Origin of the sequence: Nocardia brevicatena NBRC 12119, from assembly GCF_000308495.1 — a bacterium.
GTDB lineage: Bacteria > Actinomycetota > Actinomycetes > Mycobacteriales > Mycobacteriaceae > Nocardia > Nocardia brevicatena.
The window spans coordinates 1-47,128 of sequence record NZ_BAFU01000026.1; the positions used below are offsets into that span (position 1 = coordinate 1).

General features: G+C 67.1%; 46 protein-coding genes and 3 pseudogenes. 23 read left to right on the plus strand and 26 right to left on the minus strand.

Annotated features, from left to right (window positions below; genetic code table 11):
• Positions 1-183 precede the first annotated feature (183 nt).
• The gene (nucS, locus tag ON20_RS05490) at positions 184-864 is read left to right on the plus strand and encodes an endonuclease NucS (protein WP_040833859.1); all 681 of its coding nucleotides are present in this window, start codon (positions 184-186) and stop codon (positions 862-864) included.
• A 10-nt stretch (positions 865-874) separates the two neighbouring features.
• Complete coding sequence (locus ON20_RS38555) at positions 875-1,192, plus strand: Rv1322 family protein (protein WP_040833860.1); 318 nt, start codon at positions 875-877, stop codon at positions 1,190-1,192.
• A gap of 839 nt (positions 1,193-2,031) precedes the next feature.
• Here the strand turns inward: ON20_RS38555 and ON20_RS05505 are convergent.
• Together ON20_RS05505 and mce are read right to left on the minus strand one after the other, a co-directional pair.
• Positions 2,032-3,045 carry a coiled-coil domain-containing protein gene (locus ON20_RS05505; RefSeq protein ID WP_040833862.1) on the minus strand — a complete coding sequence of 338 codons (1,014 nt, stop codon included), beginning with the start codon at positions 3,043-3,045 and terminating at the stop codon, positions 2,032-2,034.
• 86 nt (positions 3,046-3,131) lie between these two features.
• On the minus strand, positions 3,132-3,605 hold the full coding sequence (gene mce / locus ON20_RS05510) for a methylmalonyl-CoA epimerase (protein ID WP_040833863.1): 474 nt from the start codon (positions 3,603-3,605) through the stop codon (positions 3,132-3,134).
• Positions 3,606-4,019: 414 nt separating this feature from the next.
• Here mce and ON20_RS05515 point away from each other — a divergent pair, with 414 nt between their 5' ends.
• From ON20_RS05515 to ON20_RS05525, 3 genes are all read left to right on the plus strand, one after another.
• On the plus strand, positions 4,020-5,207 hold the full coding sequence (locus ON20_RS05515; protein WP_040833864.1) for an acetyl-CoA C-acetyltransferase: 1,188 nt from the start codon (positions 4,020-4,022) through the stop codon (positions 5,205-5,207).
• 51 nt (positions 5,208-5,258) lie between these two features.
• Entirely contained in the window at positions 5,259-5,651 is a 393-nt protein-coding gene (locus tag ON20_RS05520; RefSeq protein WP_040833865.1) for a DUF3817 domain-containing protein, read from the plus strand.
• Between the two features lie 61 nt (positions 5,652-5,712).
• Positions 5,713-6,552, plus strand: coding sequence for a tetratricopeptide repeat protein (locus ON20_RS05525; RefSeq protein ID WP_040833866.1), 840 nt, complete (start codon positions 5,713-5,715; stop codon positions 6,550-6,552).
• A gap of 83 nt (positions 6,553-6,635) precedes the next feature.
• Here the strand turns inward: ON20_RS05525 and glgB are convergent, their stop codons facing one another.
• The 3 genes from glgB to ON20_RS05540 form a co-directional block, all read right to left on the minus strand.
• Positions 6,636-8,855: a 1,4-alpha-glucan branching protein GlgB gene (gene glgB, locus ON20_RS05530; protein ID WP_083864681.1), complete on the minus strand. Its 2,220-nt coding sequence runs from the start codon at positions 8,853-8,855 to the stop codon at positions 6,636-6,638.
• A 196-nt stretch (positions 8,856-9,051) separates the two neighbouring features.
• On the minus strand, positions 9,052-11,052 hold the full coding sequence (locus ON20_RS05535; RefSeq protein ID WP_040833867.1) for a maltotransferase domain-containing protein: 2,001 nt from the start codon (positions 11,050-11,052) through the stop codon (positions 9,052-9,054).
• A 50-nt stretch (positions 11,053-11,102) separates the two neighbouring features.
• Positions 11,103-11,696, minus strand: a complete 594-nt coding sequence (locus ON20_RS05540; RefSeq protein ID WP_218002440.1) for a TetR/AcrR family transcriptional regulator — start codon at positions 11,694-11,696, stop codon at positions 11,103-11,105.
• 75 nt (positions 11,697-11,771) lie between these two features.
• On the opposite strand from ON20_RS05540, the gene ON20_RS05545 reads away from it, so the two are divergent.
• The 4 genes from ON20_RS05545 (at position 11,772) to ON20_RS05560 (ending at position 16,976) form a co-directional block, all read left to right on the plus strand.
• Positions 11,772-12,266, plus strand: a complete 495-nt coding sequence (locus ON20_RS05545; RefSeq protein ID WP_306306816.1) for a VOC family protein — start codon at positions 11,772-11,774, stop codon at positions 12,264-12,266.
• A gap of 10 nt (positions 12,267-12,276) precedes the next feature.
• The gene (glgP, locus tag ON20_RS05550) at positions 12,277-14,820 is read left to right on the plus strand and encodes an alpha-glucan family phosphorylase (protein WP_174361855.1); all 2,544 of its coding nucleotides are present in this window, start codon (positions 12,277-12,279) and stop codon (positions 14,818-14,820) included.
• A gap of 154 nt (positions 14,821-14,974) precedes the next feature.
• Positions 14,975-16,321, plus strand: a complete 1,347-nt coding sequence (locus ON20_RS05555) for an NCS2 family permease (RefSeq protein ID WP_040833869.1) — start codon at positions 14,975-14,977, stop codon at positions 16,319-16,321.
• Positions 16,322-16,445: 124 nt separating this feature from the next.
• The gene (locus ON20_RS05560) at positions 16,446-16,976 is read left to right on the plus strand and encodes a DoxX family protein (RefSeq protein WP_040833870.1); all 531 of its coding nucleotides are present in this window, start codon (positions 16,446-16,448) and stop codon (positions 16,974-16,976) included.
• Positions 16,977-17,305: 329 nt separating this feature from the next.
• Here ON20_RS05560 and ON20_RS05565 read toward each other — a convergent pair whose 3' ends face one another.
• The 3 genes from ON20_RS05565 to ON20_RS05575 all read right to left on the minus strand — a co-directional run bounded on the left by ON20_RS05565 (position 17,306) and on the right by ON20_RS05575 (position 21,398).
• Complete coding sequence (locus tag ON20_RS05565) at positions 17,306-19,351, minus strand: ATP-dependent DNA helicase (RefSeq protein ID WP_040833871.1); 2,046 nt, start codon at positions 19,349-19,351, stop codon at positions 17,306-17,308.
• 76 nt (positions 19,352-19,427) lie between these two features.
• On the minus strand, positions 19,428-19,988 hold the full coding sequence (locus ON20_RS05570) for a nicotinamidase (RefSeq protein WP_040833872.1): 561 nt from the start codon (positions 19,986-19,988) through the stop codon (positions 19,428-19,430).
• A gap of 99 nt (positions 19,989-20,087) precedes the next feature.
• A complete protein-coding gene (locus ON20_RS05575) occupies positions 20,088-21,398 on the minus strand; it encodes a nicotinate phosphoribosyltransferase (RefSeq protein WP_040833873.1) in 1,311 nt (436 codons plus the stop codon).
• Between the two features lie 169 nt (positions 21,399-21,567).
• Between ON20_RS05575 and clpS the strand changes: the two genes are divergently transcribed.
• The 10 genes from clpS (at position 21,568) to ON20_RS05625 (ending at position 28,655) form a co-directional block, all read left to right on the plus strand.
• A complete protein-coding gene (clpS, locus tag ON20_RS05580) occupies positions 21,568-21,942 on the plus strand; it encodes an ATP-dependent Clp protease adapter ClpS (protein WP_040833874.1) in 375 nt (124 codons plus the stop codon).
• A gap of 21 nt (positions 21,943-21,963) precedes the next feature.
• Positions 21,964-22,533: an oxidative stress transcriptional regulator AosR gene (aosR, locus tag ON20_RS05585; protein ID WP_040833875.1), complete on the plus strand. Its 570-nt coding sequence runs from the start codon at positions 21,964-21,966 to the stop codon at positions 22,531-22,533.
• Entirely contained in the window at positions 22,530-23,594 is a 1,065-nt protein-coding gene (locus ON20_RS05590; RefSeq protein ID WP_040833876.1) for a P1 family peptidase, read from the plus strand. The genes aosR and ON20_RS05590 overlap by 4 nt, the downstream gene beginning before the upstream one ends.
• Positions 23,595-23,765: 171 nt before the next feature.
• On the plus strand, positions 23,766-24,191 hold the full coding sequence (locus ON20_RS05595) for a M67 family metallopeptidase (RefSeq protein WP_040833899.1): 426 nt from the start codon (positions 23,766-23,768) through the stop codon (positions 24,189-24,191).
• A gap of 32 nt (positions 24,192-24,223) precedes the next feature.
• Positions 24,224-24,517 carry a MoaD/ThiS family protein gene (locus tag ON20_RS05600; protein ID WP_040833877.1) on the plus strand — a complete coding sequence of 98 codons (294 nt, stop codon included), beginning with the start codon at positions 24,224-24,226 and terminating at the stop codon, positions 24,515-24,517.
• 7 nt (positions 24,518-24,524) lie between these two features.
• Positions 24,525-25,487, plus strand: coding sequence for a PLP-dependent cysteine synthase family protein (locus tag ON20_RS05605; RefSeq protein ID WP_040833878.1), 963 nt, complete (start codon positions 24,525-24,527; stop codon positions 25,485-25,487).
• A 215-nt stretch (positions 25,488-25,702) separates the two neighbouring features.
• Complete coding sequence (locus ON20_RS05610) at positions 25,703-26,377, plus strand: rhomboid family intramembrane serine protease (protein WP_438803382.1); 675 nt, start codon at positions 25,703-25,705, stop codon at positions 26,375-26,377.
• A 69-nt stretch (positions 26,378-26,446) separates the two neighbouring features.
• Complete coding sequence (locus ON20_RS05615) at positions 26,447-27,211, plus strand: cyclic nucleotide-degrading phosphodiesterase (protein ID WP_083864683.1); 765 nt, start codon at positions 26,447-26,449, stop codon at positions 27,209-27,211.
• Between the two features lie 53 nt (positions 27,212-27,264).
• Positions 27,265-28,038: a ribonuclease PH gene (rph, locus tag ON20_RS05620; RefSeq protein ID WP_040833881.1), complete on the plus strand. Its 774-nt coding sequence runs from the start codon at positions 27,265-27,267 to the stop codon at positions 28,036-28,038.
• Entirely contained in the window at positions 28,038-28,655 is a 618-nt protein-coding gene (locus ON20_RS05625; RefSeq protein ID WP_040833882.1) for a non-canonical purine NTP pyrophosphatase, read from the plus strand. Before rph ends, ON20_RS05625 begins: the two co-directional genes overlap by 1 nt.
• A gap of 44 nt (positions 28,656-28,699) precedes the next feature.
• On the opposite strand, the gene ON20_RS32835 is transcribed toward ON20_RS05625, so the two are convergent.
• The 6 genes and pseudogenes from ON20_RS32835 to ON20_RS05650 all read right to left on the minus strand — a co-directional run bounded on the left by ON20_RS32835 (position 28,700) and on the right by ON20_RS05650 (position 33,148).
• Positions 28,700-29,044, minus strand: a complete 345-nt coding sequence (locus tag ON20_RS32835) for a hypothetical protein (RefSeq protein WP_051161715.1) — start codon at positions 29,042-29,044, stop codon at positions 28,700-28,702.
• A 205-nt stretch (positions 29,045-29,249) separates the two neighbouring features.
• Positions 29,250-29,375, minus strand: a pseudogene (locus ON20_RS40200) (LLM class F420-dependent oxidoreductase); the annotation flags it as partial.
• A gap of 82 nt (positions 29,376-29,457) precedes the next feature.
• Positions 29,458-31,017: a benzoylformate decarboxylase gene (gene mdlC / locus ON20_RS05635; protein ID WP_157228702.1), complete on the minus strand. Its 1,560-nt coding sequence runs from the start codon at positions 31,015-31,017 to the stop codon at positions 29,458-29,460.
• 204 nt (positions 31,018-31,221) lie between these two features.
• Positions 31,222-31,773: a cupin domain-containing protein gene (locus ON20_RS32840; RefSeq protein WP_157228703.1), complete on the minus strand. Its 552-nt coding sequence runs from the start codon at positions 31,771-31,773 to the stop codon at positions 31,222-31,224.
• 34 nt (positions 31,774-31,807) lie between these two features.
• On the minus strand, positions 31,808-32,662 hold the full coding sequence (locus ON20_RS05645; RefSeq protein ID WP_051161719.1) for an HpcH/HpaI aldolase family protein: 855 nt from the start codon (positions 32,660-32,662) through the stop codon (positions 31,808-31,810).
• A 36-nt stretch (positions 32,663-32,698) separates the two neighbouring features.
• Positions 32,699-33,148 (minus strand): GlcG/HbpS family heme-binding protein, encoded by a 450-nt coding sequence (locus tag ON20_RS05650; RefSeq protein ID WP_040833883.1) that lies wholly within the window; start codon positions 33,146-33,148, stop codon positions 32,699-32,701.
• A 96-nt stretch (positions 33,149-33,244) separates the two neighbouring features.
• On the opposite strand from ON20_RS05650, the gene ON20_RS05655 reads away from it, so the two are divergent.
• Both ON20_RS05655 and ON20_RS05660 read left to right on the plus strand, forming a co-directional pair.
• A complete protein-coding gene (locus ON20_RS05655) occupies positions 33,245-33,892 on the plus strand; it encodes a TetR/AcrR family transcriptional regulator (RefSeq protein ID WP_040833884.1) in 648 nt (215 codons plus the stop codon).
• Positions 33,889-34,626 (plus strand): dienelactone hydrolase family protein, encoded by a 738-nt coding sequence (locus tag ON20_RS05660; RefSeq protein WP_040833885.1) that lies wholly within the window; start codon positions 33,889-33,891, stop codon positions 34,624-34,626. Before ON20_RS05655 ends, ON20_RS05660 begins: the two co-directional genes overlap by 4 nt.
• A gap of 81 nt (positions 34,627-34,707) precedes the next feature.
• Here the strand turns inward: ON20_RS05660 and ON20_RS34040 are convergent, their stop codons facing one another.
• The 3 genes and pseudogenes from ON20_RS34040 to ON20_RS37815 all read right to left on the minus strand — a co-directional run bounded on the left by ON20_RS34040 (position 34,708) and on the right by ON20_RS37815 (position 37,891).
• The gene (locus ON20_RS34040; RefSeq protein ID WP_218002441.1) at positions 34,708-34,821 is read right to left on the minus strand and encodes a MerR family DNA-binding transcriptional regulator; all 114 of its coding nucleotides are present in this window, start codon (positions 34,819-34,821) and stop codon (positions 34,708-34,710) included.
• Between the two features lie 116 nt (positions 34,822-34,937).
• Positions 34,938-36,325: pseudogene (locus tag ON20_RS37810) on the minus strand (Tn3 family transposase).
• A 135-nt stretch (positions 36,326-36,460) separates the two neighbouring features.
• Positions 36,461-37,891, minus strand: a complete 1,431-nt coding sequence (locus tag ON20_RS37815; protein WP_245547069.1) for a DUF4158 domain-containing protein — start codon at positions 37,889-37,891, stop codon at positions 36,461-36,463.
• Positions 37,892-38,047: 156 nt separating this feature from the next.
• On the opposite strand from ON20_RS37815, the pseudogene ON20_RS37820 reads away from it, so the two are divergent.
• Positions 38,048-38,251 (plus strand): annotated as a pseudogene (locus ON20_RS37820) (IS5/IS1182 family transposase); the annotation flags it as partial.
• 61 nt (positions 38,252-38,312) lie between these two features.
• Here the strand turns inward: ON20_RS37820 and ON20_RS32850 are convergent.
• From ON20_RS32850 to ON20_RS05705, 7 genes are all read right to left on the minus strand, one after another.
• Positions 38,313-39,686 carry a hypothetical protein gene (locus tag ON20_RS32850; protein ID WP_157228704.1) on the minus strand — a complete coding sequence of 458 codons (1,374 nt, stop codon included), beginning with the start codon at positions 39,684-39,686 and terminating at the stop codon, positions 38,313-38,315.
• Between the two features lie 29 nt (positions 39,687-39,715).
• A complete protein-coding gene (locus tag ON20_RS05690; protein WP_157228705.1) occupies positions 39,716-40,156 on the minus strand; it encodes a Tn3 family transposase in 441 nt (146 codons plus the stop codon).
• 78 nt (positions 40,157-40,234) lie between these two features.
• Positions 40,235-40,372: a hypothetical protein gene (locus ON20_RS36115; protein WP_157228706.1), complete on the minus strand. Its 138-nt coding sequence runs from the start codon at positions 40,370-40,372 to the stop codon at positions 40,235-40,237.
• 184 nt (positions 40,373-40,556) lie between these two features.
• Positions 40,557-40,775 (minus strand): hypothetical protein, encoded by a 219-nt coding sequence (locus tag ON20_RS05695; protein ID WP_157228707.1) that lies wholly within the window; start codon positions 40,773-40,775, stop codon positions 40,557-40,559.
• Positions 40,772-41,176: a tyrosine-type recombinase/integrase gene (locus ON20_RS40205; RefSeq protein ID WP_306306817.1), complete on the minus strand. Its 405-nt coding sequence runs from the start codon at positions 41,174-41,176 to the stop codon at positions 40,772-40,774. The genes ON20_RS05695 and ON20_RS40205 overlap by 4 nt, the downstream gene beginning before the upstream one ends.
• Complete coding sequence (locus tag ON20_RS40210; RefSeq protein ID WP_306306818.1) at positions 41,094-41,816, minus strand: site-specific integrase; 723 nt, start codon at positions 41,814-41,816, stop codon at positions 41,094-41,096. The genes ON20_RS40205 and ON20_RS40210 overlap by 83 nt, the downstream gene beginning before the upstream one ends.
• 299 nt (positions 41,817-42,115) lie before the next feature.
• The gene (locus ON20_RS05705; protein WP_040833890.1) at positions 42,116-42,733 is read right to left on the minus strand and encodes a recombinase family protein; all 618 of its coding nucleotides are present in this window, start codon (positions 42,731-42,733) and stop codon (positions 42,116-42,118) included.
• 349 nt (positions 42,734-43,082) lie between these two features.
• Between ON20_RS05705 and ON20_RS05710 the strand changes: the two genes are divergently transcribed.
• Complete coding sequence (locus tag ON20_RS05710) at positions 43,083-45,074, plus strand: polyprenyl synthetase family protein (RefSeq protein WP_040833891.1); 1,992 nt, start codon at positions 43,083-43,085, stop codon at positions 45,072-45,074.
• Positions 45,075-45,334: 260 nt separating this feature from the next.
• On the opposite strand, the gene ON20_RS05715 is transcribed toward ON20_RS05710, so the two are convergent.
• A complete protein-coding gene (locus tag ON20_RS05715; protein WP_040833892.1) occupies positions 45,335-45,988 on the minus strand; it encodes a Uma2 family endonuclease in 654 nt (217 codons plus the stop codon).
• A gap of 87 nt (positions 45,989-46,075) precedes the next feature.
• The gene (locus tag ON20_RS05720) at positions 46,076-46,786 is read right to left on the minus strand and encodes a hypothetical protein (RefSeq protein WP_157228708.1); all 711 of its coding nucleotides are present in this window, start codon (positions 46,784-46,786) and stop codon (positions 46,076-46,078) included.
• Positions 46,787-47,128 lie beyond the last annotated feature (342 nt).

A 47,128-nucleotide genomic window follows, 5' to 3' on the forward strand; every position in this document is an offset into this window, starting at 1 on the left:
CCCTCGAGGGGGCCCATGATTATGGGCCCCCTCGAGGCGTTTCTGCGGTACATCGTTTCGGCGGGAACAGATTTCGGTTCGTTGAAACACCACGTGTTGCAGGGTGTTCCGTCTCTGTCGACGGTTCGCCGGGTGCTGCCGGCCGGATGAGCGGCTTTCGGGGCAGGGCCTAGACTTTCCCGGGTGCGCCTTGTGATAGCTCGCTGTCAGGTCGACTATGTCGGGCGGCTGACCGCCCATCTGCCCATGGCTCGCCGACTGCTCATGATGAAAGCGGACGGCTCGGTGCTGGTGCACTCCGACGGTGGCTCCTACAAGCCGCTGAACTGGATGAGTCCACCGTGTTGGTTGACCGAAGCCGCCTCGGACGGTGATGAGGGGGAGCGGCTGTGGGTGGTCACCAACAAGACCGGTGAGGAACTGCGGATCCGGATCACGGAGGTCGAGCACGATACGAGCCATGAGCTCGGCGTGGATCCGGGGCTGGTGAAGGACGGGGTGGAGGCCCACCTGCAGGAGCTGTTGGCCGAGCATGTGCAGACCCTCGGACCCGGTTACACGCTGATTCGACGGGAGTATATGACGGCGATCGGGCCCGTCGATCTGCTGTGCCGGGACGCCGCAGGCGCCACCGTGGCGGTGGAGATCAAGCGGCGCGGCGAGATCGACGGTGTCGAACAGCTCACCCGCTATCTGGAGCTGCTCAATCGCGACCCGCTGTTGGCGCCGGTCGCCGGGGTGTTCGCGGCCCAGCAGATCAGGCCACAGGCGCGTACTCTCGCCGAGGATCGTGGGATCCGCTGCCTGACCCTGGATTACGACGCCCTACGCGGCACCGAGAGCAACGAATTCCGTCTCTTCTAAGCTTGGACATATGCCCCGCCGGAAACCACGCCCCCTGCGCAACCATACGCGTACCGTGCGGTCGAACGGAGGCCTGCCCGGTGATGGTGATGTGTTCGGGCGCACCGAGCCCGGTCCCGACGGAGTGGAGGCCTATAGGGTTCGTACCGTGCCGGGCGCGCGGGCGGTGAAGCTCTACCGTTGCCCCGGTTGCGATCACGAGATCGTGCCCGGTGTCGCCCATGTGGTCGCGTGGGCGGTCGACGGTGGCGAGGACGATCGCCGGCACTGGCATCGCGGCTGCTGGAACAGCCGACACACACGAGGGATCACTCGACGCTGGTCGTGACCGGAGGAGCATCCATGCGGACTCCAATCGAACCCCGAATCGTCGCCGCGGTGTTCGGTCTTCTCGGACCGGAATCGCTGACCGAGGCGGCCGGTAGCATTACTGTCCCGATCCGGTTCCCGGTCCAATCCGACGAGCCGGCGGGCCCGCACTTCGGTACCGGATTGTTCGACGCCTTCGCCTCGAGCGCCAAGACGCTGCACACGAACCCCGCCGCGCATTACCGGGGTCGGCCGTTCGGGTTCGACAGTTCGGCTCGGTTCTTCTTCGAAGGTTTCGGCAGGCCACCGGCCCGACGTGCCGACATCGCTGCCGCCTCTCGACAGCTCTTTCGGACTTTGATCGGCGTGACGGCTCGCCGGCCGGTCGGCACCGCTCGCGAACACCGCCACACGGAAAAGCCCTCCGCCGATCAGCGGTCTCGTCGCAAACGCCCCAGGCCGGCGTGCCCTGGGCACCCGCGTCCGGTTCCGATGACGCGCCTCTGGTACCGATAGGTCACACCGGCGGCCTGCGCAAGGGAACACCGGGATCCCGGCTCGTGGCCACCACTACGTGGCCGTTATGGATTCGCTCTGGCCGTTATCGACGCGCCTGGACACAACGACCGGCCGCGAAACGCACGGGACCAAGGGTGGGTTGCCGCCCTCCCGCAGGCCGGGGCAGGCGAGCCGATCGATCGGATCGTCGCCGTAACCCTCGGAGGGGCATCGTATGACACCTGATACCGCCACATCACCTCGGCCGCACCGGGCATTCGTGGTCGGGTACGGGAAAGGCCGCCCCCGCGGGGGCGGCCTTCCGCGTGCTACTTGTCGCCGTTCGACCCCGACGACCTGTCAGTTGCCGATATTTGCGTTCTCGCGCTCTTTTTCGATGAACTCGTTCTCGCCCTCGGACGCGCCTTCGGAGATCGCCCTCTGGTTCGGTCCGGAGACGGACTTGGTGCCGTTGTTGCCGATGGACTTGCGCGGCTGCGGTTCCGGCACACCGTCGAGCAGTTCGCTCTCCCGGTTGACCGCCGCCAGCATGGCGGGCACCGAATCGAGCTGACCGCGAATACCGAGCAGCTGGGCCAGCACGCGACCGCGCAGTACCCGCATCTCCTCGGCCAGTTCTTTGGCGTGCGCGATCTTGCGCTCCGCGGTCTGGGTGGCGGAGGTGATGAGGCGGTTGGCCTCGTCGGTGGCATCCTTGATGCGCTGGGCGGCCTCCGCACGGCTGGTGGCCTCGAGCTCCTCCATGGCGCGGGTGAGCTTGTTGCGGCGTTCGGCCATGGTGGCCTCGAAGTCCTGCTGGTTGGCCTTGCGCTTGGCCTCGGACTCCTTGGTCAGCCGGTCGGCCTCGGCCTGGGCGGCTTCGACGATCTTCGCGGATTCGGTGCGGGCCTTGGCGATCGTCTGCTCGTATTCGACCTCGAGCGCTTCACGCTTCTCCTTGGTTTCCGCGAGCAGCGACTCGTACTTGCCGCGCATCTCCGCGGCCTGCTGTTCGGCGATGGACACCATTTCGGCGGCCTCGGCCTGGGCGAGCGCGCGCACCTCGGACGCCTCGTCGGAGGCCAGGCGCAACATGCGGGAGATGCGGTCGCTCATGCCCTCCGCGGTGGTCGGCGGCACGGACAGCCGGTCGACCTCCTTGCGGAGTTCATCGATCTCGTCGCGGGCATCCTCCAGTTGGGCCGCGAGGTTACGGGCCTGGGCCGCCGCCGCGTCACGGTCGGTGGCGGTGACCCTCAGTTCGGCATCGAAACGGTCGAAGTAATTGCGCACCTCGTCGGGCGCATAACCCTTGCGCACAATGGTGAAGGGCAGTGCAACGAAGCGATTGCGATCGGACTCGGGTGACGACATGGGCAACAAACTACAGCCTATGAACCGATGATGGTGACTCGACCGTGAATGTTATCGACTCGACTCCATCGAACCCGATCCCGGTACTAGTGCGTAACATTCGGATTCGGCTCGAGAATCTCCACCAGCACACCCCCGGCATCTTTGGGGTGAACGAAGTTGATCCGGGACTCGGCAGTGCCGCGACGTGGGGAATCGTAGAGCAGCCGTAGGCCGCGACCACGGAGAAACGCCGAAACGGCCTCGATATCGGTGACCCGGTAGGCCAACTGTTGCAGGCCCGGGCCATTGCGGTCGATGAACTTCGCGATAGTGGACGTTTTGTCAAGGGGGGCCAGCAACTGCAGAGCAGTCGAGTCGTCGTCGGCGGCCGGGCAGGACAGCATGGCCTCCTGCACCCCCTGTTCCTCGTTGACCTCGCGGTGGGTTTCCACCATGCCGAGATTTTCGGCGTACCAGGCCACGGCGGCGTCCAGATCGGGGACGGCGATACCGACATGGTCTACGGCGACAACGTAGTCGGCGGGGATGAATTCGGAGGACGGGGTAGCGGTGCTCACCCTTCGAAAGTAGCGCGTATCGGTGGGATCGTCGCAGGTGCCGTCCCGATTCGAAGCGAACCGAGGGCGGATGCCCTCAAATATTCGCGGGTGATCTGCGCATACCTCCGTGCCGGGCCGGTCGCGACCACAAGCTACCGTGGAGTAGACCGCATGGCCGCGTCGCTTCCGAGTGCGCGTGTCGGTGGTCGGGTTCGGACACGGTCGGGCCACCACCCCGTCCCGCCGAGAGGGACATCGAAGACATCTTCACGGACCGCTCACCTCAGAGGTCGGGGCCCGGCCCGGGTCCGGACCGACCGGAGCGACGTCGCGTCGGCGGCGGCGCGAAGGGAGGGAAGACCCGGGGTCACGAGGGCCCCGACCCGCGCCGCCGGGAGGCGGCGCAATCAGATACAGAATGCGAGGCTTGTCGTGACCAACTCCGTGATCGTTTCCGGTGCGCGTACTCCGGTCGGCCGACTGCTGGGCGGCCTGAAGGATTTCAGCGGCTCGGATCTGGGCGGTTTCGCGATCAAGGCGGCGCTGGAGAAGGGCGGGGTCCGGCCCGATCAGGTCGACTACGTGATCCTGGGCCAGGTGCTGACCGCGGGCGCGGGCCAGATCCCGGCCCGGCAGGCGGCGGTGGCGGCCGGTATCCCGATGGATGTGCCCGCGCTCACCGTGAACAAGGTGTGCCTGTCCGGTATCAATGCCATCGCGCTGGCGGACCAGCTGATCCGCGCCGGGGAATACGACGTCGTGGTCGCGGGCGGTCAGGAGTCGATGAGCCGGGCCCCGCATATGCTCGAGAAAAGCCGTGAGGGCTTCAAATACGGCGATGTGACGCTGCGTGACCACATGGCCTACGACGGGCTACACGATGTGTTCACCGACCAGGCGATGGGGCTGCTGACCGAACAGCGCAACGACTCCGAAACGATCTCCCGACAGGAGCAGGACGCCTTCGCTGCAGCCTCGCATCAGCGCGCCGCCGCGGCGTGGAAGAACGGTCTGTTCGACGACGAGGTGGTGCCGGTATCGGTGCCGCAGCGCAAGGGCGAGCCGATCGTGGTGAGTACCGACGAGGGCATCCGCGCCGACACCACCGTCGAATCGCTGGCCAAACTGCGCCCCTCGTTCCGCCCCGACGGCACCATTACCGCGGGCTCGGCCTCGCAGATCTCCGACGGTGCCGCGGCGGTCGTGGTGATGAGCAAGACCAAGGCCGAGGAGATGGGCCTGAACTGGATCGCCGAGATCGGCCCCGCCGGCGTTGTGGCCGGGCCGGATTCGACACTGCAGGACCAGCCCGCCAACGCCATCGTCAAGGCCTGCGCCAAGGCCGGTATCGAACCGGCCGAGCTGGACCTGGTGGAGATCAACGAGGCGTTCGCGGCCGTCGGTATCGCCTCCACCCGGAAGCTGGGGATCGATCCGGAGAAGGTGAATGTCAATGGGGGCGCCATCGCGATCGGCCACCCGCTCGGCATGTCCGGGGCCCGGATCGTGCTGCATCTGGCGCTGGAGCTGAAGCGGCGCGGCGGAGGTGTCGGCGCGGCGGCGCTGTGCGGCGGTGGCGGCCAGGGCGATGCGCTGATCCTGCGCGTTCCGTCGGTCTGACGGAACGGGTGTGATGCTTTCAACTACGTATTGTCGTAGTTATTGTGCAGAATGGTCGACATGGGCAATGTCTTCGACCTGAGCACTGTCGCCAAGAGGTTCCGCTTCGTCGCGTTCCTGGAGGCGGTGTCATGGTTCTTCCTTCTCATCGGCATGGTGTGCAAGCGGCTTCCCGACCCGGTGACCTGGCCGGTGAAGGTGTTCGGGATGACCCACGGCGCGGCCTTCGTGGTCTTCGTGTTGGTGGCCCTGCTCGCCTGGCGGGAACTGGAATGGAGCACGAAGACACTGCTGCTGGCGCTGGGGTCGAGCATCCCGCCGTTCTGCACGGTGGTGTTCGAGCTCTGGGCGGTGCGCGCCGGGAAACTGGGCGAACTGAGCGCACCCGGTGCCGCCGAGCCGGAAACGGTCGCGGGTGCCGCGTCGGCCACGGTTTCGTCGTGACACACTAGATGCCGTGACTCGACCAGCAGCTCGCCGTCCATCGCCAGCCGTTGCCGCCGCCATGTCCGGGGCGGTGGATCTGTCCGGTCTGAAACAACCACCCGCCGGTGCGGCCGCCGCCGGTGACCACACGGTCACCGAGGCGGATTTCGAAACCAGGGTGCTGCGCCGCTCCATGCAGGTACCGGTGGTGGTGGCGCTGTACTCGCAGCGCAGCCCGGGCAGTATCGAGCTGATCGGACTGCTGGAGCGGCTGGTCGGCGAATCGAACGGCGCCTGGGACCTGGCCGCCGTCGAGGCCGAGAGCAATATGCGGATCGCGCAGGCGTTCGGCGTTCAAGGGATCCCCACGGTCATCGCCGTGGCCGCCGGTCAGCCACTGGCCGACTTCCAGGGCGCACAACCCGAACCGCAGGTGCGGCAGTGGCTGGCCGCGGTGGTGCAGGCCGTGGAGGGCAAACTCGAAGGCGGCGGGGAACCGCAAGAGAAGATCGATCCGCGGTTCGCCACGGCGGAGGCACTGCTCGAACAGGGAGACCTCGCGGGCGCGGCCTCCGCCTACGAATCCATCCTGTCCGCGGAACCGGGCAATACCGAAGCCAAGGCCGCGCTGCGGCAGGTGCAGTTCCTCGAGCGGGCCCAGAAGCTGCCCGATACGGCCGTCGCGACCGCGGACACGGACCCGGCGAATGTGGACGCCGCACTCGACGCCGCCGATGTGGAGTTGTTCCAGCAGCGTCCGGAAGCGGCGTTCGACCGGCTCATCGCGGTCGTCAAACGCACCGCCGGCGATGACCGCACCAAGGCGCGCACCCGGTTGCTGGAGCTGTTCGAACTGTTCGACCAGGCGGAGCCGTTTGTCGTTACCGCCCGACGCAAACTCGCCGCGGCGCTGTATTGACGGCGCCGCCTGGCGGCGGCGCGGGTCGGGGCCCTCATGACCCCGGGTCTTCTCTCTCCGCGCCGCCGCTGACGCGACGGCGCTCAGGCCGGTTCGGTCTCGGGGCGGGCTCCGGACGTATCCTCGTCGGCCGCGGCCGGAGGATCGGGTTCGTTCGGGGCGAGCCACACCGCGCTGAGCGGTCCCAGGGCCACGACCGTGGAGAACGGGTGACCCTGCCGGGGTTGGGGTTCGGTGTGGACGCCGAAGGGGTTGCCGGTGCCGGTTCCGCCATAGGGGGCGGCGTCGGTGTTGAGGAGTTCGGTCCAGTGGCCGGGGTGGGGAAGACCGATGCGGTAGCCGGGGTGGGGCGCGCCGGAGAAGTTGAAGAGGCAGGCGACGACGGAGCCGTCGGCGCCGTGGCGGAGAAAGGCCAGCACATTGGCGGCGCGGTCGTCGGCTTCGATCCAGGAATGGCCGCCCGGTGTGGTGTCGCGGCTCCACAGCGCCGGGTTCGCGCGGTAGGCGGCGTTCAGGTCGCGAACCAGGGTGCGCAGCCCGTGGTGGAGAGGGTTGTCGAGTTCGTGCCAGTCCAGGGCGCGCTCGTGTGACCATTCCCGGAACTGGCCGAACTCCTGGCCCATGAACAGCAGCTGTTTGCCCGGGTGGGCCCACATATAGGCGAGCAGGGCGCGGACGCCGCACGCCTTGTCGAATTCGTCGCCGGGCATGCGGGTCCACAGGGTGCCCTTGCCGTGCACCACTTCGTCGTGGCTGATGGGCAGCAGATAGTGTTCGCTCCAGGCGTAGGTGAGCGAGAAGGTGATCTCGTTGTGGTGCCAGGTGCGGTGGGCGGGGTCACGTCGCAGATACCCGAGGGTGTCGTGCATCCAGCCCATATTCCATTTCAGGGAGAAACCCAGGCCGCCCACCTCGGTGGCGCGGGTGACGCCGGGCCAGGTGGTGGATTCCTCGGCGATGGTCGGCACGCCGGGCCGGCGGCGGCGCAGGCCATCGTTGAGTTCGGTGAGGAAATCGACGGCCTCCAGGTTCTCCCGGCCGCCGTGGGCGTTGGGTTCCCAGCCGCCGGGTGGGCGCGAATAGTCCAGGTAGAGCATGGAGGCGACGGCGTCGACGCGGAGGCCGTCGATATGGAACTCCTCGATCCAGTAGTGAGCGTTGGCGCTCAGGAAGTTGCGGACCTCGTTGCGGCCGTAGTCGAAGATGTAGGTGCCCCAATCGGGGTGTTCGCCGCGGCGGGGGTCGGGATGCTCGTAGAGAGGGGTGCCGTCGAAGCGGGCCAGGGCCCATTCGTCGCGCGGAAAATGCGCCGGCACCCAGTCGAGGATGACGCCGATGCCCTGGCCGTGCAGATGGTCGACGAAGGCACGGAAATCGTCGGGGGTACCGTAGCGGGCGGTCGGCGCGTAATAGGAGGTGACCTGGTAGCCCCAGGAACCGCCGAACGGATGCTCGGCCACGGGGAGCAGCTCGACATGGGTGAACCCGAGCGAGCGGACGTATTCGGCGAGTTCCACCGCCAGCCGTCGATAGCCGAGGCCGGGACGCCACGAACCCGCGTGCACCTCGTAGATGCTCATCGGGGCGCGGGTCGGGTCGGTACGGGCGCGGGCGGCAAGCCACTCGTGGTCGGTCCACTCGAAGGTGCTCTCGGTGATCACGGACGCGGTGGCGGGCGGAAGTTCGGTGGCGAAGGCCAGGGGGTCGGCGTGGTCGGCCGTGCGTCCGTCGGCGCCGTGGACGCGATACTTGTAGCGGTGGCCCGGTGCGGCGTCGGGGACGAAGACCTCCCAGACACCGGAGCCGCCCAGCGACCGCATGGGGAAGGTACCGCCATGCCAGTCGTCGAAATCCCCGAAGACGGTGACACCGCGCGCGTTCGGAGCCCAGACCGCGAACGAGGTTCCGCCGACCTCACCGTCCAGGGTGGTGTAGCGGCGGGGGTGGGCGCCGAGAACCTGCCAGAGATGTTGGTGGGTGCCCTCCCCGATCAGGTGTAGGTCCAGCTCACCGAGGGTGGGCAGGAAGCGGTAGCCGTCGGCGCCGACGGTCACCCGCCCGCCCGGATGGGTGGTGACCACACGGTAGTCCATCAGATCCGGGTAGGGCAGGACCGCGGTGAACACACCGTGCTCGAGCGGTGCGAGTCGATGCTCGAGACCCCCGACTCGCACCGACACCGCTTCCGCTCGGGGGCGCAATACCCGTACCGCCGTGCCCTCGGGATGCGGATGCGCCCCCAGCACCGTATGAGGGTCGGGGTGCGTACCCGCGGCGAGCAATAGCAGGTCCCGACGCTTCACCGCCTTTTCCCATCGGTGGTCGACGTACTGCGGTCCTCCGACCCGGGCCCGTTCCGTCCCGACCTCGAGCCGACTCTGTGACGGCGGCGAGACGGTGTATGGGGAAGCCCTGGGCGGTGAGGACTTCGACAGCGTCGTAGGGAGGGAAGACCCGGGGTCACGAGGGCCCCGACCCGCGCCGCCGAAGGCGGCGCAATCAACACTGCCTCCGGTACGCGAGCTCGGCGCGACGGTGATGCGGTACCGGCGGCAGCGCGATGATGTGCGCTACCGCGCGGGCCGGGTCGAGGCGGACGTAATTCGTCTGGGCCCAGTGGTATTCCTCTCCGCTGATCTCGTCGTATACCACCGGATGGTCGTGCCATTCCCGGCCGATGGCGGGCAGGTCGAGGGAGAGCATGCCGTCCTCGGCGGAGAAGGGGTTGAGGTTCACCACCGTGAGGACGGCATCGCCGGTGGTCGGGTCGATTTTCGAATAGGCCAGCAGCGCGTCGTTGTCGACGTGGTGGAAGTGCAGACAGCGCAGTTGCCGCAGCGCGGGGTGATTGCGGCGGATTTCGTTGAGGCGGGTTATCCACGGCTCCAGGGATTCACCGCGGGCCAGGGCCTCGGCGAACGGCCGGGGGCGCAGCTCGTATTTCTCCGAGTTCAGGTACTCCTCGCTGCCCGGACGCACGGCCTGGTGTTCGAATAGTTCGAAACCGGAGTACACGCCCCAGCTCGGGCCCAGGGTGGCGGCCAGGACCGCGCGGATGGCGAACATGCCCGGACCGCCGTGCTGCAGGCTGCCGTGCAGGATGTCGGGGGTGTTGACGAACAGGTTGGGGCGTGCCTCATCGGCTTTGGCGGCCAGTTCCCGGCCGAATTCGGTGAGCTCCCATTTGTGGACCCGCCAGGTGAAGTAGGTGTAGGACTGGCCGAATCCGCGCCGGGCCAGCCCGTAGAGCCGGGCGGGGTGGGTGAAGGCCTCGGACAGGAAGATCACGTCCGGGTCGGTGCGATGTACGGCGGTGATCAGCCATTCCCAGAAATCCGGGGGCTTGGTGTGCGGGTTGTCGACCCGGAAGATCTTCACCCCTAGGCGGATCCAGTGCCGGACCACGCGCAGTACCTCGGCGTAGAGACCGTCGGGGTCGTTGTCGAAGTCGAGGGGGTAGATGTCCTGGTACTTCTTCGGCGGGTTCTCGGCGTAGGCGATCGTGCCGTCGGGGAGGGTGGTGAACCATTCCGGGTGTTCACGCACCCACGGATGGTCCGGGGCGCACTGCAGGGCGAGATCGAGGGCCACCTCGAGCCCCAGTCGGTCGGCGGTGGCGACAAAATCGACGAAATCGGCTTCGGCGCCCAGTTGCGGGTGGATGGCGTCGTGGCCGCCGTCGGCCGAGCCGATGGCCCAGGGGGAGCCGACATCGCCGGGTTCGGCGGTGAGGGCGTTGTTGCGGCCCTTGCGGTTCACCGTGCCGATGGGGTGGATCGGGGGCAGGTACACCACATCGAATCCCATGGCGGCGATACGCGGCAGTGCCGCGGCGGCGGTGGCGAAGGTGCCGTGTACCGGTTGTCCGTCGGCGTCCCATCCGCCGGTGGAGCGGGGGAAGAACTCGTACCAGGAGCCGAACAGCGCGCGGGTCCGTTCGACGTGGACGGTGTGTCGGGGGCCGCGGGCCACCTTGTCCCGCAGCGGGGTGGCGCGCAGAATCTCGGCGACATCGTCGGTGAAGGCGGGCGCCACCCGGGCATGCAGTTGATCGTCGCCGCGCAGCGCCGCCGCGACCGCCCGCAGGCGCTCGAACTGCTTTTTCGGCACTGCCAGTGCTGCCCGTTCGAACAGTCGCGCCCCGATCTCCAGATCGTTGGCCAGCTCCGCGGCGCCCTGTCCGACGGCCAGTTTCGCCTCCACCGCGGCCCGCCAGCCGGCGATCGGATCGCTCCAGCCTTCGATGCGGTACTGCCACAGGCCGGTGACCGTGGGGGTGAAGGTGGCATTGAAGACATCGGATTCGTAGTCCGGGTTCATCCGGATCCGCGTCACCCGAGACGAGCCGGGTGCGCGAACCGCCAGGGTGGCGCCGATCGCGCCGTGCCCTTCACCCCACACCACGGCACGCACCGGAAGGACCTCGCCCACGACGGCCTTGGCCGGCCGGTCTCCGGGGATGGAGGGGGCGGTGTCATCGATGGCGATGCGGCCGGTCACGCGACAACCGTACCGGCGTCGGTCCGTCGCCCGGGCGGGGCGTTCCGTGGTCAGATGTCGGTGCGTAGGGATTCGAGCATGCGGTGCAGCGCGGCGGTGGTGTCGGCCAGGGCGTTCGCGTTGTCGGTGCCGGCGAGCCACAGCGCGGCCTCGTTCATGGCGCCGGACAGCAGGTGGGCCAGCGGTTCGATCGGCTGTCGCGGGATGGAGCCGGCCGAGACCAGGAGTTCCAGTACTTCGCGCAGGTGGCGCGCGGAAGCCGCGGCGTCCATCGCGCGCCATGTATGCCAGCCGAGAACGGCGGGGCCGTCGATCAGCATGACCTGTTGGATCTCGGGGGCGGTGCATCCGGAGAGGAAGGCATCGCATCCGGCGAGTAATTGGGCCCACGGATCGGTATGGCGGTCGGCGGCCGTCGCGACCCGCTCGCCGACCTCGGCCTGGATCTGTTCCAGTACAGCGGCGAAGAGCGCGCTCTTGTTCTCGAAATGGTGGTACAGCGCGCCTTTCGTGACGCCCGCGGTCGCGACGATCTCGGCGAGGCCCACGGCGGCGTAGCCCTTCTCGGCGAACAACCGGCGCGCGGCGCGCAGCAGGGTGCGGCGGGTCTGTTCGCGTTGCTGGGATCGGACGGTTCCCGTCACGGCTCCTCCTCCCATTGACATACCCGTGGTATGCGAAATACGGTAACTCACATACCGATGGTATGCGAAAGGGGAATGATGAGACTGTCCGGCTTCTATCCGGTCATCGCCACAGCCGACCCCGCGCCGGTCCGCGACTTCTACACGCGCCTGTTCGGCTTCGAAGTGACCTTCGACGCGCAGTGGTACGTCAGCCTGCGCCGACCGGGCCCGCCCGACTACGAACTCGCCGTACTGGACTGCACCCACCCCACCCTCCCCGCGGACTACCGCGAACCGGTCCAGGGGCTGTTGCTGAACTTCGAGGTCGACGATGTCGACGCGGAATGGGAACGACTGGTCGTCCGGGGTGGACTGCCCGCAGTACAGGAACTGCGCTCGGAGGACTTCGGGCAGCGGCATTTCATCCTCGCGGATCCGGCGGGCGTACTCGTGGACGTGATCAGCGAGATCCCGCCCACCGCGGAGTACGCCGACTCCTACATCACCACCCGGGACCGACCCGGCCCACCGGCCGTTTCCCGCGAATGCCCCGGAGGCGCCGCCGACAGCGCATGGGACATGCCTTAGGGTTCGGCTGGTGAAGGCACTGCGTCGGTTCACCGTCCGCGCCCATCTGCCCGAACGCCTGACGGCGTTGGGCGAATTGTCGACCAATCTGCGCTGGTCCTGGCATGGTCCGACGCAGGATTTGTTCGCCGAACTCGATCCCGGGCTGTGGCGGGAGGTCGGGCACGATCCGGTGCGGATATTGGGGGAGGTGCCGCGGGAGCGGTTGGACGAGCTCGCCGCCGATCCTGGCTATACCGGGCGGGTGGATGCGGCGGCGGCCGACCTGCGGGACTATATGACGCGGCCGGGCGATCGTCCCGAGGGGTGGGAACGGGTGCAGGGAATCGCTTACTTCTCGATGGAGTTCGGGGTCACCGAGGTGCTGCCCAACTATTCGGGCGGGCTGGGCATCCTGGCCGGCGACCACCTCAAGGCCGCCTCGGATCTGGGGCTGCCGCTGATCGGGGTGGGGCTGCTGTACCGATCGGGGTATTTCCGGCAGTCGCTCACCGCGGACGGTTGGCAGGCCGAACACTATCCCGCTCTGGATCCGCAGGGATTGCCGTTGCGGCTGTTGACCGTAGACCGTTCGCCGGTGCTCATCCATGTCGCGATGCCGCAGCGGCGGGTATTGCGGGCCCGGGTGTGGATCACGCAGGTCGGGCGAGTGCCGCTGCTGTTGCTGGATTCGGATATCGCCGACAACGATCCGGAGCTGCGCGCGGTGACCGACCGGCTCTACGGCGGCGACCAGGACCATCGGATCGAACAGGAGATTCTCGCCGGGATCGGTGGGGTGCGCGCGGTTCGTGCCTATACGGCGGTGATGGGATTGCCCGAACCGGATGTGTTCCATATGAACGAGGGGCATGCCGGATTCCTGGGGCTGGAGCGGATGCGCGAATACATCGCGCGCGGGGTCGATATCGACACCGCGTTGGCGGCGGTGCGCGCCGGGACGGTGTTCACCACGCACACCCCGGTGCCCGCCGGGATCGACCGGTTCCCGGTCTCGCTCGTGCACCGCTATTTCGGCGGCGGGCACGGCGAGGAGGAGTCGGCGCTACTGCCGGGGATTCCGGTGGACCGGATCGTCGCGTTGGGACGTGAGGCCGATCCCTCGGTGTTCAATATGGCGCATATGGGGTTGCGGCTCGCACAGCGCGCCAACGGGGTATCGCGGTTGCACGGTGAGGTGAGCCGGTCGATGTTCGCCTCGCTGTGGCCGGGGTTCGACGCGGCGGAGGTGCCGATCGGCTCGGTCACCAATGGTGTGCACGCGCCGACCTGGGCCGCTCGGGAATGGGTCGGGCAGGCCGACACCGCGGATTGTTCGCCGATCTGGGCGCGGCTGCGTGATCTGGAACCGGAACGGCTGTGGTCGATCCGCAATCGCCTGCGCGCCGGCCTGGTGGACGAAGTGCGCCGCCGGCTGCGCGCGTCCTGGTTGCAGCGAGGTGCGGCGGCGTCCGAACTGGGCTGGGTGGACAAGGTTTTCGATCCGGATGTACTGACGATCGGCTTCGCGCGCCGGGTGCCCACCTACAAGCGGCTCACCCTCATGCTGCGCGATCCCGAACGGTTGCGGTCGCTGCTGTTGGACGAGCGGCGGCCGATCCAATTGGTGGTGGCGGGTAAGAGTCACCCCGCCGACGAGGGCGGGAAGGCGCTGATCCAGCAGGTGGTTCGATTCGCCGACGACCCCGCGGTGCGGCATCGGATCGTCTTCCTGCCCGATTACGACATATCCATGGCCCGCCATCTGTACTGGGGTTGTGATGTGTGGTTGAACAACCCGCTGCGCCCGTTGGAGGCCTGTGGGACCTCGGGCATGAAATCGGCGCTCAACGGCGGGCTGAATCTGTCCATTCGGGACGGATGGTGGGATGAGATGTTCGACGGCGAGAACGGGTGGGCGATTCCCAGCGCCGACGGTGTCACCGATGAGCACCGTCGCGATGATCTGGAGGCGTCAGCGCTCTATGACCTCGTGGAACGCACCGTCGCCCCGCATTTCTACGAGCGCGATGCGCAAGGTGTTCCGGGGCGCTGGGTGGAGATGGTGCGCCACACCCTGCACACCCTCGGCCCGCGGGTGCCGGCCGACCGGATGGTGCGCGAGTACGCCGTCGAGTACTACGCGCCGGCCGCCGCCGCGTTCCACCTGGCGGTCGAGGACGAATTCCGCGGTGCGCGAACGGTCGCGGAGTACCGGCGAAAGGTGGAGACCATCTGGCCCGGTGTACAGGTGGTGCGGGTCGACACCGCCGGCCTGCCGGACACCCCGGTGATCGGAGCGGTGATGACGGTAACGGCCCGCGTGGACCTGGCGGGTCTGGCGCCGGACGAGATCATCGTGCAGACCGTGCTGGGTCGGGTGTCGGCCGATGACGATCTGTTCGATATCAGCACCATTGATATGGCGCATACGGGGTCGGAAGCCGGTGTCGACCTGTTCACGGTCGACACCGCGGTGCCGTTGTCGGGCGCGGTCGGTTACACCGTGCGAGTGCTGCCGCGTCACGAACTGCTGGCCTCCGACGCCGAACTGGGGCTCGTGGTGAACGCCTGACCGACCCTGCCGGGCCGGTTGTGGCGCGGCCACGACCGTGTTGCCCGGTGAGTTGGGTCGGGTTCTCTTCGGTTACGGTCACCTGGAGTCCGTTTGCGATATTCGACGGGAGTGTTATGGCCGCCGATCTGTTGACCACGCCCCGGAGTGTCCGTTGACCAGGATCCGGGACGGGCTCGACTCCTTCTTCGCCATCGGCCGCCAGGGTTCGACCGTCGGGCGTGAGGTGATGGCGGGCACGGTCACCTTTCTGGCCATGTGCTACGTGTTGGCGGTCAACCCGTCAGTCCTCGGGGATCAAGGTGCGTTGGGGGAGCGGGGTATCCCCATGCAGGCGGTTTTCACCGCGACGGCGGTGGCGGCGGTGTTCGGCACCCTGGTGATGGGTTTGTGGGCGCGTTATCCGATCGCTCTCGCACCGGGTATGGGCCTGAACGCGTTTTTCGCGTATTCGGTGGTGCTGGGGATGGGGATTCCCTGGGAGGTGGCCCTGGCGGGCACCCTGCTGTCGGGCATCGTCTTCTTCGTGCTCGCGGTGACCAAGGTCCGGGAGCGGATCCTCGACGCCATCCCGTTGCAGATGAAGTTGGCGGTCGCCGCGGGCATCGGCCTGTTCGTCGCGTTCCTCGGGCTCGAGAGCGCGGGAATCGTGGTCGCCAACGACGCCACGCTGGTGGGACTCGGCGATTTCACCAAGGGCACCACCCTGCTCGCGCTGTTCGGTCTGGTCGTGACGGTGGTGTTCCTGGCACTGGGCCGGCACGGCGCGGTGCTGTACGGCATCGTGCTGACCGCCGTGGCCGGGATGGTCTTCGGGCTGGTCGATCTGCCCGCCGGTATCGCCGCGCTGCCCCGTGGACTGGACCGGACCTTCGGCCAGGCCGTCGTCCATCTGCCCGACGCCTTCACCGGGCAGATGGCGATAGTGGTGTTGACCATGCTGTTCGTCGATTTCTTCGATGCGTCGGGGACGCTCATCGGTATCGCCAACCAAGCGGGTCTGCTGGATCGGGACGGCAAGCTACCGCGAGCGGCAAGCGCGTTGGCGGCGGATTCGGTGGGCACCATGGCGGGTGCGGTGATCGGCACATCCACCACTACCGCCTATGTGGAGTCGACCGCGGGGGTGTCCGCGGGTGGACGCACCGGGCTGACTGCCGTCACCACCGCGGGCTGGTTCGCGCTCGCCATGTTCTGCTATCCGCTGTTCGCGGTGATCGCGGCATCGGGATCGGTGACCGCGCCGGCCCTGATCGTGGTCGGGGTGCTGATGTCGAGGTCGTTGGGGGCGATCGAGTGGAATCGGCTGGAGTACGCGATTCCGGCCTTCATCACCATCGTGGTGATGCCGTTGACGTACTTCATTGCCAATGGCCTGGCCCTGGGCTTGGTGTTCTACCCGATTGTCATGGCCGCCCGGGGGCGGATCCGGGAAGTGCATCCCGCCATGTGGGCCCTGGTGGTGGTGTTCTGCGGATACTTCTTCTTCCTGGCGGAGTAGTCGATACAGGGGGGAGCGGAATAGCCGCGTCCGCAGTAGGGTTGCCAGCGACGACAGGGAATCGGACCGAAGTCCGTTTGTTTTCCTCGCTAAGGATTTCGACCTGAGGGCAAAGGGGTGATCCATGACCGCCAATACAACGCTCGAGCGGACGAGCACATCCGAAACCACCTCCGCAGATATCGGTCTACTCGTACTTCGCGTGGTGTTCGGCGGCCTGCTCGCCGGGCACGGCTCCCAGAAACTGTTCGGATGGTTCGGCGGGCCCGGCCTGGAAGCCAACGGTGCCGCCTTCGAAAAGATGGGCTACCACCCCGGCGACCTCTTCGGAACACTGGCCGGTTTGAGCGAATTCACCGGCGGTCTGCTGCTGCTGACCGGTCTGCTGTCCCCGCTCGCCGCGGCGATCGTGATCGGCACCACGATCAACATCATCAACCAGACCTGGAGCGGCGGCCTGCTCACCGGCCAGGGCTACGAGAGGGGTCTGCTCTATTCCGCCGTCGCTTTCACCATCGCCTGCACCGGGCCGGGCAGACTGTCGCTCGATTTCAACCGCCCGTGGGTGCGCGGCGGATACAAATGGGCGATCGGCGCGATCCTGCTCGGGGCCGCGGCGGGCATGCTCGTCCTGATTCTCAAGGCAGTGTTGTAGGTGCCGCCTCCGGCGGCCCGGGTCGGGCCCTCGTGACCTCGGGTCTTTCCTCCCTCCGCGATGCCGCTGACGCGATGGCGCGCCGGTCACTCCAGACCCGGGGTGGGTCTCGACCATCGGGGTGAGGCGTCCGAGAAGGTGTTGGCCGGGTTTGTTGCTCGGGCTCTGTTCCTGTGGATCGCCGCCGGCGCGACGTCGCTGCGGTCGGCACGGTCCCGGGGCGGTCCGCCCGCCGGGTGGGCAATCCGGGCAGTCTCATCGCCGCCACCTCCAGCAGTGGGGGTCGACCGGTGGATATCGCTGCGGTCCGGAATCGGGAGCCATTGCCGTCAGAGGGCTGCCGCGGTGAGCCGTCGAAGGGCTTCGGTGACGACGTCCGGGTCGGCGGTCTCCCAGTAGGGCGGCAGCGATGCGCGCAGGTAGCCGCCGTAGCGGGCGGTGGCCAGGCGAGGGTCGAGGATGGCGACCACGCCGCGGTCGTCGACGCTGCGCAGCAGGCGGCCGGTGCCCTGGGCCAGCAGTAGCGCCGCGTGGCTCGCGGCGACGGAGAGGAATCCGTTGCCGCCGCGGGCCTCGACGGCGCGCTGGCGGGCGGCCAGCAGTGGGTCGTCGGGGCGCGGGAAGGGAATGCGGTCCAGGATCACCAGGCTCAGCGAGGGGCCGGGAACATCGACACCCTGCCACAGCGAGAGCGTGCCGAACAGCGACGTTTCCGGATCGTCCGCGAACTTCTGCACCAGCGCCCCGGTGGAATCGTCGCCCTGGCACAGCACGGGGGTGCCCAGCCGTTCGCGCAGCGCCTCGGTCGCGGCCTTCGCCGCGCGCATGGACGAGAACAGTCCGAGGGTGCGCCCGCCGGCGGCGGTGATGAGGCGTTCGATCTCGTCCAGGTAGGCGGGCGGCAGACCGTCCCGTCCGGGAGTGGGCAGATGTTTGGCGACGTACAGGATCCCGGACCGGGCATGGTCGAACGGCGAACCGACATCCAGCGAGGTCCACCGCACCGTCTCGCCGTCCGACGGGGCCTCGGCGCCGTTGGCGGCCGCGGTATCCGGCCGCCCGCCCGATTGCGGCGGCAACCCCCACGTGGTCGCCAGACCGTCGAACGAGCCGCCGATCTGCAGGGTGGCGGAGGTGAGGATCACGGTGGCGCCGCCGAACAGTCGGCCGCGCAGCAGGCCGCCCACCGATAGCGGTGCCATACGCAGCGTGCGCCGGGTGACACCGCGAATGTCCTCGGCGGACAGCCAGACGACATCGGTACGTTTCGACGGATCGGGTTCGTCGAAGGCGGTGAGTGCGCGTACCGCGCTGTCGTGCACCTCTTCCACCGCGGCGAGGGCCAGTGTCCGCCCCGCCGCGGCGTCCGGATCGCCGCCCGGTGGAGTGGCGCCCTGCGGGTTGAGTGCGGTGCGGGCGTTCCAGGCCGCGTCGCGGATGAGCGCCAGCGTCTGGTCGATACCGCTGGGCAGGGCGTCCCAGCGGCCGGGGGGAAGATCGTCGAGTGCCGCGTGCCAGGCCTCCGCGGCCGCTTCCAACCGGTCGACCTCCTGTTCGCCGATCAGTTTGACGCAGCGGCGGGCCGCGGTGCCGATCGCGGTGGTGGACAGTTCGGCGGCGGCCACGCCGGTCACCCGGTCGACCAGTTCGTGGGCCTCGTCCACCACGACCACGTCGTGTTCGGGCAGGATCTGGATTCCGCTGATGGCGTCGATGGCCAGCAGCGCGTGATTGGTGACGACGATATCGGCGTGGGCGGCCTCGACCCGGGCGCGTTCGGCGAAACAGTCCTCCCCGAACGAGCAGCGGCTCTTGCCCAGACATTCCCGCGAGGAGACGCTCACCTGCCGCCACGCCCGGTCGGTGACCCCGGGGGCGAGTTCGTCGCGGTCACCGGTCTCGGTGTCGGAGGCCCATTCGTTGAGCCGCTGCACCTCCCGCCCGAGTCGCGAGACCGCGAACGCGTCGAACAGTTCGGCCTCGGCCGGTTCGTCCGGGACGGCGCTGTTGATCTTGTTCAGGCACAGGTAATTGTTGCGCCCCTTCAGGATCGCGAACTCCGGGGTACGTCCGAGCGGCCCCCTCAACGCCTCGGCCAATCGCGGCAGATCCCGGTCGACCAGCTGGCGCTGCAGGGCGATCGTCGCCGTCGAGACCACCACGGTGCGCCCGGTGCGTACCGCGTGCCGCAAACTCGGCACCAGATACGCCAGCGATTTACCGGTTCCCGTCCCCGCCTGAACGGCCAGATGCTCCTTGGTGTCGATGGCGTGGTCGACGGCCGCGGCCATGGTCATCTGGCCTGATCGTTCCCTACCGCCCAGCGCGGAGACTGCGGTCGCCAACAGAGCGGAGACAGGCGGTAATTCGGGCACCGGGGCAGCCTACTGCGCCGCACCGACAGCCGTACGCACAGCCACGGAATCCGGCTCGCCACCGAAGGCGACGCCGTCAAACACCTCTGTCGAGTTTCACTCCCGCCCGTCCCAATTGCTCCAGTGCGGCCTCGATCGTGGCGGGGGAGACGCCCGCGGTCAGCCCGAGCAACACCCGAGTGTCGAACCCCGCTTCCACCGCGTCCAACGCGGTGGCCCGGACACAGTGGTCGGTGGCGATCCCCACGACGTCGACCGCGTTGATCTCCCGCGCACGCAGCCAGTTCGCCAGACCGGTGCCGTCGGCCGTCGCACCTTCGAAACCCGAATAGGCGGCCGAATACTCGCCTTTGGAGAAGACCTCCTGCACGGGCGCGATATCGAGATTCGGGTGGAACTCCACACCGGGGGTGCCGACCCGGCAGTGCGGAGGCCAGCTGTCGATGTAGTCGGGGTCCGCGGAGAAATGTGCCCCCGGGTCGATGTGGTAATCGCGGGTGGCCACCACCGCGTCGTAGTGGGACATGCGCATGTGGTCGCCGATCATGCGGGCCACCTCGGCCCCGCCCGCCACGGCGAGCGAACCGCCTTCGCAGAAATCGTTCTGCACATCCACCACGATCAATGCGCGCTTCATGACCGTCCTCCTGATAGGTGCCGGCGCCCGCTCGGTCCGCCCGATAGACGCGCCGAGCGGCCCGTTCATCGTTTCCAGTGTCCCCCCTGACCGTCGGGATCAGGCCATGAACGTGGTGGGCACGGCGGGATCGCCCGCGGACAGTTTCAGCCCCTCCCACGGCAGGCTGATCAGCCCGCGCCGCACCAGTTCCCGGGATTCGGCCAGGGTCGGCTGCTCGACCACCTCGCCCCCGCGCACCAGCGGCACCTGCAGAGCGCGCACTTCGAAGCCGTCCGGCGCCGGACGCTGCGCGGTCGCCGGATAGACGATTTCCTCGACGATCGTCCCGGTAGCACGGGCCACCCGAACCGCCCGTTTGGTGCCGCCGCGGGATTCCTTGTGACTGGACCGCTTCGCCACCGGCAGCCCGTTGACCTCCACCAGCTTGTACACCATGCCCGCGGTCGGTGCCCCCGACCCGGTGACCAGCGAGGTGCCCACCCCGTAGGCGTCCACCGGCTCGGCCCGCAGTGCGGCGATGGCGTATTCGTCCAGATCCCCGGACACCACGATCCGCGTCGACGTCGCCCCCAGTTCGTCGAGCTGTCGGCGCACCTGTCGCGCCAGCACTCCCAGATCTCCGGAGTCGATCCGGACCCCACCCAGTTCCGGCCCGGCGACCTCGATCGCCGTCGCCACCCCGCGGGTGATGTCGAAGGTGTCGACCAGCAGGGTTGTCCCCGTGCCGAGAGCGGCGACCTGGCTGCGGAAGGCGGCCGCCTCGTGCGCCCCGTCCGGTCCGCTGTGCACCAGCGTGAACGCGTGCGCGCTGGTGCCGGCGCCGGGAAGCGCGAACCGGCGCACCGCCTCCAGATTCGAGGTGGCGTCGAAGCCCGCCAGATAGGCGGCACGGGAACAGGCGGGCGCCGCGTGTTCGTGGGTGCGCCGCGAACCCATTTCGATCAGCCGCCGGCCGTCCGCCGCGCTCACCATGCGCGCCGCCGCGGACGCGATCGCGCTGTCGTGGTTGAGCACCGACAGCACCAGCGTCTCCAGCACCACGCATTCGGCGAAACTGCCCCGCACCGACAGAATGGGCGATCCCGGGAAATACAGCTCGCCTTCGGGATAGCCGTCGATATCTCCGGAGAACCGGTACTCGCGCAGCCAGTCCAGGGCGGTGGCGTCCAGGAAGCCGGCGACGGTAGCGAGCTCTTGGTCACCGAACCGGAAATCCCGCAGCGCGTCGAGCAGTCGTGCGATACCGGCGACCACCCCGTAGCGGCGCCCGTTCGGCAGACGGCGGGCGAACACCTCGAAGGTGCAGTTGCGCTTCGCGGAGCCGTCGGTCAGCGAGGCGGCCAGCATGGTCAGTTCGTACTGGTCGGTGAACAGAGCGGTGCTGGTCACGGGGTCGCGGGGTGGCACGCTGTCACTCTAGACAGCCGGGGGAGCCGCACGCCCGATGCGCCGTCGTTCCCGCAGGCCGGCGCCGTTTTCACCGCGTCCGGTCGCGCTTACCAGGCGTTACGGTCAACGGACGGACTCGATCATCCTCGGGTGTTGTGTATCCGGGGCCGCGTCGTACCCTGGGCATATGGCCTTGTGCAAGACAGCACCCCGCTATCGGACGGATGAGGTCCGCGCCGGCACCGCCGTCGACGCCACCCTGTCCTCGGCAGGCGCGGCACAGGCGACACCGGAGGCGGTCGAGTACACCGAGATCCTGGAGGCGGAGGACCGTCCCTGGGTCACCGTCGTCTGGGACGATCCGGTCAACCTCATGCACTATGTCGCGTACATCTTCCAGAAGCTCTTCGGGTACAGCAAAGCCAAGGCGACCGAGCTGATGCTCAAGGTGCACAACGAGGGCAAGGCGGTCGTATCCTCCGGATCGCGGGACAAGATGGAACAAGATGTTCGCCGGCTGCATGCCGCCGGACTGTGGGCGACCATGCAACGGGACGACTGAGCGAACGGCTACCGTGGCATCGTGCGTAAGTGGAGCCGGAAGAACTCGCTGAGCGGTCCCAAGGTGCGGTCGGAGATGGACGCACGCGAAGCCGGCGTGCTGCGGGCCCTCGTGGGCGCGGTCACCGGCCTGTTGAGCGAGCGCGCCGCGTCCGCCCCGGACGACGAGCTGGCCGCTCTCACCGGTCTGCGGACCGGTAACACCACCCCGCCGGACGATCCGCGGCTGCGGCGGCTGCTGCCCGACTTCCACAATGCGGAACCCGGCTCGCCCGATGCCGACCGCGCCGATCTCAACAGCGCCCTGCGTAGTCTGCACGAGCCGGAGATCATCGACGCGAAACTCGCCGCCGGCGCGGTGGTGTTGGAGACCGTTCCCGCCGAGGGCGGCCGGGTGATCATCACTCCCGAACAGGCCGACGCCTGGCTGTCCGCACTCACCGATGTGCGGCTGGCGCTCGGCGCGGTCCTCGAAATCGACGCCGACACCCCCGACCATCTCGATCCCAGCGATCCGCGCGCCCCGCATCTGGACGTCTACCACTGGCTCACCTGGATGCAGGACTCCCTGTTGCAGGCTCTGGCGCCGTGACCGCCGGCGCGCCGGGCCCGGGCAACGCGATCACCGACGTGCCCGGCCTGCTCGTCGGCCACCATCATGTGCTCGACCCGGATGTCGAGTACGGTCGCGGCGCCGCCGCCGGATGTACGGTCGTCCGGGTGCCCGGTGGGGCGGTGGCGTCGGTGGATGTGCGCGGCGGTGGTCCCGGGACACGGGAAACCGATTTGCTCGATCCCGCCAATACCGTGCGCCGGGTGAACGCCGTCCTGTTGTCCGGGGGCAGCGCCTACGGTCTGGCGGCCGCCGACGGGGTGATGCGTTGGTTGGAGGAACACCGTGAGGGCATTCCGATGGATCCGGGCGACCCCGCCGCGGTGGTGCCCATCGTGCCCGGGGCGGTGATCTTCGACCTTCCGGTGGGGGACTGGGGTATTCGCCCGACTGTCGAATTCGGATATCGGGCCGCCGAATCCGCCGCCGACACCTTCGAGCGCGGCTGCGTCGGTGCGGGCGTGGCCGCGCGAGCCGGTTCGATCAAGGGCGGGACCGGCAGCGCGAGTGTGGTGTTCGCCGACGGTCCGGCCGCCGGGGTCACCGTGGGGGCATTGATCGTCGTCAACAGCGTCGGGTCGGTGTTCGACCCGCGGACCGGCCTCCCCTGGGGTGTGGGTACCGATGGTGCCGACGCCGCCGGTCTGCGTCCGGCCTCCCCCGAGCGGCTCGCCGCCGCGAACGCGCTGCCGGTGAAGGGCACCGTACTCAACACCACCGTCGGTGTGGTCGCCACCGACGCGCCGCTGGATCCGGTCGCCTGCCGTCGGCTCGCCACCACCGGCCACGACGGTTTGGCTCGCGCGGTGCGTCCGGCGCATTCCCCGTTGGACGGGGACACGCTCTTCGCCCTGTCCACCGGCACAGCGACACCATCTGTCCCGGATCCGCTGCCGCCGGCGTTCCCGCCCGATCTGCAGCTGGTGGACCAGCTGTGCACGGCCGCGGCCGTCTGCGTGGAGCGGGCAATCGTCGACGCCATCCGCTCCGCCCATACGGTCGCCGGCATCCCCTGCTACGTCGACCTGTTTCCCGGCTGATCGCCGCGAAGTCCGCACCGGATCGACCCGGCGAGAGGCCTCGGGGCAATCCCGACCGGTCGGGATTGCCCGGAGGTGGCTGCGACCTCCCGGGAATAGCCGAATAAGCTGGCTCGTTGTCGGCAATATCGGGTCGGCGACGGCCGAGTAGTTGTGTGGAAGGGTTTGATTGTGCTCGTGATCAGGGCCGACCTCGTCGAGGCCATGGTGGCGCACGCGCGCGCCGATCACCCCGACGAAGCCTGCGGCATCATCACCGGTCCGGAGGGATCGGACCGTCCGGAGCGTTTCGTGGCCATGATCAACGCCGAGCGTTCGCCCACCTTCTACCGCTTCGACTCCGGTGAGCAGCTGCGGGTGTGGCGCGAGATGGACGCCGCCGACGAGGAGCCGGTGGTGATCTACCACTCACACACCGCCACCGAGGCCTACCCCAGCCGCACCGATATCTCCTACGCCTCCGAACCCCACGCACACTATGTGCTGATCTCCACCCGCGACCCGGAGCGCCACGAGCTGCGCAGCTACCGGATCGTCGAGGGCCGGGTCACCGAGGAGCCGGTGGAGATCGTCGCCGCCTACGAAACCGTCCGATAATCCCCGTCGATCCGCAGAACCGAGGAGTACCCATGTCGGTGACCGTGTCCATCCCGACCATCATGCGCACCTACACCGGAGGTGAGAAGCGGGTCGAAGCCAAGGGCGCGACCCTCGCCGCGGTGATCGACGACCTGGAGGCCAACCACCCCGGCCTGTCCGAGCGGCTGCTGAAAGACGGCAAGCTCAACCGGTTCGTCAATATCTATGTCGACGACGAGGACGTCCGCTTCTCCGGTGGCCTCGACACCGAGGTCACCGAGGGCTCGACCGTCACCATCCTGCCCGCTGTCGCGGGCGGCGCGCCGACCCGCGTCGAAGTCTGACGGGCTCGTGGCGCGCTACGAATCCCTCATCGCGACCTTGGGCAACACCCCCTTGGTCGGGCTGCGCAATATCTCCCCCCGGTGGGAGGGCGACAATCCCGTACGGCTGTGGGCCAAACTGGAGGACCGCAACCCCACCGGGTCGATCAAGGACCGCCCGGCCCTGCGCATGATCGAACAGGCCGAGGCCGACGGCCTGCTGCGGCCCGGCTGCACGATCCTGGAGCCGACCAGCGGAAACACCGGTATCTCGCTCGCCATGGCGGCCAAGCTCAAGGGCTACCGGCTGGTGTGTGTGATGCCGGAGAACACTTCGGTGGAGCGGCGCCAACTGCTCACCATGTACGGCGCCGAGATCATTGACTCCCCGGCAGCGGGCGGCTCCAACCAGGCGGTGGCCCGGGCCAAGGAGATCGCGGCCCAGAACCCGGACTGGGTGATGCTGTACCAGTACGGCAACCCCGCCAACTCCCTGGCCCACTACGAGACCACCGGCCCGGAGATCCTGGCGGATCTGCCGGAGATCACCCATTTCGTGGCCGGGCTCGGCACCACCGGAACCCTCATGGGCACCGGACGCTTCCTGCGGGAGAAGGTGCCCGGTATCCAGATCGTGGCGGCCGAGCCGCGCTACGGCGAACTCGTCTACGGGCTGCGCAACATCGATGAGGGCTTCATCCCCGAACTCTACGACGAAACGGTGCTGACCAGCCGTTTCTCCGTGGGACCGTACGACGCCGTGAAACGTACCCGGGAGCTGGTGCTCGAGGAGGGCATCTTCGCCGGTATCTCCACCGGTGCCATCCTGCATGCCGCGCTCGGTGTCGCCCGCAAGGCGGAGCAGGCGGGAACCCGCGCCGATATCGCGTTCGTCGTCGCCGACGGCGGATGGAAGTATCTGTCCACCGGGGCCTACGACGGGACATTGGACGAAGCCGAAGAACGTCTCGAAGGTCAACTCTGGGCCTGATCAGGGATAGCGTGGGGCAGGTCCCGAGGTGTCCCCTCGGCGTATCCGGTCGGGCGGGCCGGCGCATACCCGCGGCCGGTGAGACCGAACCGTCGGTACTCTCGTAAGCAGCGTGCCCGCGCCGGTTCCTGCGGCGGGCAGGTGCGAGGAGGTGGAGCACCATGACAGGTGGCGCAGGCCCGGGCGCCTCATTCGATCCCGATCGTCTCGCCCCGATGCGCCGCCGCCCTGGCGGTGCCCCACTCCCACCAACCGCCCTTCGCAAACCCGGCGGGTTCGCCACAACCGGTCGACAGTGGATCCGTGCGGGGCTGATCGTCCTCGGTTTCGTCGTCGCGCTGTATGCGATCGAGTTCGTGGACGCGCTCACCGAGTACCACCGCCTCGATCGTTCCCTCGGCATCGAACCCCGTGAAGTCGACGGCCTCGACGGCATCGTCTTCGCTCCGATGCTGCACGGTGGCTGGGACCACCTCATCGGCAACACCTTCCCGGTGCTGGTGCTCGGCTTCCTGGCCCTGGCCAACGGACTCGCCCGCGGCCTGGCCGCCACCGCCATCGTCTGGGTGGTGGGCGGTGTCGGAACCTGGCTCACCGGCGACACCGGTTCCACCCATATCGGCGCCTCCGTGCTCGTCTTCGGTTGGCTCACCTATCTCATCTCTCGCGGCTGGTTCGCTCGCAAGGCAGGGCAGATAGCACTCGGGTTGGTGGTGCTCGCGCTGTACGGTTCGCTGCTGTGGGGCGTGCTGCCCGGACAGGACGGAATCTCCTGGCAGGGCCATCTATTCGGGGCGGTGGGTGGATTGCTGGCCGGCTGGGTACTCTCCGGGAATGAACGTCGACACCGTCGTCACTCGAATGCCGGCTCCATTGTTTCGCCCCGGTGATCGCGCGTTCGGCCGGGCATTTCGGGGGATGGGCGGATGAGCGAGACAGCAGCGTGGCAGCATGGTGGGATGCGCCTTACCGTCCTCGGGTGCTCGGGCAGCGTGTCCGGCCCGGACTCCCCGGCGTCGGGATATCTGCTCACCGGCCCGGATATGTCGCCGATCGTCATCGATTTCGGACCCGGCGTCCTCGGAGCGCTGCAGCGCTACGCCGATCCCGGCGAGGTTTCGATCTTCTTGACCCATCTGCACGCCGACCACTGTCTGGACCTGCCGGGCCTGCTGGTGTGGCGCCGCTACCATCCCACCCCACCGGTCGGCCGGGCCATCGTCCGCGGCCCCGTGGACACTCCGGTGCGGATCGGCAACGCCTCCGCGGAGATCGGCGGCGACTGCGACGACTGGTCCGATGTGATCGATATGCGGCCGTGGGTGGAGGGTGAGTCGATCGACTTCGGTCCCGGCCACACCATCACGGCCCGCCGCATGTACCACCCGCCGGAGTCCTACGGTCTGCGGGTCGTCACCGCCGCCGGCCGCACCTTCGTCTACACCGGCGACACCGCTGTCTGCCCGGCCGTCCACGAACTCGCCCAAGGGGCCGACCTCCTGATGGCCGAGGCCTCCTGGACCCACGATCCGGCCAATCGTCCCGCCGGGGTGCACCTTTCGGGCACCGAGGCCGGCCGGATCGCCGCCGAGGCCGGGGTGAAGGAACTGCTGCTCACCCATATCCCGCCGTGGACGTCCCGGGAGGATGTCATCGCCGAGGCGAAGGCGGAGTTCACCGGCCCCGTACACGCCGTGACCCCGGGCGAGACGTTCGAACTCTGAAGACGGACAACCCCCCACTCGGTCCGTCGAACCGCTCCCACTACGCTGGGCGCGTGTCGAGACGAGCCGATGGACGGGCGGATAACGAGCTCCGCGAGGTACGGATAACCCGTGGCTTCACCACACATCCGGCCGGTTCTGTGCTGGTGGAGTTCGGACAGACCCGGGTGATGTGCACCGCCGGCATCACCGAGGGCGTTCCGATATGGCGCCGTGACTCCGGTCTGGGCTGGCTCACCGCCGAGTACGCCATGCTGCCCGCCGCCACCCACACCCGCAGCAGCCGGGAATCGGTGAAAGGCAGGGTCGGCGGCCGCACCCAGGAGATCAGCCGGCTGGTCGGCCGCTCCCTGCGCGCCTGTATCGACCTGGCCGCCATAGGGGAGAACACGATCGCCATCGACTGCGACGTCCTGCAGGCCGACGGCGGCACCCGCACCGCCGCCATCACCGGCGCCTACGTGGCCCTGGCCGACGCGGTGACCTACCTCGGCGCGGCCGGTGCCCTGGCCGACCCGCAGCCCATCTCCTGCGCCATCGCCGCCGTGAGCGTCGGGGTGGTGGACGGCAGGGTGCGGCTGGACCTCCCGTATGAGGAGGATTCGCGGGCCGAGGTCGATATGAACGTGGTCGCCACCGACACCGGCACCTTGGTGGAGATCCAGGGCACCGGAGAGGGCGCCACCTTCCCGCGCTCCACCCTGGACAAACTCCTCGACGCGGCGCTGGCCGGCTGCGAGAAACTGTTCGAGGTGCAGCGGGAAGCCCTGGCGCTGCCGTACCCAGGTGTGCTGCCGGAACCGGCCGAACCGTCGAAGAAGAAGTAATGGCCCGCCGTGTGCTGGTCGCCAGCCGCAATGCCAAGAAGCTGAACGAGCTGCGCCGCATCCTCGCCGAGGCCGGGGTGGACGGTCTGGAGATCGTGGGGCTCGACGACGTCCCGGAATATCCGGAGGCGCCGGAAACCGGGGCGACATTCGAAGAGAACGCCCTGGCCAAGGCCCGCGACGGCGCGGTGGCCACCGGACTGGCGTGCGTGGCCGACGACTCCGGGCTCGAGGTGGACGCGCTGAACGGGATGCCCGGCGTGCTCTCGGCGCGCTGGTCCGGACGGCACGGCGTCGACGCCGCGAACAACGCGCTACTGCTGGCCCAGCTCGCCGATGTGCCCGACGAGCGGCGGGGTGCCCGGTTCGTCTCCGCCTGCGCGCTGGTCGTTCCCGGCGGGGACGAGACGGTGGTGCGCGGGGAATGGCCGGGGACGATCGGGCGGGAACCATTGGGCGACGGGGGATTCGGTTACGATCCGCTGTTCCGGCCCGACGGCGGCGCGACCAGCGCTGCGCAGCTGAGTCCGGTGGAGAAGGACGCCGCCTCGCATCGGGGGCGGGCGCTCATGCGGTTGATACCGGTCCTCACCACGCTGGCCGACCGAACCTCGTGAAGGGGATGCCGGTAAGAAATGTGTCACCGGCCGCAAACGAGTAATCATGGTGTGAGGCAACGGATTGCGGTGCGGCGCAGCCGGTCGATTTCGCGAAGGATCTCGATTCGGTTTTCGGCCCGCAGACGCAGCGGCAATTCGAAATACGGATCGGTCGCGGTTGAGCCCGCACCGGTGCTGAGGCGGTAGCCGCGGCGGGGTTTGGTCCGCGCCGCCCCGCAATGGCCGCACACCAGCCGATGCGCGAACAGCTCTCGCTCCGGGAGACCGGCATGCTCGGGTATCGGTGTCACATGTGCGGTCTTGCCGCACCGTGGGCACTGCACCAGTATGTCGTCCTCGAAGTCCACCAGCCGGCGGCGGTCGTCGAAGAATCGTTCCTGGTGCATGCACCAAGTATGTGGCATACGCCGCCTGGCGAATCCTCCCAACAGCGGCACGACCTCCGATCTCGGATCCGTGATTGTTCCGTAAGTCGATCGGCTTACGGAACAGTCCGTGTCGGCGCAGATTGGCCTACCCGTCAGCAGCTGGCACCCCGGACCATTTCGACCAGGGACGCGGACAGCCTCGGTCATAGGCGCGGCTGCGGCGGTCGGCCAGGCTGAACATGGTGGCGCCGCCCTGCTCGGTGGCCCGTGCGGTGGCGGCCATGGTCGGCCTGAGCGCTTGCGGCCCGCCCGGAAGGTTGAAGTTTAGGAAGTGAATGCCTGATTCCATTGCGGTAGTGTTCCTTTTCATCCTTCGGTGAGGTCGGGTGATCAGCCGCCCAACGGGACGCCGGGTGCGACGTCGACGATGATCATGTGGGGTCCTTTGGCCGCCGTGAATGCGTGCTTCGCTGCAACGGCCAGTTCGTTGGGCCGTCCGGTTCGCACGGCGGGGATGCCGTAGCCCTTCGCCAGTGCCTCGTAGTCGAGGTGGTCGAGGTCCAGGCCGGCACACCGGTGGTGGTCAGGTAGTCGCCGAAGCCTTTGAGGATTCCGTATTCGCGGTTGATCAGGACCAGGAACGTGACGGGGAGCTGCCGGCTGGCCGCGGTGTACAACCCTTGGATGCCGTACTGTGCGCTGCCGTCGCCGCTGATCGCCAGCACCGGCCGTTCGGGTTGGGCGAGCTGGGCACCTACTGCGCCGGGGATGGCGAAGCCGAGGCCGCCGGCGGCGCAGAAGAAGAATGAAGCCGACCGGCGCAGCTTTATTCGGTCCCACATCGCCGGCGCACCGTTCATCGATTCGGTGACGAGGATGCCGTGGAGCGGGAACAGCGGCCCCAGTATGTCGTAGACCTGGCATGCGGTGAGCGTGTCGACGGCGGGCGGGATCTGCAGCGGCGTGAGTGACGCGGGCGCGGGCCTGGTGGTCTGCGGTAGGAGTTCGAGCAGACCTCGCAGGGCGAGGGCGGGGTCTGCGACCAGCGCGTCGCCGAGCGGCGCGCGGGCGGCAGCGTCCGGATCGTCCATGATTGCGATGAGTTCGGCGCCGGGTGGCAGGTAGTTGCCCGGCGCGTACGGGTAGTACTGAAAAACCGGTGCCCCGGCGACAAGGATCAGGTCGTGCCCGGCGAGGGACTCGGACAGCCACCCGATGCCGGCGGGGAGGCTGCCCCGGAAGTGTGCGTGGTCGGTGGGGAATCCGACGCGCGAGGTGTTCGGCGCGAGCCATACCGGCAGATTCTGGGTTTCGGCCAGCGCGACGCCTGCCTCGAATCCGCCCGGTGCCGCGTCCAACCCTGCTCCCACCACCAGCACGGGGTTGCGGGCGGCTGTGAGACGCTTCGCGAGCGCGTTCAGCTCGACTGGCGCGGGCACAGACCGGCCGGTGATTCGGCGTGCCGCCAGCGGTTCTGTCATGCCCGCTTCGGTGGGCTGATCGAAGTCGTCCATCGGCAGAGACACGAACACCGGGCCGGTCGGCGGCAGTGCCGCGTAACGAAACGCCCGAGCCAACGCCGCGGGCACGTCCTGGGCGCGGGGCGGTTCGAATGCCCATTTGACGGCAGGCTTGGGCAGCGTTGTCGGATCGGGGTTGGCCAGCAGGGGTTCCATGGTCAACGTCGCCCGCACCTGTTGGCCGGCGGTGACGACCAGGGGGCTGTGCGCGCTGGCCGCGTTGACGATTGCGCCCATCGCGTTGCCGAGGCCTACGGCGGTGTGCAGGTTCACCAGGGTGGGCTCGCCGGTCAGCTGGGCGTAGACGTCGGCCATGCCGACCACCGCGCCCTCGTGCAAGCCGAGAACGTAGTCGACGTCCTCGGGGAAGTCGGCCAAGAACGGCATCTCGGTTGACCCGGGGTTGCTGAACACCTTGCGCAGGCCCAGCGCGCTGAGCAGTTCCCAGGTGGCCTGGTGAACGGTGGGCATCGCGAATCACCTCTTGCGATCTAGGTTTTCGGGTAGGGCGTGCGTGCTCGGGTAGTGCGCACCACCAGTGCCGGATCCGGGTGGGTGGATTGGGCCCGCCAGCAGATCACTCCGTCCGACCGGATGAGCAGGTCCCCCGGTTAGCGACGCGGATGGATTGGCCTTGGGTGGCTGCGGCGACCCTGACCCCGGACATCTTCCTGGTTAGCTTTCGTCGGGTGGGGTGGCGTCGGTCATGGTGCCGACCAGCAGGCATGGGGCGCCCGACCGGTTGCTCCAGGCGTGGTTGGTGCCGCGGATGACGACGGTGTCTCCGGGCCGCATGAGCGTCTCATCGGTGTCGGTGACCAGGTAGATTTCGCCGCGTACGCAGGTGAGGCAGTCGAGGGTGTCGGTGCGGTGCATGCTCGGATGCCGGGCGAGGTCGGATTGGCTCGGCTGGTGCTTTTGGTGAACCTCTTCATTGAGGTCGGCCAGGACGCGGCGGTGCTCGTCGGCGTCGACGGCATCGGGTGGGATTTCCAGTGCCCGGCAAATCATGCCGTTGGGGAAGGGTTCGCGGCGCGCGCCCAAGCCCTCCGTCTGCGACCGGTCGCCGTCGATACTGTTGTCGACAGGGGTCTCTTGGGTCGCCCACAGCGTGGCGCGCCAGTAGAACCCGTCGCGGGATTGGACATTGGTCAGACCGTGTTGCAGGACTGCCGAGCGGCCGTCGGAGTCGGGTCCGACCACAAACCGGTTCAAACGCGTCGTCACTGCACTGTTCCTTTCAATCGTGGTTGTCGGCTTCTCACGCAGTGATATGCGGTGCGAAGTCTGGGGTGGGGGTTTCGGGTCGGATGTAGGTAGTGCCTTGCACCGATTCGCCGGCGATACGGACGGTGTGCTCGCAGAACCGCCGGAATCCCATGACATCCAGGCCGAGGCAGAACAGTTTGACGCCGTCGTCAAGCGCAGATTTGCAGCCGTCGACGCTGGGATCGAGTACCGGACCGCCCATGACCGCGACGCCATGCCGGTCGGCGGCAGCTTGGACCTTCAGGTACGCCTTACGGATCTTGGGGCTGTCGGTCATGTTGGTGCCCTCGCCCATCGCGTAGGCGAGATCGCCGGGACCGAAGGCCAGGATGTGGACTTGGTCCAACGCGCAGATCTCGTCGATGTTGTCGACTGCGTCGGGGTGCTCGATGAGCGGGACGACGAGGAAGTTTCGGTTGTTCCATTCGGCATAGTCGACGAAGCTGCGGTAGGAGTACCGGGCGGCGCGGGTGGCCGGGCAGATGCCGCGGGTTCCTAACGGCGGAAATAACGCGGCGTCGAAGACACGGCGCACATCGTCGGCCGATTTCACCTCGGGCACGAACAGGCCTTGGGCGCCGGCTTCCATCGCGCGTCGGATGGCGGTTTCGTCCGAACTGCTCGGCACGCGGACCAGCGGCACCAAGCCGACGATGTCGGCGGCCAGGATCGCGTCCTCGATGGCTCGAGGGTTGGCCGGGGAATGTTCGGTGTCGAGCATGACGAAGTCGAAGCCGGTCAGCCCCAGGACTTCGATCAGTGCGCGATTGCCGGTGAAGCACTGCATACCCAGCGGAATCTGGTGCTGGTCGATCATGGCGAGCAGGCGGTTGTCGGTGTCGAACATGGTTGGTGCTCCTTTCGGTGGCAGGGTGGTGGTAGATCAGGTGCCGGGATCGGCTCGCAGGTCACACCCTGTGATGGCCTGGATGGCGCACGCTTCGTCGTCATCGGGTAGGTGGCCGCTGACCCCGACCGCTCCGATCAGGTCGTCGTTCTGGTCGCGGATCAGCACGCCGCCAGGGACGGGCACGAGGTTGCCGTCGGCCAGCGCCACCAGGGCGTTGACGAAATCGGGATCCGATGCCGCGCGTGCGGCCAGGGCGCGGCTGCCCACACCCATGTTCAGTGCTCCGTGGGCTTTTCCGCGGGCGATGCGTTCACGCAGCAGGCTCGAGCCGTCTTCTCCGGCGAAGGCGACAAGCCGGGCGGCGGCATCGAGCACCGCAACCGTCATCGGGGGGAAATCGTTGCTGCGTGCGTGCGCGAGCGCTAGGTCCACGATCGCGCGGGCGCGGGCCAGGTCGATCAGCACAGCCTTCGTATGTGACATCTCGACTCCAAACAAACATAATCGTGTTTATTTGTCTTTCAATGTACGCCATATGTGGATATAGCGCCATATATAGTGTTCGTTTAGTATGGGTATGTGCCCAGACTCAGCGAAAAGACCCGCGCGCAGCGCCGCCAACACATCCTCACCAGTGCGTGGACCTGCTTCTCACGCGGCGGCTTCCACACCACCTCGATGGACCAGGTGATCGCCGCGACGGGGATGTCCGCTCGGGCGGTCTACCGCTACTTCGGCAGTAAGGACGAGATCATCTACGCCACCGTTGATGAAGGACTGTCGCGGGTGCGGGGCATATTCCTGGCGCTACCCGATCGCGACCCCAGCCCCACTCCGGCCGAAACGCTGACCCTGGTGGTCGCCGAACTACGCAGCAGGACGAACAACCCCGACTACGACATGACCCGCATCGCCCTTCAGACCTGGGCGGAGGCCCTGCGCGATCCGGTGCTGCAGAAACGTGCCCGCGCACAGTACCTCGAAACGCTCAACCACATCGCCGAACTGGCCCGCCGCTGGCGCGACGAGGGGCACATCCCGCCGTATTCGGATACCAATGCCGTTGCCGCGACCCTGTTTTCGCTGATGCATGGCCTGATCGTCATGCACCACCTCGTCGACGACGTACCGTCCGATGCCCTGCGCAACGGACTATCGCTGCTCGGTGCGGCCGTCGTCGGCCCCTACACATTGCCCGCCACACGATCACGGGAGGCCTCACCATGACCGACATCAACCTGACCGACATCGACCTGACCGACCTAGCCGCCGACCGCGACGGCTCCCAGCCGCTTCGTGGCTACCTCACCAGACCGCCCGGCACCGGCCCGTGGCCCGGCGTGGTGATGATCCACGAGATCTTCGGCCTCGACGAGGTCATGCGCGGCCACGCCGACCGGCTCGCCGAATTCGGCTACCTCACCCTGGCCGTCGACCTGTTCAGCGCGGGTAGCACCGCGCGATGCCTGGTCGCCACGATGACCGCCATGATGCGTGGCCGCGGCCACGCGTTCGCCGACATCTCCGCCGCCCACGATTACCTGGCCGGTTCTCCCGACTGCACCGGCAAGATCGGCGTCATCGGCTTCTGCATCGGCGGGGGCTTCGCGCTCCTTACCGCGAACGACGGATTCGACGCGGCCGCAGTCAATTACGGCCAGCTACCGCGTCACCTCGACGAAGCAGTGGCAGGCGCCTGCCCGATCGTCGGAAACTACGGCGGCCGCGACCCCTCACTCAGGGGGGCGACCGACCGGCTCGACGCGGCCCTGGACAAAGCGGAGGTGATCCACGACGTCAAGGAATATCCGGCCGCCAGCCACGCATTCCTCAACGACACCGAAGTCGGCCCCCGCGTGCTTCGTCCCCTCCTGCGGATAGCCGGCATCGGCCCGGAACCCGAGTCCGCCAAGGACGCCTGGAACCGGATCGAAAGATTCTTCGCCACCCACCTGAACTGACATTCTTTTCATCAGCCCGCAGTCACCGAGGCGGCGAGAAATGGCCTCGCTCAAGGCACCGAGGTGGTCGGAGGTGACTTCTCAGCCGTTGGTGCCCACGTAGGCGGGCTCGAGCAGTCCGATGTCGTCGTAGAGCCGCAAGGCGCGGGCGGTGACGCCCGACATCCTCGCCACATCCGCGATCGACCAGCTCATGGCGCTTTCCATCGTTCCGTGAGGCCGGTCCGTCCGGCCTCGTCTTCGACGGTAAAGTTGCCGATACGTGAAGGTCAAGCGGGTATACGCCGGATCAGCTGAGAATTCGATCGCTGCTACCCCCCGAGGGCCAAGCGGCTGTTCATGTTCAGTTTGACTTCGCCGTACGGGAGTACGTGTGACCAGAACAGCGGGGTCAGGCCGCGTTCGTCCTCGGCGGTGAGCACACCGTCCCATTCGGGGTCGGCGAGAATGTCCTGGATCATCAGGACGTTGACGTAGACTAGGGCGGCCTGGCAGATCCGCAGGCACAGCACACTCATCTCCTGTTCGTCGCGCCGGTTCGACGCGATCTCGGCGCTCTTGCCGTAGTAGATGATCGAGTTCGCGCCGTTCCAGGACTCGACCACATTCAGGCCGCTGTTGATCTCCCGCTGCAATTCACGACTACGCAGGTAACGGCATAAAAGATCGTCTTCTGGACTCGGCCGAGTTCGATCATGGCCTGGTAGGTGGGGTGGGCGGCGTTGGCTTTCATGAATCGGCGCAGGATCGCCTCGGTGGAGGCGGTGCGGGTGCGGATCGCGGTGGCGTACTTCATCATCTGGTCGTATTGCTCGGCGATCAACTCCCATCGGATGGGCCTGGTCATGGCCGGTTTCAGCCCCGGCCACAGGTCCGGTTGCCCGGCGGCGGGCCGGTAGAGCCGGCACTTGTTGATGCGCTTGATCCGGGGCAGCAGATCGAATCCCAGGAGTCTGGTCACGCCGAATCCGATTTCGGACTGGCCGTGGGTATCGACATAACTGGATTCCACGTCCATCTCGGTGCCGTGGTGCATAGCGCCCTCCACCATGACGTGAACCTCGGAGGCCGAACAGTTGAGCAGCTGGGAGTGGATGACCACCGACCCGTTGCGCTCGACACTCCAGTAGATGAGCACGCCGCGGCGGCCGTAGCGGGAATGGTGCTCGGTGAAGATGTTCTGGTCGTACGCGCCGAAATGCGTTGAGTCGCTGGCGATGGCCGTCGATGACTCACCCCAGATGGATGGCTTGCGGGCGGCGAAGGTGGCGTTCGCGATCTCGATCGCAATCCGCCGCGCCGCCTCGGTGTTCAAGTAGCGGCGACGCACGTAGCGGATGTCGTCCTCGGTGTGGCGGTCGGTGCCGCCGGCCACCGACTTGATCCCGGTGTTCGTGCCGTAGGCATAGATCGCAAGCAGAAGCCGTTCGGCCAGAACGTCTTCGGGCAGATTGCCGCGGTCCGCGACCGAGGTGACCGCACGCAGGCACCTGGTCCGCAGCACCGCTTCCTTGAGCATGTCGATCAGCGGCACCACCCCCCACCGGGTTCCGACCTGGGATTTCATCTTGCGCAGGTTTCGCGGCTCCGGCGCCTTGGGCAGCGGCGTCAGCTTGATCGCGCCCTGCCGCCGTTCCTTGATCTCCAGCCAGGGACAGTGCGGCAGGGCGGTGTGCAGGGCGTCGAGCTCGGCGCGCATCTCGGCTTGCAGGCCCTCGATGAACTCGCCTGCATCGAGGGGTTTACTCAGCTTCTCGTAGTGCTCGATGCGGCGTTCCTCGAAGGCGACCGGCAGATCCTCGGCGGGGTTGCGCCACTTCTCGGCGCCGACGACTCAGATTTCCTTGCACCGCAACTGATCCCGCAACGCCTGGAACGTTGCGATCTCGTACACCATCCGCACCACCCGGCGATCTCCGTGCTGATCGTTCTGGTACACCAGCTTCGCCCAGTCCCCTGACACCCCGCGATGCACCGGCACCTCGTCACCGGCCGGGTAGTACCGCAAGCTCGTTCCCGCATACTTCCCGATCAGTTCGAGCGCGTCCAGCACCGGGCGGTGCGTGGTGTTGTTGCTGCGGAACTGAAGCACGGACAGCAGTTTGATCAGCCCGGCCCGGTAGTGGTTGGTGTACGAGGAGCGCAGCGTGGCCTTCACAGTGCGCTGATACGTCGGCCCCGAGGATTTGAACTCGGCCACCAGATCCCGCAACACCCCTTGCGGAGCGACCGGGAACACCGTGTCGCGCACCAGCTTGTCGCCCGCGTCAACGGTCGCCTCGGCCACCCTGAACAGCAGGTTCTCCTTACCGGTGACCCGCTTGAACTCCTTGATCAGCTCGTTGGTGACCCGCACCTCCGCGCGGGCGTTGATCCGGTGTACCGTCGAATTCAGCAGCTCGACCAGGGTGTCGGTGATCTCCCGGCACCGGCAGTACAGCAACGCCGCGAGGAGAGTCAGCTGTGTTTCGGGTGGATGATCGCGCAGGTGGCTCGGTGCCTCCACCGCCGCGCGCCCGCGCCAGCCGGTCACGATCTTCGGCCCGACATCGGCGAACACGTCACCCGGTACACCGACCGCGCGGACCGCCTCCAGCTTGGCGATCTCGGTGAGCATCGTGTTCAGGCTGACATTGCCCGGGTCCGACCGGATCGACGCCAGCACCGCCGGCCCGTCCTCGGCGTCACCGTCCAGGGTTTCCTCGCCACCACCGAGCGGTGCGATCAACGCCAGCAGCCGCGCTCGGACCGGCTCCTGCAGTCTGGCGTTGACCTGCGCGAACAGCAGTTCCTCACCGCGGTACAGCGCCGAGCGCACCATCCGCTCGATCCGCCCGGCCGTGGGTGGCTCCACCTTCACCTCACGCAGTCGCGCCAACAGGTGCTCCCGCACCCGTTCGCCACCACGCTCGCGCTGGGTCACATACTCGACCAGCCACCCGACGATCTCGTCGGCGTCGCGCACGCTGCATTCCCGATACCCCAGCGACTCCCGGATCTGCGTCCGGTGCGCCTTGCTGGTACGGCCGGTGAAGTCGTAGAACGCGATCTCGGTCCGCTCGACACCCACTTGACGTGCGACGTAATCAACCACGGCGTCGGGGATTTCGGCACGCCCACGCGGAAACCGGCCTCGTTCAGTATAGAACCGCAGCATCAGCCCGAACCCGAGCCTCGACGCACCGCGCTTACCCGCGACCAGCTCCATCTCATCACCGGTCAGCGTCCACCGGTCGATCAGCTCGTTCTGGTCCAGCTCCCTCATCACGCGCGAAAGCTACACCGCACCAACAGGTCCGCAACCTCGATTCACGCAGGCTTCATGTACCTGGTAACGCGTTTCTTACCGACACCCCGATACGGGGGATGATGCGCCGGCAGCGCAGCCAGTGTCGGTGGACGCGGTAGTCGTAGCCTTTGTCGGCGCATCATTCCCCGTATCGCCCGCCGCGGGATCGACGACTCCACCCGCTTGGGGCAGTACCGTTGGAAGATCGAACGCATCCTGGCCTGGCTCACCGGCTATCGCCGTCTGGCCATCCGCTACGAACGCCACGGACACCTCTTCGCAGCCTTTGTCGACCTTGCTGCCGCGCTCATCTGCTACAAGAAACCCCCCACATGAGACACCCTCTTAGCGTGACTTTCTCGTCAACGTTCCTGGACTCCCGACACCGAGCCCGCCGTTACGTTCCCGAGCGCAGTTGTGCATGCAGCCGCTCATACTTGTCGGTATCTTGTTCCAATTCTCCCGGTCTGTACGGGGAAGGCTCACCCATTTGCTGGTATTGCTGCATCATCGGTCCCAGCTCGAACAGGTCCACCGGGTCGATATCCCCGCCGTACTGTTCGAGCTTGCTCTGCCACTGCTCGTAGCGGTCGCTTCCGGCCTTGACCTCATCGGCCCACTGTGATGACGGCGTCAGCAGGTCGTTGTCGAACTCGGCGACAGCGCTCGGCGGCCTGCCCACCTGTTCCAAGAGAAAGTTCATCGCAATTCTCGAATGTCGGCCGTGGAAATCACCCTGCCAGTCATGTCCGGAGACCAACAACTTCTGGAACTCGGCGGCACTTCGGTGCGGATCGAACCCCGGCTGTTTCAAAGCATTGTTGTACCGGTCGCACAGCGACGCGTGGAATTCGTGCGATAGGTCGACGCTGCCGAAGTTCGGGTAGAGGATCACACCTTGATTCGGCAGCGGGACGCCCGGCTCCACGTATGCCAGCAGGGGGTCGTCCTTGATGGTGGCCAGCATTTCCTCCGTGGGCGGTTTGTCCAGCCAGCGAACCTCACGCGCGCCGGGCTGCCCCTCGACCTTGGGGTGCAGCACGACTCCATGGGGTTCGGTGCGGAACGGCCCCGGCACATAGGTGAGCAGCGGGTTCTCCTCGATGGCAGCCAGCTCGCTCCGCGACGCTGGCCGACTCATGGGCCCCCACCCCAACGGCTTAATTCCTTTCAGCTGCCCTGCGTTCTCCGGGTCGTGCCGGATTCTCAGCCTGCGATGTATTTCCTGCAGGAGGTCCACCGACATCTCGCGATCGAGATTCCGCCGCGCGAACAGTCGGGCGTCGAGCCAGCTTGCCCACCCCTCGGGTCCGTCGAAGATCGTTTCCGGCCGCGTCTGTCGGGAGATCAGGGTGATGTCGCGGAACTTGTCCTCCATGAACAGGCTCAGCTCGAGCGCCCGCTCGGCGTCGGTCCGGATGCCGTGCGCTTGCTCCAGTCGGCGTATCTGCTCCTCGATGGGCAGGTCCAGAAATCCGTCCTCGGCGGTGGGATCCGGGCCGTGGACCGGTCTCCATGCAGCCGCGCCGGATTCCGGATGTTCGTCGGCGGTATCGCGGTTCATGTGCGCGGCCGGACCTATCCTGTCGAACTCGGAGGCGAGTCGCTCGTCTGTGTGCGTGGTCCGTTCGAGGCCGCCTCGTACCTCGTCCGGGAATTTGCGGTGCATTCCGCTGAGTAGTGACGCCCCTCTGTCAGCAAGCGCGTCGGCGAGGCGTTTGGCTGCCTGCCGCATTCTCGCGATGGCTTCGCCGCCACCCAACCCGCCCATCGAGATTCTCCGTCGCTGTAACCGGGCTATCAGACAGCGAGGCCGAGAGTGGTGAAGTCGACCTCGGTCAGCATCCGGTTGAACGCCTCGGGTCGCCTCCCGCGTTCGTCGGTGGTGTGGGCGCCGAACCGGGTGATGTGGGCGCGTGGATAGGGCGACAGCGCGGCGAGTTGGTCGGCGGTGGCGGTCCAGCCGTCGGCGACCAGGCCTCGCACGACGTCGGCGATGTCCAGGGCATTGTGGAAGATCACGCAGTCGGCTGGCAAGGTGTTGAACTCGATCGGCTTCTCCTGCTCGACGGGGTCGTTGGCGGCCAGTACGCCGTTGTTGCCGAAGGGCAGCCATCTGGCGAAGCCATGATAGGACTCGACCTTATCGGTGGCGGCGGTGAGCGGATGATTCTTCACCAGTGCCGCCGTACGGATCGCGGTCGCCGCGATCACCCGCCCCCGCCGTATGTCGTAGGTCACGCCCTGACGTGCCCGCACTTGCTTGCGGCGTAACTTGGCCGTCCGCGCTGCGCCATGATCCGGCTCAACATACGCATTCTACTCCAGGCAGCGCCGCACGTGGTCGACAATGACGTCGGGAATCTTCTCCGCGTGCGGCGTGAAGAACACATACAGCACCCGCGCCGAGGTCAACGGCTTGAATTGGGGATAGGCGGTGCGCTCGATCGATGTCACCCGCACACCCTTCCCAGCGCACCGAACCCAGTACCCGCGCACAGTAACGGCAGATGGTCGGCTCACACCCAGCAGTTCACTGGCTACATAGGTGAATAGTGGGATCTGGCCCACTTTCCGTGATGGGTGTAGCCCGAGCGTAGGGGTCGCTTGACTCTTGTGATCATGTCTGGCTGTGTGTTGATCATGGGACGCGGTTGCTGCTGCCGCACCTGGCCGGGGTGACGATCGAGGAAATTGCCGAGATCGGGGGCTCGGTGTGTATCCGGGTGTCCGCAGTGGTGGCGGCAGTGGCTTGTGCGCGTTGCGGGTATGACGCGACCAATTCGCTGGTCTGGAAGATGCCACGGGTGGCCATGAACTGCCGCAGGTGCCAGCGCATGACGACCCGTCGAGTGCTCACGAACTCTCCTTCGATCCGTTCGGTTGAGGCGATCGCGCGTAGACCCGTTTCAACGCCGTGCGCAGGGTCTGCTTCTTGAAGTCGTTACTGACCGAGGCATAGATCGCCGTGGTGGATGCATAGCGGTGTCCAACCTGCTCTTGGACAAACCGTTCCGGATAGCCGAACTCGACCAGATGGGTGACATAGGAATGGCGCAGACAGTGCAGGGTCAACTCCCTTGGCAGCCCGGCGCCGGCGCGGACCCTGGAGAACCGTTTCTCCAGGTAGGCGCCGTGGACGCGGGTGAGTCGTTCGGTCACCCAAAGGGCGGAATGGTCACCGGGTTTGAGGATCGGGCGTGCTTGCTCGACCCACTGCCGCATCCCGGCCAGGACCCAGTCGAACTCCGGGACCGTCATTACGGTGCGGCGCCGTGGCGTGCTTCCCCGGGTGGCCTTGCCGTAGCGGGTGCAGTGATCCGTAGGTGCCCCACTCGGGCATATGCGGGTTCGGGCGCAGATCCACCAGGTCCAGGCGGCAGAGTTCGTTGCGTCGAAACCCGTAAGCGTAGGCAGTCTTGATCATCTGCGCGTCTCGCAACGCCGCCAACGCGCCCTTGCGGCCGGATCCGGCGATGACCTCGACCCGTTCGTCGAGGTAGTCGAACAACTGCTGCAACTCGTTGTAGGACAGCGGGCGCCGCCCGGGTTGGCCCTCATAGTCGTTCAGGTGCGCGGCGGTGTTCCACTCATGGCAGATCTGCGACGGGATCTGCCCGAACCTGTCCCGGCATTGGCGCACCCATTCATAGCGCTGATCGACCAGATAGTCGCAGAACATCCGCAGCACCAGGTGGTAACCCCGAATCGTGGACAGAGCCAGCTGTCCACCGCTGTCGGAGGTAAGCGAGACCGTGAAGTCCTCGACATCGGCTGTCGTCCACTCCCCCGGATAGGACTCCGTGAACGTGTGGAACCGCCGGATCAGCGCGACCCGAGGGGTGATCGAGGACATCTGCAGGGTCCGGGACCGTTGCTGGTTCTCCCAACCGGTGAGCATTCCCTCGAAACCGCCGCGGCTTCGTCGAGATGCCGCACCCCCTCGACCTGGATCAGCCCCGCTGATCCAGGAATCTTCGCCAAGAAACCACTCCAGCCGTCAACTGAAAGTGACAATGTCGCATCACCGTAGCGGCAGCTGTGTACCCGTCCAAACCGGGGTTCCGGTAGTAATCGCCGAAAATCCAACGAAGTTCGTGTGGTCGCTGGTCAGTGGCTATAGAACCGGGGCGGCGTCGGCCGAGTGATGTGCAGGCCGGACGTAATCTGTTGGCTGACAGTGTCTTCGGGTGGGGTTGGCTATGCCCGCGGGGCAGGACCGCTGATGATGCGGTGGACGGTGGAGCGGCCGACGCTGTATTCGTGGGCGAGGTCGGCCAGACTCGCGTTGTCGTCGGGGTCGTGATATCGGCGGTGGATCGTTTTCCGTGCTGCCAGAGGTAGCTTCGGCTGCTTGCCCTTGAGACGGCCCTTCGCGCGAGCCTTGGCCATACCCTCGCGAGTCCGCAGGTGGTTCAGGTTGGCTTCGAATTCGGCGACCATGGCGAGGGTTTGCAGGAACAGCTTGCCGAACGGGTCGGCCCAGTCGTAGATCTGGCTGTCGAGCCCGAACAGGACATCTCGTTCGCGCAGGCTGGTCAGGATCTCGCCGGCCTCGGCCATGTTGCGGGCGAACCGGTCGAACTTCGTTGTGGTCAGCACCACCTGTCGCCCGGTGACGGCCGCGGCGGCGGAGGTGACCGCTGTGAGCGCGTTGTCGAGGCCGGTGCGGTTGCGGCGGGTGGTGCCGGAGAATCCCTTGTCGATGAAGATCCGTTCGCGTGGCACTGCGAGGGCGAGCAGTTGCTCGGTTTGGATCTCGGCGTCTTGTTCGTCGGTGGAGCAGCGCACGTATCCGACGCGGAAGGGATCGATCACCGTGCGATCGTTCCATATGACGGGAGTTCATCGGAACAGTTCGCGGAACACCTCTACGGAACACTGTGACCTGGGCCGGAATCTTGCGGCTGTGGTGTTCCGTTGGCCGATCGACCACCGGAACACCGCGACCGGAGGACTTCGGCCCTGGTCCCGGGCATAGCCCTACTTGTCCCCGGCAACGTCGATCGGGGAGTTGTTCGCTCGAGCGGCGCTCGCCAACCGACATCACCCAAGCGATGGAGGCATCAAAATCGGCTGATATCAACATCTTCCGCGCCATGGTGGTGTCAAATCTCATTGATCAACAGTGTTTGGCCGACCGATGTAACCACTCAGGAGCGAGCGTATGCCCCGTGAAATCGATTCCGCTGTCTTCGTGCACCTGGATGCCGACTTGGACCGCGTCCGTGACGTTCTCGGACCGGTACGGTTCGAGGGTAGGCCCGAGCTGACCGCGCTCACGGACGAAGGGTCCGACACCTCTCGCCGTCTGGTGCGCCCCACGTTGACGTTGCTGTCGTACTACCTGCTCACCGATCCCGCGGTCCCGGCCGACGACCGGGTGGTGCGCGCCGCCGCTGCCGTCGAGTTGCTGCATCTGGGATCGCTTTACCACGACGACGTCGTCGATCACGCCTACCAGCGTCGAGGCCGTCCCAGCGCCAACGCGGTGTGGGGTTCGCATATGGCCGTACTGAGTGGGGACTCCGTGATGCTCGCGAGCGTGCGCATGCTGGCCGAACTCGGCCGGCGCGAAGTCCTCGCAGGCTCGATCGCGGGTGAGCAGATGTGCGCGGGCATGGTGATCGAGGCTGCCGACCAGTATGTGGCCTCCCGCAGCGAGCAGTCCTACCTGGACGCGATCGCCGGCAAGACGGCGGCGGTGCTGTCGCTGGCGTGCCGGGTCGGCGCGATGCAGGCCGGCTGCTCCGATGAGCAGGAAGAGGCGTTGGCCCTGTTCGGTCGACAGTTCGGGCTGGCCTACCAACTGTGGGACGACATCCTCGATCTGACCTCGACCGCCGAAGAAATGGGCAAGCCCGTCAACGCGGATCTGCCCGAGGGCATCTACACGCTTCCCGTGATCCGCGCGGCGGCCCGCGACCGGGACCTTGCCAATTTGCTGCGCAGAGCAATGACGGGTGAGCAAGCCCTACGTGCCCGCGAGCTGGTCATCGCCTCGGGCGCCGTGGCGGAAGCACAGGCGGTGGCCGATGAATTCCTGGACCAGGCCGCCGGTCGGCTCGCCGCACTGCCCGTCGACCCGAGCGCCCGCCACGCGATGACCGCCTACGCCCAGTCCGTACTCCGACGAACTCCCCGCCTCGCGGTCCCTCGGCAGTCGACGCAGCCGCCTTCCGCCCGCAGTGATGCGTCCACCGAGGAGCTCACGCAATGGTTGAGGAGCTGGATGGTGGACACCGGCCTCGCCCTTACCCCGGCCGAGGCCGACTACCACCGGTGGGCAGCGGCGATCCAGCTGCCGGCAACCTTGGCCCCGGCGGACACGGCCCGTGAACAAACCACCGTCGGCCTGGCCATACTGTGCCTGATATGGGACGACCTCTTCGAGGATCCGCAGCTGAGAGACCCGGAAGCCGTCACCGCGCTGAAACGTCGCCTGGTGGCAATGGTGCGCCAGGACCCGGAGATGCACGGCGCGATCCCGACGGCCTGGGCGGGTTTATGGCCGCGCCTGTGCAAGGGCCGCACAATCGGTTGGCAGGAGCGGTTCCTCGACGGCCTCGAGGAGTGGTTCGAAGCCTGCGAACGCGAAGCCCACCATCGCATCAACGGCTATATCCCGCCCTCGGCGGACTATCTGCCGCTGCGGATGTCGACCGGTGGGTCCGAAATCACCCTTGCCTGTGTGGAGGTGCGCCAAGACCTCGAAATTCCGTTGAAGGTGCGCAACCACCCCGTGATCCGCCGTCTCGAGGAACTCCTCTGCTGGGTGGGTTTCGTGGAGAACGACCTGGTGGGGTTGGAGCAGGACGAGGCAGACCAAATCCCCTACAACCTGGTCAGGGCGGTCCATCACGAGACCGGCTGCACCCGTCGCGAAGCCATCGAGCAGGTGCAGCGCCAGATAGCGGAGCATCGCGCCCAGCTCGACGCGGTGATCCGCTACATCCCCGCGCTCCTGCGCGTGCTTCCCGGCCTGTCCGGCCAGGGGAAGGAGTACGCGGCGGTGTACGAGCAGCTGACGAACGGGGTGCTCTGGGCGAAACAGAGCGATCGGCACACGCAAACCTCCACTTCGGCAGCGCCGGACTTGGAACGCTTGCGCCGTGAGATCTACTACCCGGCCGCCGAACCGGTACCCACCGCGCTGTAACCCCGCAGCCGGCAAAGCAGGGTGTCCTCCGCGATCGACCGTGGTGGTCGCGGGGGACGCGGGGTTGATACCGGTGAAAACCCTGGAATCGCGTGGCGTCGACCTGGCGACACGATTCTCAACGGCACCCGTGAAGCGCGGGCCCAGGGGTGGAGCAATCGGAGGATTGACGCGCCGACCTGCCGGCCTCGCCGATGGCAAGCGCTTACAGCGCCGGCCGTCCGAGCCGTTCGCGGCAGACCGGCGCGAGGGCGAAAGGGTCAGTACTCGAGGTCCGACCACGGGATATCAATCGGGAACGGGAAGTCGAACCGTACCCCGTCCTCATCGGCATGGGTCCACTCGCCGGTCAAAAGATAGTTCGCTGGGCGAAGCGGGCGTACACCGTGTGGAAGATCGCCAGGACTGGTCTCCAGAGCATAGGCGCGGATTGTGGCGATCGCGCTCTGCTTGGGGGCCAAGGTGACCTCCCAGAACCAGGGAATCCCGGCGCTCGCGTAGCGGCCCTTCTTGGCTTCCATATCGGATTGTGTATTCGATGGGGACAGCACCTCGCCCACCAACAGCGTATCGGCGGCACGAATATCCTGGTAGGGAGAATCGAGACAACGATGCACCAGGAAATCTGGGGTGAGAAAATCTGATTTTTCGGTTTTTCCGAGGAAGACGTTCGTTTCCAGAGTGACCCGCAAGCATGTCTCGGGTCGCTGCGACATGCTCTTGCGAGCACAGCGTTCGATCGCGGCGGTCATACGGTAGGTGAACGTCTGGTGCTCGGCGGGCCCTCGCCGCACCCATACCACGCGACCGTCCCAGAGTTCGATCTGCTCGGCGATCTCCTCGGGCAGCTGTTCCAGCTCCTCCCAGGTCATATACTCCGGGAGGTCCGGCTTCTCGCTCTGCGGCAGGGGCATATCGCCATGGTAGGCCGCCGACAGGTCCGGCCTCGAGAGATCTCGCCGGTGAATATCGTCGGACGACCGAGAGTAACCCCGTTGGCGTTACTTCCGGACCCAGACGGTGACGACCGCCTTGTAGATGTGGTTGACGTCGTCCGCCGAGAGGTCGGTGAGAGAGGCGATCCGGCCCGCTGCAGTTTTCACGCAGTAACTGCTGTCCGGCGAGACGGGGAGGCGCTCCACGGCCTGCGTGGACACCAGGTCGGCGCATCCGGAGCGGGTGGGGGCGCCGGGGGCTTCCCATACGGCGATCGTCGGCTCGGTGGTGAAGAACCCGCCCGGCGTACCAACCAGCTCGGCGCGGGACAGGTCGTCGTGCTGATGGTCGTAGCTGACGTAGGTGCCGGCCCCTGAATTGCTCGACAACACCTTGGGCGGGACCGAGTCCAGGTCGAGATAGGTGAGGTTGACCGTGCCGGTCCAGCGCACCTCGTCCTCGGCCGGGGCGACCGACGAGGATGCGGGGGAGGTCGTGGACGGTGTGGTGCCGGTGCTCGGCAGCGGGGAGGTCGTGGCCGGGGCGGCGGAACCCTCATCGGGCTTGACCGTCAACTCGACCCCAAGCACGACGAGACCCCCGACTGCCGATGTAATCGTGGGCAGCAGCAGAGCCGTCATGATCCAGGGATGGCGTCGAAACCAACTGCGCTGCTCCTGCGGTTCGCGGCTCCGCTGCCCATTGGCGTCCGAGCGCTGCTGCGCGGCTGGTTCGGAGTTCCGTTGCTCTGCTTCGGAACGGTTGTCGTCCCCCATCGTGAACAACTCCTTCGCGGGTCGGTTTTCGTCGAGATTATCTCGAACACGTTCCGGCCGAATCGGATTCGCCGAGCATCGGTAGCCCATCACGGACCACATCGATGCGGACGGCACATGAGGATGGGCGCGGCGGCGTTGTCGATGGGCTGCGAAAGGGCCGTTGAGAAGCGGCCTACGGCCTCTCCGGCTGTCCTCCACGGCATTCCGCGACGGGCGGTCGAGCCTGGACGGGCTGTTGGCGGAAAATGGATCGCGGTATGGTGCGTTGGACGGGTGTGCAGGTCGATCGCACCGATGGCAGGAGGGGCATGCGTTCCGTGGTAGGGCGATACGGAGGGG

Coding starts and splice junctions, on each gene's coding strand:
- ON20_RS40205 (WP_306306817.1), bottom strand. CDS start 41,176: ATGACGGTCCCGGAGTTCGACTGGGTCCTGGCCGGGATGCGGCAGTGG.
- ON20_RS05560 (WP_040833870.1), top strand. CDS start 16,446: ATGACCGCCAATACAACGCTCGAGCGGACGAGCACATCCGAAACCACC.
- ON20_RS37815 (WP_245547069.1), bottom strand. CDS start 37,891: ATGAGGGAGCTGGACCAGAACGAGCTGATCGACCGGTGGACGCTGACC.
- mdlC (WP_157228702.1), bottom strand. CDS start 31,017: ATGCCCACCGTTCACCAGGCCACCTGGGAACTGCTCAGCGCGCTGGGC.
- ON20_RS34040 (WP_218002441.1), bottom strand. CDS start 34,821: ATGAGCTGGTCGATCGCGGATGTGGCGAGGATGTCGGGCGTCACCGCC.
- ON20_RS05720 (WP_157228708.1), bottom strand. CDS start 46,786: ATGGGGGACGACAACCGTTCCGAAGCAGAGCAACGGAACTCCGAACCA.
- ON20_RS40210 (WP_306306818.1), bottom strand. CDS start 41,816: ATGCTCACCGGTTGGGAGAACCAGCAACGGTCCCGGACCCTGCAGATG.
- ON20_RS05570 (WP_040833872.1), bottom strand. CDS start 19,988: ATGAAGCGCGCATTGATCGTGGTGGATGTGCAGAACGATTTCTGCGAA.
- ON20_RS05505 (WP_040833862.1), bottom strand. CDS start 3,045: ATGTCGTCACCCGAGTCCGATCGCAATCGCTTCGTTGCACTGCCCTTC.
- ON20_RS05610 (WP_438803382.1), top strand. CDS start 25,703: ATGCGCCGCCGCCCTGGCGGTGCCCCACTCCCACCAACCGCCCTTCGC.
- ON20_RS05525 (WP_040833866.1), top strand. CDS start 5,713: ATGTCCGGGGCGGTGGATCTGTCCGGTCTGAAACAACCACCCGCCGGT.
- ON20_RS05645 (WP_051161719.1), bottom strand. CDS start 32,662: ATGTTCGACACCGACAACCGCCTGCTCGCCATGATCGACCAGCACCAG.
- ON20_RS32850 (WP_157228704.1), bottom strand. CDS start 39,686: ATGGGCGGGTTGGGTGGCGGCGAAGCCATCGCGAGAATGCGGCAGGCA.
- ON20_RS32835 (WP_051161715.1), bottom strand. CDS start 29,044: ATGCACCAGGAACGATTCTTCGACGACCGCCGCCGGCTGGTGGACTTC.
- ON20_RS05615 (WP_083864683.1), top strand. CDS start 26,447: ATGCGCCTTACCGTCCTCGGGTGCTCGGGCAGCGTGTCCGGCCCGGAC.
- ON20_RS05520 (WP_040833865.1), top strand. CDS start 5,259: ATGGTCGACATGGGCAATGTCTTCGACCTGAGCACTGTCGCCAAGAGG.
- ON20_RS38555 (WP_040833860.1), top strand. CDS start 875: ATGCCCCGCCGGAAACCACGCCCCCTGCGCAACCATACGCGTACCGTG.
- clpS (WP_040833874.1), top strand. CDS start 21,568: ATGGCCTTGTGCAAGACAGCACCCCGCTATCGGACGGATGAGGTCCGC.
- ON20_RS05600 (WP_040833877.1), top strand. CDS start 24,224: ATGTCGGTGACCGTGTCCATCCCGACCATCATGCGCACCTACACCGGA.
- ON20_RS05660 (WP_040833885.1), top strand. CDS start 33,889: ATGACCGACATCAACCTGACCGACATCGACCTGACCGACCTAGCCGCC.
- ON20_RS05545 (WP_306306816.1), top strand. CDS start 11,772: ATGATGAGACTGTCCGGCTTCTATCCGGTCATCGCCACAGCCGACCCC.
- ON20_RS05710 (WP_040833891.1), top strand. CDS start 43,083: ATGCCCCGTGAAATCGATTCCGCTGTCTTCGTGCACCTGGATGCCGAC.
- ON20_RS05650 (WP_040833883.1), bottom strand. CDS start 33,148: ATGTCACATACGAAGGCTGTGCTGATCGACCTGGCCCGCGCCCGCGCG.
- ON20_RS05625 (WP_040833882.1), top strand. CDS start 28,038: ATGGCCCGCCGTGTGCTGGTCGCCAGCCGCAATGCCAAGAAGCTGAAC.
- ON20_RS05715 (WP_040833892.1), bottom strand. CDS start 45,988: ATGCCCCTGCCGCAGAGCGAGAAGCCGGACCTCCCGGAGTATATGACC.